This is a genomic window from Citrobacter braakii (assembly GCF_009648935.1).
GTDB lineage: Bacteria > Pseudomonadota > Gammaproteobacteria > Enterobacterales > Enterobacteriaceae > Citrobacter > Citrobacter braakii.
Map to the genome: position 1 here is coordinate 4,259,357 of NZ_CP045771.1, position 57,671 is coordinate 4,317,027.

Consider the following 57,671-nt stretch of genomic DNA (forward strand, 5'->3'; position numbering starts at 1 on the left):
GCGGCAAAAACGTTGCTCAGGATGGTTCTTCATCCCTGCCGTATACGCCAGAACATGCGTTCACGCTGTGGAACCAGTATCAGGCTACCGATGATATCTCTGTTGGCGCGGGCGCTCGCTACGTGGGCAGTATGCATCGCGGTTCCGACGGGGCCGTGGGTACGCCATCCTACACCGAAGGTTACTGGGTCGCCGACGCGAAACTGGGTTATCGCGTGAATCGCAATCTCGATTTCCAGTTGAACGTCTATAACCTGTTCGACACCGATTATGTATCCTCCATTAACAAGAGCGGATACCGTTACCATCCGGGTGAGCCAAGAACCTTCCTGCTCACGGCAAATATGCATTTCTGATCTTTTACGTGGGGCGTAAGCCCCACTTTCAGGAGAAACACTGATGATGTATCACATTCCCGGCATTCTGTCGGCGCAGGATGTCGCCTGGTTTCGCGAACAACTGGACGCTGCCGACTGGGTTGATGGCCGCGCAACCACCGGCGCTCAGGGTGCGCAGGTTAAAAAAAACCAGCAGGTGGATACGCAAAGTGAGCGTTACAGCGTTTTACAACAGGCGGTACAAAACGCGGTGAACAACAGCGCGTTATTCTTCGCCGCTGCATTACCGAAAACGCTCTCCAAACCGCTGTTCAATCGCTACCAGGACAACGAGACCTACGGTTTTCACGTTGACGGCGCGGTGCGTAGTCATCCGCAAAACGGCTGGATGCGCACAGATCTTTCCGCCACCTTATTCCTGAGTAATCCCGACGATTATGAGGGAGGAGAGCTGCTGGTCAATGACACCTACGGCCAGCATGCGGTAAAACTTCCGGCAGGCGATCTGGTACTTTACCCTTCCAGCAGCCTGCACTGCGTTACGCCGGTGACCCGTGGTGTTCGGGTGGCATCCTTTATGTGGATCCAGTCGATGATCCGGGACGATAAAAATCGCGCCATGCTTTTTGAACTGGATAAAAACATCCAGTCCCTGAAGACACGTCATGGGGAGAGTAGCGAGATCCTGTCGCTTCTCAATCTCTACCATAACCTGCTGCGCGAATGGTCCGAAATCTGATACCGCTGACGCGTGGTCGTTTTTCAGCCATCACATTCGCTATACTTATTCTGTAGACATCAGCAGGAGGTAGGTATGGCATCCGGATGGGCAAATGACGACGCTGTTAACGAACAGATCAACAATACTATTGAAGATGCTGTTGCCCGCGCCCGCGGTGAGTTACCGACGGGGGAAAGTCTGTATGAATGCGAAGAATGTGGTAATCCAATCCCTCAGGCCAGACGGGAGGCCGTGCCCGGCGTACGCTTGTGCATCACATGCCAGCAGGATAAAGATTCACATAGCGCTGCATTTTCAGGATATAATCGCAGAGGTTCGAAAGACAGCCAGCTACGTTGACTTATCTTTACCGAAAGTTTCAGCGCATACGATTTCCTTTACGAGCACGCTTTTTTGCACTATGTGTAGCAAAATGTGCCGTTGTCGGTTTCTCTGTAAAGCGCAATGACAAGAACTGTAAATCCCTCTTTCGAATTTATTAATATTCAATAAGTTATTTGTCATTCAATTTTTTTGATTGATGTCGTCAATTCTATTCGATTTTATCTCGCATAAAAAAACGTGATACTTCTCACATCGACGAAACAACGTCTTCTTAAAGAACACTGACTAACAGAACAAACCTGCGAGAAATTAATCATGAAAAATATCAAATTTGCTGTTGCCGCCATCGCTCTGTCTACCCTGTCATTTGGCGTTTTTGCTGCCGAGCCAGTTTCCTCTACTCAGGCGCAAAACATGAACAAAATTGGTGTGGTATCTGCTGACGGCGCCACCACGCTGGACGGCCTGGAAGCAAAACTGGCTGAAAAAGCGACTGCTGCTGGCGCAACGGGTTACAACATCACTTCTGCTATCGGCAAAGACAAAATGAGCGGCACCGCGGTTATCTATAAATAACCGAAAGATTACCTGTACGACCCAATGCTCCAACCCTCATTGACCCTGTTTGTTACCCTTTGTTTGCCCGTCCGCCACTGGACGGGCTTTTTTTTGCTTAGTGTTCCAGTCGTTGACGGAATTCCTGCAACACGGCGTCTGGCATCCCTATTTGCAACGCCGCCTCGCAAATCGCCTGCCAGCTTCCGGCATCCAGCGGAATACCTTGCTCCAGCCGTTCTTCACGAGTATTCACCTCCCACTCCCCTGGCAACAGGATCGGGGCATCTTCAGCATGGGGGGACGCTTTCACCCACTTAGCAAAGGCCGCGACCTGGTTGTCGCAGTCCGGCGCGCCAAACAGTTCCGGATTCATAATGATGGTCGTCATACAGTTAATGATGGCATCCGCGCTGGTCTGCTGGCTCTCTTCATGTGTGGTTTTACCACCAGAAAGCGCTCCCCCCATAATTTCGCACATTGCCGCCAGCGCATAACCTTTGTGTTGGGCGAAGGTCAGCAACGATCCCAGCGGAGAGACCTGCATTACGGCAGGATCGGTTGTGGGTACCCCATTAGCATCAATCAGGCATCCCGGAGCCACCGTCTCGCCCTTGTGCCATGCCACACGAGTTTTGCCAAACGCGATGGCGCTGGTTGCATAGTCCAGCAACAACGGGAACGTATTTTTACGCGGGAACACCACGCAGAAGGGGTTAGTGCCAAATCGACTATCGCGGCCATGAAACGGTGCGACCATCGGGATCCCTACCACATTCACAAAGTGCACCGAAACAAAACCCGCCGCCGCACATTGCTCCGCCCAGTAGCCAATGCGTCCAATATGGTGCGAATTATGTAATGCCACGGCAGCGATACCGTACTGGCGCGCTTTTTCGATCCCAAGCGTAATTGCCTCGTGGGCCGCCACCTGACCAAATGCGCAGTCGCCGTCAAGCGTAATCACCGCTCCCGCATCGTTGACCACTTTGGCATGGCGGTTGATCTGCAGGTGTCCCTGCGAAAATGAGCGAATATAGCTTGGGATCATGCCGATACCGTGGGAGTCGTGGCCGGCGAGGTTAGAGGCTATCAGATGATCTGCTACCAGCCGCGCCTCCAGCTCATTGCTTCCCATCTGGTGAAAAACGGCCTGGATAAAGGCGTGCAGCGTTGGCACATGGAAGCGATGTCCACTGTTCATTGTTATCTCCTGTTGAGTCGCGTGTTGATTGTGTTTCTTATTTTTCAACAAACTATGCTGCGCCACAGCGCTCAGGAGATCAATAAACGTGCAGAAATTTCACGTTGCCGGAAAGCGTGAACCGACGGGCCTGGCAAATGACCCGTCGAGAGAAAGAAAAATCAGAAGCTTTGCTCGACGCGGCCAAGTCCTTCAGCCAGCGTCGCGGATTCACCGGTTGCTACCAGGCAGCAGGCCATCTGGATTTTCAGCGATGCCGGAACCGGCTCACTGCCCGCCAGACAACGCTCAATCCAGCGCGCGGTAGTTTCCGGGTCTTTAGCCACCGGCAGTGGGACCGGCTCATCGGGCATCTCGCTCTGCCGGTCCTGTAGCACTCGCACGCCGGACGAATCTATCAGGCTTATCTGCGGGCAGCGCTGCGGGTTGGCGTACACTTCACCCTCGGTACCGTGCATCAACAGGGCACGCCCACCGATATCGCCGAAAAATTTCGCCACGCGCGATACGTATTCCGGGTGAGAAACGCTGGAAAGACGCAGCGCGGCATCTTCGGCAAACGGCGTGGCTAATTTAGCCAGCGTATGCGCACTGTTACGCACGCCCATTCGCCAGCGCATCGCCAGCTGTTTTTCCAGCGGAGGACACAGCGCACTCACCGGGATAAACACCGGCTCATGACCATCCAGCTTTGCCTGCGCCTGCCCGGCATGCAGCGTCGGCGCAATCCCCATCAGTTCGAAAATGGTTTCAGTCAGCACGCGGGTTGGATCCTCGCTGACACCGTGCACCACCACCGGGAAGCCCAGCTTATGCAGTAAAATCGCCAGCAGCGGAGTCAAATTTGCCTGCTTGCGCGCGCCATTGTAGCTGGGAATGACAATCGGCATGGGTTTGGCCACTGGCGGAGTCAGGCGAATGGTGTGGTTCTGCATCGCTTCGTAAAAGCCCAGCATCTCCGCTTCGCCTTCGCCTTTAATACGCAGCGCAATCAGTACACCGCCCATCTCAAGATCGGGCACCTCGCCGTTCATCATATGGGTATACAGTCCGCGAGCAGTATCCTTATCCAGGTCACGCGCGTGATTTTTTCCTCGCCCAATCTCTTTGATGATTTTGCGGTAATCCATCGATAACTCCTTGCCTGTTGCTCGCATCGTTAACGCCGACGGCGACGCGTGGGTTTCGCTTTTTCTTTTGGTTTTACTATAACGTCTGGCACAGCAGGTTGCTCTATCGGAAATATGGGTAATGCGTTCAGTAAACGCTTGCCATAGCTTTTGGTCAATAAACGCTTGTCATAAATAACCACTTCTCCCCAGCAGCCGTGGCTACGAATGAGTCGCCCAACCTGCTGGATCAAATTGAATGACGCCGCGGGCAAGCTCTGCACCTCAAAGGGGTAGCGGTTCAGGCTTTTCAGCCACTCGCCCTCGGTGATCACCACCGGGCTGTCGATAGGCGGAAAAGCAATTTTGTGAATATGCACCTGGGTCAGCAAGTCGCCTTTCAAATCCAGACCTTCGGCAAAAGATTGCAGCCCAATCAGTACGCTACGCTCGCCGTTGGTCACCCGCTTGCGGTGCAGCTCCACCAATCGATAGCGCGGCTGGTCGCCCTGTACCAGCAACAGCAGGCGCAGATCGGTAACGTGCTCAAGAAAACGCTGCATTGCCCGACCGCTGGCAAAGAGTACCAGCATGCCCTGATGCTTTTTACTTTCCAGCTGTTCGCGGAAATAGGCGGCCATTTCCGCGATATGCTGCTCTTCGTTATCAATTGACGGTTCGTAGCGCATCTGCGGAATGACGATTTTGCCTTGCTCAACGTGATTAAACGGTGAATCCAGCGCGATAAACCGGTCCCCTGCTTTTTCTTTCAGCCCGCTCATCTCCTGCAAACGCGAGAAGCTGTTGAGCGAACGCAGCGTGGCGGAGGTCACGATAATATGCGGTACGCTGCGCCACAGCAGTCGTTCAAGCTGATCGCTCACACGGATCCCCACACAGTGGAACCAGACGTGGATCTGCCCGTCACGCACTTCGCGCGTCGCCCATTTACTCACCGGCGCGCCTGAAGACTGCGCGAGCGAAGCCAGCCGCCACAGTTTGCTTTGCGCCTCAAACATGCCCAGCGCCCGATTCATCTGCAAAATAACCCGATGCAGACGCACAATATCGTGGGTGCCGGTTTTTTCGCTGAGATCGTTGAGGAACAGTTCCGCCAGACCGCGCAGCATTTCTGTTAGCTTCGCCAGACGCTGACAAATCTCCATCACTTCCGCAGGCAGTTCGCCCATCGCGAAGCGGTGTTCCGCCTCCTGGGTCGCAGGCATGTACAGATTAAGAATGTTATTGAGCGATGAAATCAGCTCATACAGTTCCTCACAGTGACCGCTCAGACGCTCGGCATTCGCCAGCGGCGGCGTAGTTTTTGGACGAAACTGTTCCAGGCAGGTGGCCACTAATTTGCAAAACAGATCCAACTGCAGCCGATACCAGGGGGCGCTGATTTCTGCGCTCATCTCCAGCGCATCGCGCGCGACGTCCGGCAAATGGTGACCTTCATCAAGGACCAGCAGCAGGTTCTTCGGCTCCGGCAAAACAGCTTCGCTTTCCATGGCCGCCATCACCAGCGCGTGGTTAGCCACCACCACTTCGGCTTCCTGAATCTCACGGCGGGCGACAAAAAAGGGGCATTCACGATAGTAGTGACAGTTACGATTCAAACAGCTGGCTTTATCAGTGCTCAGGCGCTGCCAGAGTCCGTCGTCGATAGCGATATCCGTGTGATCGCGCAGCCCGTCCCACTTGTAGCTGTCGAGATCGCCTTTTAGCCTGGCGCAGCGCTTTTGTTCTTCCTGGTTGTTGGGCGTCAGGTCATCGTCGAGAAAGGCCAACAGATCCTGCTGATTGGGTTCGCTACTGGCCAGCGCCGCTAAATTACGCGGGCAGACATAACGCCCGCGACCAAACGCGGCGGTAAAACGCAGATCGGGGATAATTTTGCGCAGCAGCGGTAAATCTTTGCTGTAGATCTGATCCTGTAAAGCAACGTTGGCGGTACTGACCACCAGCGTTTTTTGTTCTTCACGCGCTATGGCAATACCGGGAATCAGGTACGACAGCGTTTTCCCCACCCCGGTCGGCGCTTCAATCGCCAGATGCCGCCCTTCTTCCCCGGTAAGCGTTTTCGCGACGTCAGCAATCATCTGCCGCTGCGGCGCACGGGGAATAAAGTCGGGGATCTGTTCCTGAAGCGCCTTATACCAGGCGGCAATTTGCGCTTTTAGCGCAGCCGTTAGTGCCATGAGAAAACCTGAAGTACTGTATAAACAGCCACTATTGTGGCACTTTCTGATACGTGTCGCAAAAAGAAAAGCCCGACCTTTCGGTCGGGCTCGCAATTACTGCGCTGTAGACGGTTTGCGCGGACGGCGCGGTGGACGAGGCTTATCGCCCGCCGGTTTGCCTTCGCCGCTACGCGGTTTCGCTTTTGGCGCACCGCCATCCTGACGACGCGGCTGCTGACCACGCCCTGCTCCACCCTGACCGCGACCACCGCCGCCACGCTGCTGGCGACCATTCTGGATCGGCTCGGCTTTGATGGACGGGTCTGGCTCGTAGCCTGGCATCGCAATTCGCGGGATCTCTTTTTTCAGCAGCTTCTCGATGTCACGCAGCAGCTTGTGTTCATCGACGCACACCAGAGACAACGCTTCGCCGGTAGCGGCCGCACGACCGGTACGACCAATACGGTGCACGTAATCTTCCGGGACGTTTGGCAGCTCGTAGTTCACCACGTGCGGCAGCTCTTCAATATCCAGACCGCGCGCGGCAATATCGGTCGCCACCAGCACACGAATATCACCGGATTTAAAATCAGCCAGCGCACGCGTACGCGCCCCCTGAGATTTATTACCGTGGATCGCCGCGCTGCGAATGCCGTCTTTATTCAGCTGTTCCGCCAGATGGTTTGCACCATGTTTGGTACGGGTAAACACCAGCACCTGCTGCCAGTTGCCCTGACCGATCATCTGCGACAACAGTTCACGTTTACGCTTTTTATCAACAAAATGAACGTGCTGAGTCACCTGCTCTGACGCGGTATTACGGCGCGCCACTTCGATTTCCAGCGGATTGTGCAGCAGCTTTTCGGCCAGCGACTTAATATCATCAGAGAACGTTGCTGAGAACAGCAGGTTCTGGCGTTTTGCCGGCAGTTTCGCCAGAACGCGACGGATATCATGAATAAAGCCCATATCCAGCATGCGGTCAGCTTCATCCAGTACCAGAATCTCAACCTGATCCAGTTTCACCGCATTCTGGTGTTCCAGATCGAGCAAACGACCAGGCGTGGCGATCAGCACATCCACACCGCCGCGCAGCTTCATCATCTGCGGGTTAATGCTCACGCCGCCGAAGACCACCAGCGAGCGAATATTCAGATACTTACTGTAATCACGTACGTTTTCGCCAATCTGGGCCGCCAGTTCGCGAGTTGGCGTGAGGATCAGCGCACGCACCGGACGACGGCTTTTGCCATGCGGCTGATGGGTAATCAGGTGCTGCAACAGCGGCAGGGTAAAACCTGCCGTTTTCCCCGTACCGGTCTGGGCGCTGGCCATCAGATCGCGGCCTTCCAGCACGGCAGGGATCGCCTGCTGCTGAATAGGGGTAGGTTCACGGTAACCCTGCTCGGCAACGGCACGTAAAATTTCAGGGTTTAAACCAAGGGAATCAAAAGACATAACAACTCCGAACCACCCTGACCGTTACCGGTGTCGTTTTCAGGGAGATACATATAATAAAGATGACAAAAACCACAATGTCATGAAGGGGCGGAGTGTAGCAGTTTTTGTGATGTGCCGCATAAATTATCCCTGCGCTGAAAAATAACGGTCCGGACTGGACAAGGTTACACATCAGTCATAATCTTAATCAATCGATTGATTAAGATCTGAGTCGTGCTATGAATACACCCACCATGACAACCAAAGGTGAACAGGCGAAAAATCAGCTCATTGCCGCCGCGCTGGCGCAGTTTGGCGAGTATGGTCTGCACGCCACTACTCGCGATATCGCCGCGCAGGCCGGGCAAAATATTGCTGCTATCACCTACTATTTTGGCTCAAAAGAGGATTTATATCTCGCCTGCGCCCAGTGGATTGCGGATTTTATCGGCTCACAGTTTCGCCCGCATGCTGAAGAAGCCGAGCGTCTGTTTGCTCAGGCGGACCCGGATCGTGGCGCGATGCGCGAACTGATCCTCCGCGCCTGCAAAAATATGATCATGCTGTTAACCCAGGACGATACCGTTAACCTGAGCAAATTTATTTCGCGCGAACAGCTTTCACCCACCGCGGCTTATCAACTGGTGCACGACCAGGTTATCAATCCGCTGCATACTCACCTGACGCGCCTGATTGCTGCCTATACCGGCGGCGATGCCAACGATACCCAAATGATCCTGCACACCCACGCCCTACTCGGCGAGGTACTGGCCTTTCGTCTGGGGAAAGAAACCATTCTGTTGCGTACGGGCTGGTCACAATTTGATGAGGATAAAACCGCGCTGATTGACCAAACGATCACCTGTCACATCGATCTTATTCTGCAAGGTTTAACGCAAAGGAGTCTGGAGTCATGAAAAAACCTGTCGTTCTCGGGCTGGTCATCGCGGCCCTCGTTGCCGTGATTGCCGGTGGAACGTGGTGGTATCAAAGTCGGCAAGATAACGGTCTGACGCTGTACGGCAATGTCGATATCCGTAGCGTCAACCTGAGTTTTCGCGTCGGCGGCAGGCTGGCCTCGCTGGCGGTTGACGAAGGCGATGCCATTACCGCCGGTCAGGTGCTGGGCGAACTGGACCGTGCGCCGTATGAAAACGCATTAATGCAGGCAAAAGCGAATGTTGCCGCCGCCCAGGCGCAATACGATCTGATGCTGGCAGGGTATCGTGAAGAGGAGATCGCGCAAACCGCAGCGGCAGTCAAACAGGCGCAGGCAGCCTATGATTACGCGCAAAACTTTTTCAATCGGCAGGTGGGATTGTGGAAAAGCCGCACTATCTCCGCCAACGATCTGGAAAACGCCCGTTCATCACGCGATCAGGCGCTGGCCTCTCTGAAATCCGCACAGGATAAACTCAGCCAATACCGCAGCGGTAATCGTGTGCAGGACATCGAGCAGGCGAAAGCCACGCTCGAACAAGCTCAGGCCGAGCTGGCCCAGGCAGAGCTTAATTTGCATGACACCACGCTGACCTCGCCGTCTGACGGCACGTTACTCACCCGTGCGGTCGAACCCGGCAGCATGCTGAACGAAGGGGGCACGGTACTGACGCTGTCACTCACGCGTCCGGTATGGGTTCGCGCCTACGTTGACGAACGAAATCTGAGCCAGGCGCAGCCAGGACGCGAAATCCTGCTTTACACCGATGGCCGTCCGGACAAACCGTATCACGGTAAAATCGGCTTCGTGTCGCCCACCGCCGAGTTTACCCCAAAAACAGTCGAGACCCCTGACCTGCGCACCGACCTGGTTTATCGCCTGCGTATTGTGGTGACTGACGCGGACGATGCGCTGCGCCAGGGAATGCCGGTAACGATAAAGTTCAGCGATGAGGCACGGCATGAATGACGCCGTCATTACGCTGAATGGACTGACGAAAAACTTTGCCGGAATGGATAAACCGGCCGTCGCCCCACTCGACTGTACCGTTCATGCGGGCTACGTGACCGGGCTGGTCGGGCCGGATGGCGCTGGCAAAACCACGCTGATGCGAATGCTTGCAGGGCTGTTGAAACCCGACGCCGGTAGCGCAACGGTAATTGGTTTTGATCCCATCAAAGACGACAGCGCGCTGCATGCGGTACTGGGGTACATGCCGCAGAAATTTGGTCTGTATGAAGATTTGACCGTCATGGAGAACCTCAATCTCTATGCAGATTTACGTAGCGTTACCGGTGAAGCGCGAGAAAAAACCTTTGCCCGGCTACTGGAATTTACTTCGCTGGGGCCGTTTACCGGACGACTGGCCGGCAAGCTTTCCGGCGGCATGAAACAGAAGCTCGGACTTGCCTGTACGCTGGTCGGTGAACCCAGCGTGTTACTGCTGGATGAGCCTGGCGTGGGCGTCGACCCTATTTCCCGTCGCGAACTGTGGCAAATGGTTCATGAGCTGGCTGGGGACGGCATGCTGATCCTCTGGAGCACGTCGTATCTGGATGAAGCTGAACAATGCCGTGATGTGCTGCTGATGAACGAAGGTGAATTGCTGTATCAGGGCGATCCCACTCAGCTTACGCAAACCATGTCGGGTCGCAGCTTCCTGATGAGCAGTTCGCAGGAAAATAACCGCCGCCTGCTGCAACGCACGTTAAAACTGCCGCAGGTTAGCGACGGGATGATTCAGGGGAAATCCGTCCGCTTAATCCTGAAAAAAGAAGCGACGGCCCAGCAGATTCAAAACGCTGACGGCATGCCGGAGATAACCATCAACGAAACCGCCCCCCGCTTCGAGGATGCCTTTATCGATTTACTCGGCGGGGCCGGAACATCGGAGTCCCCGCTGGGTGCTATCCTGCATACCGTGGAAGGCACGCCAGGTGAAACGGTGATCGAAGCCAAAGCGCTGACCAAAAAATTTGGCGATTTTGCCGCTACCGACCACGTAGACTTTGCCGTGCAGCGCGGCGAGATTTTTGGTTTGTTAGGACCCAACGGCGCGGGCAAATCCACTACCTTTAAAATGATGTGCGGCCTGCTGGTCCCCACCTCGGGTAAAGCGCTGGTGCTGGACATGGACCTGAAGGTCAGCTCCGGTAAAGCGCGCCAGCATCTGGGCTATATGGCGCAGAAATTCTCCCTGTATGGCAACCTGACGGTTGAACAGAATCTGCGCTTTTTCTCCGGCGTCTACGGCCTGCGCGGTCGGGCGCAGAAGGAGAAAATCGAGCGGATGAGCGAGGCATTCGGCCTGAAGAGTATCGCCTCCCACGCCACCGACGAACTGCCGCTGGGTTTTAAACAGCGTCTGGCGCTGGCCTGTTCGCTGATGCATGAACCCGACATTCTGTTCCTCGATGAACCCACTTCCGGGGTCGATCCCCTCACCCGTCGGGAGTTCTGGTTACATATCAACAGCATGGTGGAAAAAGGCGTCACGGTGATGGTGACCACCCACTTTATGGATGAGGCAGAATACTGCGATCGTATCGGGCTGGTGTATCGCGGCAAACTGATTGCCAGCGGTACGCCGGACGACCTGAAAGCTCAGGCTGCTGACAGTGAGACGCCAGACCCGACCATGGAACAGGCCTTTATCACGCTAATCAATGACTGGGATAAGGAGCATACGCATGAGTAACTCCGTTCTCTCCTGGCGTCGCGTACGCGCGCTGTGCGTGAAAGAGACGCGCCAGATCGTCCGCGATCCCAGCAGTTGGCTGATTGCGGTGGTAATCCCGCTGCTGCTGCTGTTTATCTTCGGCTACGGGATCAACCTCGACTCCAGCAAGCTGCGGGTAGGGATTCTGCTCGAACAGCAAAGCGAAGAGGCGCTGGATTTTACCCATACCATGACCGGTTCACCGTATATTGACGCCACCATCAGCGATAACCGTCAAGAATTGATTGAGAAAATGCAGGCCGGGCGCATTCGCGGGCTGGTGGTGATCCCGGTGGATTTCGCCCAGCAGATGGCGCGACCCAACGACGTGGCGCCGATCCAGGTGATCACCGACGGCAGTGAACCGAATACCGCTAACTTTGTACAGGGTTATGTCGAAGGCATCTGGCAGATTTGGCAACAACAGCGGGCGGAAGATCGCGGAGAATCATTTGAACCTTTGATCGACGTGCAGACCCGCTACTGGTTTAACCCGGCGGCCATCAGCCAACATTTTATTATTCCCGGGGCGGTAACCATCATCATGACGGTTATTGGCGCTATCCTCACCTCATTAGTGGTGGCGCGCGAATGGGAGCGCGGAACCATGGAAGCGCTGTTGTCTACCGAAGTCACCCGCGTCGAACTGCTGTTGTGCAAACTGATCCCCTATTACTTTCTGGGCATGCTGGCGATGCTGCTGTGTATGCTGGTGTCGGTGTTTATTCTCGGCGTGCCTTATCGCGGTTCGTTGCTGATCCTGTTTTTTATTACCAGCCTGTTTCTGCTCAGCACGCTCGGCATGGGGTTGCTTATCTCCACCATCACCCGCAACCAGTTTAACGCCGCGCAGGTCGCGCTAAACGCCGCCTTCCTGCCCTCGATTATGCTGTCGGGTTTTATCTTCCAGATAGACAGCATGCCGGCGATTATCCGGGCAGTAACCTATATTATTCCGGCTCGTTATTTCGTCAGCACCCTACAAAGCCTGTTTCTGGCGGGAAATATTCCGGTGGTGCTGATTATCAACGTGCTGTTTTTAATCGCTTCGGCGGTGATGTTTATTGGCCTGACGTGGCTTAAAACCAAACGTCGGCTGGATTAAGGGGACGGGCATGTTTCATCGCTTATGGACATTAATTCGTAAAGAGCTGCAATCACTGTTACGTGAACCGCAGACGCGAGCCATTCTGATTTTACCGGTGCTGATTCAGGTTATTCTGTTCCCGTTCGCGGCCACGCTGGAAGTCACCAACGCCACTATCGCTATCTATAACGAAGACAACGGTAAACATTCGGTGGAGCTAACCCAGCGCTTCGCTCGCGCCAGCGCCTTTACGCACGTTCTGCTGCTGAAAAGCCCGCAGGAGATCCAGCCCACCATCGACACGCAAAAAGCCCTGTTGCTGGTGCGCTTCCCGGCCAACTTTTCGCGTAATCTGGATACTTTCCAGCAGGCTCCCATGCAGATTATTCTCGACGGGCGTAACTCTAACAGTGCGCAAATTGCCGCGAATTACCTGCAGCAGATCGTTAAGGAGTATCAGCAGGAGCTGATGGACGGCAAGCCGAAACCGAACAACAGCGAGCTGGTGGTGCGTAACTGGTATAACCCGAATCTGGATTACAAATGGTTTGTGGTTCCGTCGCTGATCGCCATGATCACCACCATCGGCGTCATGATCGTCACTTCGCTCTCGGTTGCCCGCGAGCGCGAGCAAGGCACGCTGGATCAGCTGCTGGTCTCACCGCTTACCACCTGGCAGATATTCATCGGTAAAGCGGTGCCCGCGTTAATTGTGGCAACGTTTCAGGCCACCATTGTGCTGGCGATCGGCATCTGGGCTTATCACATCCCGTTTGCCGGTTCACTGGTGCTGTTCTATTTCACGATGGTGATTTACGGGCTGTCGCTGGTCGGCTTTGGTCTGCTGATTTCATCACTGTGCGCCACCCAGCAGCAGGCGTTTATCGGCGTGTTTGTGTTTATGATGCCGGCGATTTTACTTTCAGGCTACGTCTCGCCGGTCGAAAATATGCCGGTCTGGCTACAGAATCTGACGTGGATAAACCCAATCCGCCATTTTACGGACATCACGAAACAGATTTACCTGAAGGATGCGAGTCTGCAGATTGTGTGGGGAAGTTTGTGGCCGCTGTTGGTGATAGCGGCCACGACCGGCTCAGCGGCGTATGCGATGTTTAGACGCAAGGTGATGTAGCTTTTTGTCTTTCGCCAACAGCGAGACCACGGCGGGTCCGGCAAGGATCACCAGCCCCGCCAGGGCCAGCAAGACGTTGTTTTGCAGCACGCGCGACAGCAACCACAGTACGATCATCGCGGCACCGAAATACCACGTGGTAGTCAGCTCTTCCAGCACATCAGCTACGTCGCGCCAGCGCTGTTCATGGTGACGTTGCAAGGCCAGCATTAATAAAACCGTTACGCCGTAAACGACGCATAATCCCAGGCCGACGCGCACCAGCGTATCGCTCATCCAGCCCATTACCAGCAACGCCACTACCAGTAAATGCAACACAATCTGCCAGCAACTTAGACCCGTTGCGACACGAACACGTTGTTGCCACCTCATGGCTTTTCTCCTGAAGGATTTTCAACTAATTATTCAGAGTACCGGACTTTACGGAAAATTCCGCAACACCGCATCTTTTTGTGACGACGACTACACTATTTTATTTAGGAAGTGACGCCAACGGGAGGCTCATGAGCGGATCGGGAGTTCAATTTTCATTCAATGTGCTCACCATTAATACTCACAAAGGGTTCACCGCCTTCAACCGGCGTTTTATTTTGCCTGAACTACGGGAGGCTGTCAGAACGGTCGGTGCAGACATTGTGTGCCTACAGGAAGTTATGGGCGCGCACGATGCTCACTCGCTGCAGATTGAGAACTGGCCGGATACCACCCACTACGAATTTCTGGCGGACACCATGTGGAGCGACTTCGCCTACGGGCGTAACGCCGTGTACCCGCAAGGGCATCATGGTAACGCGGTGCTGTCGCGTTATCCCATTGAACATTATGAAAATCGCGATGTGTCCGTCGGCGCGAGTGAAAAGCGCGGGGTCCTCTACTGCCGCATCGTGCCGCCAATGCTCTCGCACCCAATCCATGTCATGTGCGTGCATCTCGGTTTGCGTGAAGCACACCGTCAGGCCCAGCTCGCTATGCTGGCTGGCTGGGTCAATGCCCTGCCCGACGCGGAGCCCGTGGTGATCGCCGGAGATTTTAACGACTGGCGGCAAACGGCCAATCACCCGTTGAAAGCCAGGGCCGGCCTTGACGAGATTTTTACCCGCGCCCACGGTCGCCCGGCGCGGACGTTTCCGGTGCATTTTCCCCTGCTGCGTCTGGACAGGATCTACGTGAAAAATGCGAATGCCAGTACTCCAACGACGCTGGCGCTGCGTCACTGGCGACATTTGTCCGATCATGCCCCCCTGAGTGCGGAGATTCATTTATGAAAAATGGCTGGCGTGAAGGCAATCAAATTCAACTGCTGGAAAACGGCGATCAATACTATCCCGCCGTCTTTGACGCCATTGCACAGGCACAGCAAAAAATTATCCTTGAGACCTTTATTTGGTTTGAAGATGCGGTCGGAAAACAGCTGCATGCCGCCTTGCTCGGCGCCGCCCAGCGCGGAATCAAAGCAGAGGTGCTGCTGGACGGTTACGGTTCGCCGGATCTTAGCGACAGTTTTGTCGAAGAGTTGACCGTAGCAGGCGTTGTTTTCCGCTACTACGATCCGCGCCCGCGTCTGTTCGGTATGCGCACCAATCTCTTTCGCCGTATGCATCGCAAAATTGTGGTCATTGATGACCGTGTTGCCTTTGTCGGCGGCATCAATTATTCCGCTGAACACATGTCTGATTACGGTCCCGAGGCCAAGCAGGATTATGCCGTTCGCGTGGAAGGTCCTGTCGTGGCCGACATCCTGAAATTCGTGCTGGATAACTTACCGGGACAGAGCGCCGTACGACGCTGGTGGCGACGTCATCACCGGGCAATTGAGAATCATCGGCCTGGCGAAGCGCAGGCGCTGTTTGTCTGGCGCGATAACGAAGAGCATCGCGATGATATTGAACGCCACTATTTGAAAATGCTGACCCAGGCCCGGCGGGAAGTGATCATTGCCAATGCCTATTTCTTTCCGGGTTATCGCCTGCTGCATGCCCTACGAAAAGCTGCGCGACGCGGCGTTCGGGTAAAACTCATCGTCCAGGGTGAACCGGATATGCCGATTGTAAAAGTGGGTGCCCGCCTGCTTTATAACTATCTGGTTAAAGGCGGCGTCCATGTCTATGAATACCGGCGTAAGCCCCTGCATGGTAAAGTCGCGCTGATGGACGATCATTGGGCGACGGTAGGTTCCAGCAATCTCGACCCGCTCAGTCTGTCGCTCAATCTGGAGGCGAATCTTATTATTCATGACCGCACGTTTAACCAGACCCTGCGTGACAACCTGAACCCCATTATTGCGCAGGACTGCAAGCGAGTTGATGAATCAATGCTGCCAAAACGTACCTGGTGGAACCTGACCAAAAGCGTGCTGGCCTTCCACTTTTTACGCCACTTCCCGGCGCTGGTCGGCTGGCTACCGGCGCACACCCCGCATCTGGCCGAGGTAGAACCCCCCGCACAGCCAACTCTGGAAACCCAGGATCGTATTCCGACTGAGGATGCAGGAGGGGAAACCTGATGCCAAAAAACCACCGACGCTGGCGCTTAGCGAAAAAGATCCTCACATGGCTATTTTTTATTGCGGTTATCGTATTGCTGGTCGTTTATGCCAGTAAGGTCAACTGGCAGGAAGTGTGGACGGTAATTCGCGATTACAATCGGATCGCCCTGCTCAGCGCCGTAGGGCTGGTGATCGTCAGTTATTTACTTTACGGCTGCTATGACCTGCTCGGGCGCTACTACTGTGGGCACAAGCTGGCAAAACGCCAGGTCATGCTGGTGTCGTTTATCTGTTACGCCTTCAACCTGACGTTAAGCACATGGGTGGGCGGTATTGGGATGCGTTATCGTCTCTACTCGCGTCTCGGATTACCGGGGAGCACAATTACGCGAATTTTTTCACTGAGCATTACCACCAACTGGCTGGGCTATATTCTGCTGGGCGGTTTTATTTTCACCTTCGGCGTCGTTGAACTGCCCGCGCACTGGTATATCGATGAAGGTACGCTACGCCTCTTAGGCATTGCGCTGCTGCTGATGATTGTTGTTTATCTGTGGTTTTGCGCTTTCGCCAAACATCGCCACATCACCATCAAGGGCCAAAAACTGGTACTGCCCTCCTGGAAATTTGCCCTCGCGCAAATGGCGATATCCGGTACTAACTGGATGGTAATGGGGGCGATTATCTGGCTGTTGCTGGGTCAGAATATCAACTATTTCTTCGTGCTGGGCGTGCTGCTGGTGAGCAGTATTGCCGGTGTTATCGTGCATATTCCGGCGGGGATTGGCGTGCTGGAGGCGGTCTTTATGGCGCTGCTGGCAGGAGAGAATACCTCTCAGGGGACAATCATTGCCGCCCTGCTCGCGTATCGCGTGCTGTACTATTTTATTCCGCTGCTGCTGGCGCTGATGTGCTATTTGCTGCTGGAGAGTCGGGCGAAAAAGTTGCGGGTAAAAAACGAGAAGGCGATGGCGAAATGATTCACCGGATGGCGGCTTACGCCATCCGGCAACAGAGAATTAACGACGATTGCCGAAGATACGCAGCAGCATCAGGAACAGGTTGATGAAGTCCAGATACAGCGTTAAGGCCCCAAGAATTGCGTATTTACGCAGATTGGAGCTGTCACGCAGGTCGATCTGCTCACCGATATTTTTCAGCTTCTGCGTGTCATAAGCGGTCAGGCCGACAAACACAATCACCCCAATATAGGTCACCGCCCACATCAGCGCTTCGCTCTTCAGCCAGAAGTTAACCAGCGAGGCCAGCACAATACCGATCAGCGCCATAAACAGCATATTGCCGAAACCGCTAAGATCGCGTTTGGTGGTGTAGCCGTACAAACTCATGATCCCGAACATCCCGCCGGTGACCACGAAGGTGCTGGCGATAGACGAGTAGGTATAGACGATAAAAATGCTTGATAGCGTCAGCCCGGTTAATGCCGAATAGAGCATAAACAGCGTGGTCGCCATTCCCGCGCTGAGCCTTTGCACCATGCCGGACAGGACGAACACCAGCGCTAGCTGGGCGATGATCAGTCCAAAGAAGGTGATTTTGCTGGAGAAGACAAACATCATCACCGCGGGCGTATTTGCTGCATACCAGGCGATAAACGCCGTCAGCAACAATCCGCAGGTCATCCAGCCGTACACCTGCGCCATATACGTTTGCAGGCCGGAACGGGCCTGTACAATAGAATCGGATCGTGGGAATCGGTCCATGACAATCTCCTGAATCAGTATGAGCCTACACCAATTGTACTCTACCAGCGTTTTGCTGCTAGCTTATCGCTGTCGCGAGCATCAACCCAGCGCTCACCTTCTGGCGTGGCCTCGCGCTTCCAGAACGGTGCGCGGGTTTTCAGATAATCCATAATGAACTGCCCGGCATCAAACGCGCTGCTGCGATGCGCACTGGTCACGCCAACAAAAACGATTTCGTCACCCGGCCACAGTTCGCCAATGCGATGAATGACCGTTACTCGTCCCAGCGGCCAGCGCGCACGCGCTTCGTCGACAATCTCCGCCAGCGCTTTTTCGGTCATTCCCGGATAGTGTTCCAGCGTTAACGCCTGCACGCTATCGCCGAGATTGTGATTGCGGACTTTACCGGTGAAAGTGACCACCGCGCCATCTTCATCGCGTTCGGCCAGCCAGGGATACTCATCCCCGACGCTGAACGGCGCATGACCAACAACAATTCGCGTTTCAGCCATCTTAGCCTCCGGTTACCGGTGGGAAGAAAGCCACTTCGTCACCCGCATTAAGGGGATGGTCAAAACTGACCAGCGTCTGATTTACCGCGGCCAGCAGCTTGCCGTCTTCCAGCGCCAACGCCCAGCGATCGCTTTTTGCCGCAAGACTCCGGCGCAGCGCTTCTACCGTTGCAAACTCAGCGGCGACCTCTATGGCATCCGTGTTCACCAATTCCCGTACCTGAGCAAAGAAAAGAACCTTAATCATGCGCATCCACCTTAAAATCTCCCGATTTGCCGCCGCTTTTAGCCAGCAAACGCACCGGACCAATCACCATATCCTTTTGCACCGCTTTGCACATATCGTAGATGGTCAACGCTGCCACGGAGGCCGCCGTTAACGCTTCCATTTCGACGCCGGTTTTCCCGGTCAGGCGACACAGCGTTTCAATGCGTACGCGGTTGTGTTCCGGCTCGGCGTGCAGATTAACTTCAACCTTGCTCAACATCAGCGGATGGCACAGTGGGATAAGATCCCAGGTCCGTTTGGCGGCCTGAATACCGGCAATACGCGCCGTGGCGAAAACGTCGCCCTTATGGTGGCTGCCGTCGATAATCATCGCCAGCGTTTCGCTACGCATGGTAACGAATGCTTCTGCACGCGCCTCGCGTACGGTTTCCGCTTTGGCGGAGACATCCACCATATGCGCTTCGCCAGCGGCGTTAATATGAGTCAGTTGCGACATACTTATTTCTTCAAATGTGGGTGGAAATTACACGGACGCGTACGGGCATCGAGCTGCGGCGCAATGATATTTTCCCATGCGGTACGACACGCTTTAGTCGACCCCGGCATGGCGAAAATCAGCGTTTTGTTGGCCACTCCGGCAATCGCCCGGGATTGCAGCGTCGCGGTGCCAATCTCTTCAAACGACAGCATACGGAATACTTCACCAAACCCTTCGACTTCTCTATCAAACAGCGGTTGCAGCGCTTCTGGCGCCTGGTCCCCTTCGGTTAAGCCCGTGCCGCCTGTAATGAGCACAACCTGCACATCCTCACTGGCAATCCATGCAGAAACCTGGGCGCGAATGGCGTAGCGGTTCTCTTTGACGATCGCCTTGTCGACAATCTGATGACCCGCCTCTTGCGCCGAGTCACGCAGATAATGGCCGGAGGTGTCATCTTCTTCGCCGCGACGGTTGGAAACAGTAAGAATAGCAATGCGTGTCGGGATAAATTCAGCGCTTACCTGACTCATGAAAAACTCCTTTTAGCGATCAGCCGCCAATGTAAGATAAGTTTTGCGTAATACCGGTATTGTTCTGATGCAGGAAATGAGTCTGCTTTTTCTCCAGCAGCGCGGCTGAAATGCGTTCTTCCAGCGCCGACTGCTGAGCGTCATCTTCCAGCAAATCACGCAGGCTTACGCCGCCTTCACCAAATAAACACAGATGCAGCTTGCCGACAGAGGAAACGCGCAGACGGTTGCAGGTGGCGCAGAAGTCTTTCTCATAAGGCATGATCAGACCAATTTCACCAGCATAGTCAGGATGACAGAAAACCTGAGCCGGACCGTCGCTGCGCTGTCGGATCTGGTGGATCCAGCCGCGACGCAGCAGCTCATCGCGCAGGACCTGGCCTGAGATATGGTGTTTACGGAAGAGAGAGCTGCCCTCACCCGTTTCCATCAGTTCAATAAAGCGTAGTTGGATAGGACGGGGCTGAACCCACGCCAGGAAGGTGTCCAGTTGATGATGGTTTACGTCGCGCATCAGCACGGTATTGACTTTCACTTTTTCAAAACCCGCATCAAAGGCGGCGTCAATGCCTGCCATCACCTGCTGAAATTTGTCCTGCCCGGTAATGGCGTGAAACTGACGGGCATCGAGGCTGTCGACGCTGACGTTAAGTGCGGTCAGTCCGGCATCGCGCCAGGCAGCAGCATCACGCGCCAGACGATAACCATTAGTGGTCACCGCAATCTGACGGATGGCGTGGTTTTCGCGCACGGCGGCGATAATGTCGGTAAAGTCGCGACGCAATGAAGGTTCGCCCCCTGTCAGACGCACTTTTTCCGTTCCCAGACTGGCGAACGCGCGCGTAACGCGGCGAATTTCATCAACGGTCAAAAAGCCGTTATTGGTGACACCGCCGGGCTTATAGCCATCCGGCAGGCAGTAGGTGCAACGAAAGTTACACACATCGGTAATCGACAAACGTAAGTAGTAAAACTTACGTGCGAAAGCATCGGTAAGTTGAGAGCCCATGTACACCTTTCCAAATACGGGAGACGTAGTCATTTCTTCCTACGCCCTGGTGACAAACTTATTCAAGTATTGTCACGGCCAAAGCACCGTATCATTTGACCCAGGTGCAGAGGCTAGAGTGTTTATTCTCGTCATACTTCAAATTGCAGAAGCGTGGGCTTTATTCGTTCACCCCAGTCACGTACTTATGTCCGCTTACGGGGGATTCTCTCCCTCACTGCCTTCCTGCAACTCAAATTATTCAGAGTACATTGTGGTTATGCCGATACTAGCGTGTAAATGACGCTTTTGCCATGTACACTTTCGCTGTATAAACACATATATAGCGACATGATCGTGCAATTTCGCTACAGAATAAGCAAAAACCACAGTTTTGCATTGATATACATCATCTTGCCGGCAGGTGCATCTCGTCAGAAAGGAGTAGATCGCAGAAAAAAATTACGCCAGATTCCGCCTGGATAATTGCTGAAAACACACTATTTACGTTACTGTAGCGCCGATTAATTCATATCAGGAAAATATATGCGCACTCGCACGCTGGCAGATCTGGACCGCGTTGTCGCTCTCGGCGGAGGGCATGGATTGGGACGCGTTCTCTCCTCTCTTTCCCCTTTAGGTTCACGCCTGACAGGGATCGTCACCACGACCGATAACGGCGGGTCGACAGGTCGTATTCGTCGCTCTGAAGGAGGAATTGCCTGGGGAGACATGCGTAACTGTCTGAACCAGTTAATTACTCAACCCAGCGTTGCATCCGCCATGTTTGAGTATCGTTTTGGCGGTAATGGTGAGCTTTCCGGGCATAACCTCGGAAATCTGATGTTAAAGGCGCTCGATCACCTCAGTGTGCGGCCTCTGGAAGCCATCAATTTAATTCGTAGTCTGCTGAAAGTTGACGCGCATTTAATTCCGATGTCGGAGCTACCGGTGGACCTGATGGCTATCGACGATCAGGGACATGAAGTCTATGGCGAAGTGAATATCGATCAGCTCACCATCCCGCCGCAGGAACTGATGCTGTCGCCAAAAGTCCCCACCACGCGGGAGGCAGTTGAAGCTATCGCCGAAGCGGATTTGATTTTGATAGGACCCGGCAGTTTTTACACCAGCCTGATGCCGCTCCTGCTGCTCGACGAATTAGCGCAGGCATTACGTCGCACACCTGCCCCGATGGTCTACATCGGCAATCTGGGTCGTGAATTAAGCCTGCCAGCAGCCAGCCTGACGCTTAACGATAAGCTGGCAATCATTGAACAGTACGTTGGCAGGAAAGTGATTGATGCGGTGGTTGTGGGCCCGAAAGTGGATGTATCCACCGTTACCGACCGCGTTGTTATTCAGGAAGTGCTGGAAGCCAGCGACATTCCCTACCGTCATGACCGCCAGCTATTGCATTACGCGCTGGAGAAAGCGGTACAGGCGCTGGGGTAATCCCAAGTGCGTGATTAGCATACAATCCTCATCGTAATGAGGATTGTACTTGTGGCTTACTGCATTAACCTCTCAGCACAGGTACCTGCTCGGCGGATATTGGCTCTTCGTATCTTGTGCCAAAATTAGACCACCGGGCAAGAATGGCAAAGAATACGGCCATAACCAGGCAACTTAAATTGAACAAAACCCAGGGTGCATAATCCAGCGTCGCCACCCCCAGCGTCTTCGCCATGAACATACCAGAAATTGTCCAAGGGAAAAGTCCTTCAAGTAGCGTGGCTCCAGACTCCATTGATCGGGACATATTAACCATATGCAATTTTTTGTTTTTAAAACAAGGATCATAAATATTCTTCACCAGAAAGAAACTGATGACTGCATTGCCAGTGCAGGCAACTAATAAAGAACTTGTGAACATTGTCGCCAACAGAGTACTGGTCACCGTTTTTAATTTCTTAACCAGTCGCCCAAGCAGCACATTAAGGCCACCAGAAACATCAAGTGCCGAAGCGAACATAAATGCACAAAGCATAACCACAATTGGGCTAACCATTGAATACATACCGCCACGATTAAGCAATATATTAATATTTTTAGTCGTAGATTCATTCATCGCGACATCTGAAAAATTGCTGATCATATTGGTATTAAAGCCATTAATCGATGCTTGAACGAGGTCCATCATGGTAAACGGCTGAAAAATTGCGCATATTGCCAGAGCAAAAAAAGAAGATGCGATCAAGACAATAATGGTATCCCATTTTTTTATCGCACCAATAAAGACCAGCAATGTCGGTAATATTAATAAAGGGTTAAGCCAGAATAATGAGTTTAGCGTTTTTTTCATGACCGGGATAGTATCTAGTTGGATTGAATTTACCACATTTAAATCTAACCCCGCGATATAAAACCCCAGGCAGGCAAACAAAAAAGCAGGAACCGATGTATACAACATATTTCTAATACTTTGATAAAGCTCAGCCCCCGCAGCTAACGCGGCCATGTTTGTGGTATCTGATAAAGGAGATAATTTATCACCAAAATAGGCACCGGAGATAACGGCTCCAGCAGTAATCGGCAATGACACATTCATCGCCGCAGCAACGGCAACCAACACCACACCAATTGTTCCTGCGGAACCCCATGAAGTGCCTGTAAATGTCGAGATGCAAACCGTCACTAAAAAAGCTGTAAGATATAAGTAAGCTGGGTTGATAATTTCCAGGCCATAATAGACCATTAACGGAATGGTACCACTAACCATCCAGCATCCAATCAACATACCGATCGACAGTAGAATTAACATTGCAGGGACGGCATCTTTTATTTTTTCTGTAAAAGTCTGGAGAATTTCCTTCCAGCCCGCGCCATAGTATCTAGCAAAAAAACCTGTAATAATCGTAATAACAATTAAGATAAATTCAACTGGGTAATTTAAAACCCCAATACCTATAAAGAAAACCAGGAAAATAGCCACTAATAACATCAATGCTGCATAAAAGCTCGGTTGCTTATTTGTGCTTACCATGTTATTTTCCCGCTATTAATATGTTTTTATAGAATCAAACGCATTCTCTAAGTCCGCGATTAACACCTCTGGAGATTCCTGTCCAATTGAAATCCTAATTAAACCAGGCGCCATCCCATCTTTGCATATTACATCCTGGTTATAACCGCGATTTGGAGAAATAATCAGGCTTTCATATCCCCCCCAACTGCACCCCGGTTTGAAAATTCTACAACTATCAATAATGGCTTTAACTTTTTCAAAACTGCCATCTTTAAGTTCAAAACTAATGAGACCAGAAGTACCAAACATTTGTTGTGAAACAATTTCACGTTGTTTTGCATCTGCCATAAGGGGGTGACAGATATTCTCAACCTCTGCTCTGCTATTGAGAAAAGTAAGAATTGCATAGGTATTATTCTGATGTTGTCTCATGCGCAGCGGCAACGTTCGTAAACCGCGAATCACTAGCCATGCACTATCCGGGGCCAGCACTGCGCCAAGAAGCTGATGTGAAAAATCACGAATAATATCAAGATAGACTTTTGCGCCTACCACAGCACCCGCCGTTAAATCACTGTGACCGCCGATATATTTAGTACAAGAGTGGAGCACTAAATCGAAACCAAGAGTCAATGGCTTTTGGAAGAGTGGCGTAGCCCATGTATTATCAATGGCAGTAATAATATTATTCTCTTTCGCCAACTCTGCTATCATCTGCAGATCCACAACTCGCATGGTCATTGTTCCTGGGGATTCCGTGTATATCATGCGAGTATTCGGCTTTATTTTCTGCCGAATATCCTCGACATCGCCACTGAGAACAATGTCATAGTCAATACCAAAGCGTTGTTGCATTTGCTTCACCAGCACAACTGTTGGACCATAAACATTATTCACCAGAATAATATGGTCACCACTTTTCAGCAGGCCAAACAATGTTGCGCTTATCGCGCCCATGCCCGAGCCAAAAACTTTGCAGGCCGCGCCACGCTCCAACGCTGCCAGTTTATGCTCTAACAGTTCCGTTGTTGGGTTAAGCCCCCGGGAATAGATGTACCGTTCAGCTTCGTGCTGCATATCATCACAGTATTGCTGATAGCTCTGCTGCACAAACAGACTGGTTTTTACTAGCGGAGGGCTGACTGCACCAAAATTTTTCTGGTGTTGTTCACCAACTCCAGAACATATCATGGCGTCCTGAACGGCATAATCATTCTCAGCGTAATTGCATATTATCTCTTTCATAATTTTCCTTTATATTTTCGTCAGGGAAATTTCTATAACAGGACAATTATAAAAAAAAGGAACAATGACAGCCTTTTGCTTGCTGCCAAAATGCTGAAAGAATCGTCAGAAATGTAAAGAATAAAACGATGAGATTCACAAAGCTGAAAAACAAAAATCAATTCAGCAAAGAATCAATTAGAGTGAGTGCATTAATTTTAAGAATAATAAATGGCAATAGAAAAACGAATACTATAATTATAAATGATAATACATTCTGTATTTTTCCAATCGCCATGGCATTTACGCGATGGCGAATTGGAAAGTGGAAACAATCTTACGATGCCGCGATAAACAACTCGCGCAGCTGATGCAACTGGTCGCGGATCGTCGCAGCCTCTTCAAATTCAAGATTCTGCGCATGCTGCATCATCTGCCCTTCCAGCTCATGAATCTTCTGCTGCAGCGCTTTTGGCGTCATATCCAGTTCGACAATTTCAGACTTCGCGCCTGCGCGTGACTTCCCTTTGCCTTTCGCCTTAGTCTTCGCAATATTCTGACCCAGCGCCAGAATATCGACCACTTTCTTGTTCAGCCCCTGCGGCGTAATACCGTGTTCTTCGTTGTAGAGCTGCTGTTTCTCACGACGGCGTTCAGTTTCACCTATCGCCTTAGCCATTGAGGCGGTAATTTTGTCACCGTAGAGAATAGCCTTCCCGTTGATATTACGCGCCGCACGGCCGATGGTCTGAATAAGCGAACGTTCAGAACGCAGGAACCCTTCTTTGTCTGCGTCCAGAATCGCCACCAGTGAGACCTCAGGCATGTCCAGACCCTCACGTAACAGGTTGATACCCACCAGCACGTCAAACTCGCCCAGACGCAGGTCACGAATGATTTCCATACGTTCCACGGTATCGATGTCTGAGTGCAGATAGCGCACCCGCTCACCGTGCTCTTCGAGGTATTCGGTGAGATCCTCTGCCATCCGTTTCGTGAGCGTAGTGACCAGCACACGTTCGTTAATCGCCGCACGGATGCGGATCTCAGACAGCAGATCGTCAACCTGCGTCGCCACCGGGCGTACCTCAATGATAGGATCCAGCAGGCCGGTCGGTCGTACTACCTGATCGACGACGTCATCACCGGATTTCTCCAGTTCATAGTTGCCCGGCGTCGCTGAGACGTAGATGGTCTGCGGGGCCAGCGCTTCAAACTCTTCAAATTTAAGCGGACGGTTATCCAGCGCCGACGGTAGACGGAATCCGTATTCGACCAGAGTCTCTTTACGCGCCCGGTCACCACGATACATACCGCCAATTTGCGGGATAGTGACGTGGGATTCATCCACCACCAGCAGGCCGTCGGCAGGCAGGTAATCAAACAACGTCGGCGGCGGCTCGCCGGGGCCACGCCCGGACAGATAGCGGGAGTAGTTTTCAATCCCCGAGCAGTAACCCAGCTCATTCATCATTTCCAGATCGAACTGCGTACGCTGACTTAGCCGCTGTTCTTCCAGCAGTTTGTTATTTGCCAGCAGGACCTTACGCCGCTCTGCCAGCTCAACTTTGATTTCTTCCATCGCCTGCACGATACGTTCGCGCGGCGTCACGTAGTGCGTTTTAGGATAGATGGTGTAGCGCGAAATCGTGGATTCAACCTGCCCGGTAAGCGGGTCAAACAGCGATAAACGTTCGACCTCTTCATCAAACAGTTCCACGCGCAGCGCAATGTCGTCGGATTCAGCCGGGAAAATGTCGATCACTTCACCACGCACGCGGAAGGTTCCGCGCTGAAATGCCTGATCGTTGCGGGTATATTGCAGTTCCGCCAGGCGGCGCAGGATCGCACGCTGGTCGATAATCATCCCCACCGTCAGATGCAGCATCATTTTCAGATACAGATCCGGATCGCCCAAACCATAGATAGCGGAAACTGACGCGACAACGACGACATCCCGACGTTCCAGCAGCGCTTTGGTCGCCGACAGACGCATCTGCTCAATATGTTCGTTAACCGAGGCATCCTTCTCGATGAAGGTGTCAGAACTTGGAACGTAGGCTTCCGGTTGATAATAGTCGTAGTAGGAGACGAAATACTCCACCGCGTTATCCGGGAAGAACTCTTTCATCTCACCGTACAACTGCGCGGCCAGCGTCTTATTGGGAGCCAGCACCATGGTAGGCCGCTGCAAGTCCGCAATTACGTTAGCGATGGTGAATGTCTTCCCCGAGCCCGTCACCCCCAGTAGCGTCTGATGCGCCAGACCATCCTCCAGCCCTTCTTCCAGACGGCGAATAGCCTCAGGCTGATCGCCAGAGGGTTTAAAAGCGGAATTTAGTTTGAACGGTTTACTCATGAGCAGCTACCTGAAGCAATGGGCGGGCAGGTGTGTAATTTTACTCGCAGTCGTATATTTTGCCAGTAAAATATACTGGATGAAAAAACAGTAACGCACCAGAATATTTCTGATACGCCATCAGAATGACCGTGACCGCAGGCTAAAATTTGGCCTCAGACAAGATAAAACACCAGCAAAAACGTGTTATCCCCAAAGCAATGACTTTTTTAACATTTGTCAAGCCGCCCGATGAAAGTTTTGTGGCAACGCATGACACTTCTGCGACAGCCATTGATTTTATCTAACATTCTGTAATTTAATGACTATTATCCCGAGCCGTCTTTCGCATCAATTTAGTCGCAGGCCGCGTCTTCTCTCGCTTACATTGTGTTTTCTAACTCTAATACACAAGGTTATCCACAGGAATAGTGGATAACTGCCTCCAGCCCGTATGGACTGTAGCCTGGCAAAAACGCCCTCACTCCCTTTTCCGGAGGGATAAAAAAAATTTATCGCTATTTTTTGATATTTATCAGCTAACGAAGCGGCCTGGAATGGCCGGGATCTTGCTCGCATTTTCATCATTTTCTTGCCTGCACCATTACGACACCGCCAGGCACTGGCAATGTGCACAAAACAACGCCAGCCCTCCGGCCAGCCAGACGTTACCGCCTGCGCGGCACACTCTCCTGCTGTTTTTTGACCCCAATCCCTCTTCTGGCAAGAGAATTGCAATTTTCTTCCGACGACCTGTACGTGGGGCGGATAGCATCATGCTGGAGGAATCTATGTTGAGTCTTCGCGCAGTGAATCATTATTACGGTAATCAACACTCCCTATGGGATGTGGATCTCGACCTGCTGCCCGGTAAATGTACCGGTGTGCTGGGGCTTCCAGGGATGGGAAAGACTACGCTGACCAATTGCATTATCGGCAATTTACCGATCGAAAGCGGCACCATGTTCTGGCATCAGGCTGGCGCGCCGCCGCGCGACCTGAGTCCCATTCCGGCGGCAAATCGCATCGCGCTGGGCATTAACTACGTTTCACAAGAGAGACGGATTTTTTCGCAATTGACGGTAGAGGAAAATCTGCATATTGCGCGCCAGGCGGTTGAGGAAAGCGAAACGATGAACAGCAGTGATATTTACCGCCTGTTTCCACAGTTGTTCGTACTGCGTCAGGCCAAAGGGGCGGCATTATCGGAAGATGATCAGCACCAGCTTGCGCTCGCCAGCGCGCTGGTCACACGCCCGCGCCTGCTGATCCTCGATGAGCCCACGCGGGGAAGTGGCCAGGCATATATCCACAAGCTGGGAAACCTGGTGGTAAGGTTAAGCCAGGAGCTCGGCATCGCCATAATGCTCGCGGAGCAGAGCCTGCCGTTTATTCGTCGGGTCGCTGACTGCTACTGCCTGTTATACCGTGGGCGCAGCGTGGCTCAGGGACAAATCACACAGCTCAGCAACCCGCTAATCAACGATTGGTTGACGCCACAGACAAAACGCTAAGATCGATATAACGTCCTGTCGATGCCCGCTCCGGCTCTTCTGCCAGCCAGGGAATTTCCCCCAGCAGCGGAGCCGCAAGCATACGCCTGAGCGTTGCCATATATTCAGCATGACGCTTGCCAGGTGGCGTCACATCATTGGCGACCCATCCGGCAAGCGTCAGTCCGGCCTGCTGCACCGCCTGGGCGGTCAGCACAGCGTGGTTGATGCACCCGAGCTTAACGCCAACCACCAGAATAACCGGCAGCTGCTCTGTTTTTACCCAATCAGCAAAACTCAGCGTTGGCGAAAGCGGCGTAAACCAACCGCCGGCACCTTCCACCAGCACCCAGTCAGCCTGTTGTTCCAGCGCGCGTAAACCCGCAGACATTACTGAGGCCTGAATGGGGCGACCTTCGTCCGCGCTGATGATATGCGGTGAGGTAGGTTCCGCGAAGGTATAGGGGTTGATAGCCGCATAATCCACCGTCACAACGCTGTTGCGCTGTAATGCCAGGGCATCGCTATTACGCAGACCTTCAACCGTCATTTCACTGCCCGACGCCACTGGCTTATAGCCGACGGTTCGCAATCCCCTCTGCCCCGCCGCCTGTAGCAACGCGCAGCTGGCGATAGTTTTCCCCACTTCGGTATCCGTCCCGGTGACAAAAAAAGTGTTAGTCACGTTGAATCACTCCCAAAAATAGATGATAGGTCAGCGGATATTTCCCCTGCTGGAAGGGCCAGGCTAGCTGTAGCTGGCGCAGCTGTGAGCGGGTCAGTACGCGCGGCTCGCGGCCATCATGCAAATGCGTCGCGCCAATGCCCTTCAGCGAGCGCATGGCGCTCAGCGCATCGTCAAACCACAGCGTGACGGCATGAGACTGGTATTCAACGTCCCACCCATGCAGGGCGTTTTCCAGTTGATCCACGGGCAAAAAACGATTGGCGTGCTCCCGCTCATCAACCGCTCGCCACGCCTGACGAAGCTCCGGCATTGACCCCTGCGCCAGGGTACTAAACGCCACCGTCCCGCCAGGACGCACCACCCGGTAAAGCTCACGTAACGCGCCGCGCAGATCGCTGCACCACTGTACGGCCAGATTGCTCCAGGCGAGGTCGAAAGTAGCAGCAGCCTGCGGAATGGCTTCAATATCTGCCAGCAAATAGCGGTGGGCGACATCGTGACGCTGTGCTTCAGTCAGCATTTGCGCCGACAGATCCAGCGCGCAGACCTCGCTCCCCTGCTCCCGCCAGTAACGGCTCATACGCCCGGGTCCGCAGCCCGCATCTAAAACCTGAGAGAATGCCCGACCATCGAGTCGCGCCAGTAACGCATCGGCGCTCTGACGCTGGAGTTCCGCGTGTTGCTCATAGTGAGTAGCCGCGCGGCCAAACGCGGCAGCAATCGCCTGCTTATTGACCTGCGCCATGCAGCACCTCCAGTAAGCGATCGATATCCTGGACTTCATGCGCCTGGGTCAGCGTAAGCCGCAGCCTGGCCGTACCAACCGGCACCGTCGGTGGGCGAATAGCCGTCACCCAGCATCCCTGTTGACGTAATGCCTCCGCCAGTTGCAAGGCTTTATGATTGTCGCCCACGATCAGTGGCTGAATGGCGCTGTCTGACTGCGCCAGCGTTAAGTCCGGCGTATTCACCCCAGCGCGAAAACGCTGGATCAGCATCGCCAGTTTTTCTCTGCGCTCATCGCCTTCGCGGCTGCGGATCACCTCCAGCGCGGCGCGCAAGGCCTGGGCCTGGGCCGGAGGCATACTGGTGCTGTAGATCAGATGACGGGCAAACTGCAGCAGATAATCGGCCACGCTGTCTGAGCACAAGATTGCCGCGCCGCTGACGCCAAACCCTTTGCCAAACGTGACCACTAACAGCTCGGGTTTCACCTGCTGTCGGGAGCACGAACCGCGCCCTTCCTCACCGCTCACGCCAATCCCGTGCGCATCATCCACCAGCAACCACGCGCCCTGCCGCTCTGCTACCGCGTGAATTTCCGCCAGCGGTGCGCTATCGCCATCCATGCTGAACACACCTTCAGTGACCACGAGTTGTTGCCCCGGACAGGGGGTGGTCAGCAGACGTTCCAGATGTTGGGGATCGTTATGGGTAAAGCGACGTAGCACGGCAGGGCTATGGCTGGCAGCCTCCAGCAGTGAGGCATGGCTGAGCCGGTCAGCAACAATCCGGTCCTCTTTGCCCATCAGCGCGGCAATAACCGCCTGATTAGCGGCAAAACCGGAGATAAACAGTAGCGCCCGTGAATAGCCGAGCCATTGCGCCAGCTCATCCTCCAACGCCTGATGAGCAACGGAATAACCGCTGACATGACCCGAGCCGCCGCTGCCGACGCCAAAACGCTCAGCGCCTTGCTGCCACGCGCAGATAATATGCGGATGGTGGCTTAAGCCAAGGTAGTCGTTGCTGGAAAAATTCAGGTATTGGCGACCGTCGGCCTGCAGCCAGCGACCGGCACCCTGCGTCACCGCATAGCGCCGACGCAGCGCATCAGCACGACGACGCGCCGTTAACGCATCGTCTATTTTTTGCTGCCAGGTCATACGGTTGCCGCGTTGTAGTATTCGTCGGTATCCGGGGTACGCAGCGCCTGCTCCAGGCGTTGCTGCTGTTCGTTATCACCCGCCAGCACCGCCGTTTGCTGCGGATTGAGACCCAGCTTGCGAAACAACAGCAAATCCTTATCTTCGTTCGGGTTCGGCGTGGTCAGCAGTTTGCAGCCGTAGAAAATCGAGTTAGCCCCGGCCATAAAGCACATCGCCTGGGTTTGTTCGTTCATCTGCTCGCGTCCGGCTGAAAGACGGACATATGAAGTCGGCATCATGATCCGCGCCACGGCGATAGTACGAATAAAATCAAAGGCATCCACATCGTCGTTATCGGCAAGCGGCGTGCCTTTCACTTTCACCAGCATGTTGATCGGCACGCTTTCTGGCGGCGTTGGCAGATTCGCTAATTGCAGCAACAGACCCGCGCGGTCGGTCACCGTTTCCCCCAGTCCCACAATCCCGCCGGAGCAAACTTTAATGCCCGCCTCACGCACTTTATCCAGCGTATCCAGGCGCTCCTGGTACGAACGGGTTGTGATGATATTGCCGTAGAATTCCGGCGAGGTGTCGAGGTTATGGTTGTAGTAGTCCAGACCCGCATTAGCCAGCCGCTGGGCCTGATTTTCGTTCAGCGTACCCAGCGTCATACACGCTTCCAGCCCCAGTTCTTTTACGCCCTGAACCATCTGTTCCAGGTAAGGCATGTCGCGTTCGTGTGGATTCTTCCACGCCGCGCCCATGCAAAACCGCGTTGAACCGGCCTGTTTCGCTTTACGCGCAGAGTCCAGTACCTGTTCAACCTCCATCAAACGTTCCGTTTCCAGACCGGTTTTATAGCGGGAGCTTTGCGGGCAGTATTTGCAGTCTTCCGGGCAGGCACCGGTCTTAATCGACAGCAGCGTACTGACCTGAACCTGCCGCGGATCAAAGTGCTGACGGTGAACCTGCTGCGCTTCAAACAGCAGATCCAGCAGCGGTTTTTCAAATAATTCGGTGACTTGCGACATTGTCCAGCGAGAAGAATGAGCCATATTGGTATACGTTTCGTTATGAGTTTGGTGTAGACTCGTAAACCTAAATCTTTTTAATTTGGTTTACAAGTCGATTATGACAACGGACGATCTTGCGTTTGACCAACGCCATATCTGGCACCCTTACACCTCCATGACCTCCCCGTTACCGGTTTATCCGGTGGCGCGTGCCGAAGGTTGCGAACTGATTTTAGCCAGCGGTGAGAGGCTGATAGACGGCATGTCATCCTGGTGGGCGGCGATCCACGGTTACAATCACCCACAGCTGAACGCCGCGATGAAAACGCAGATTGATGCCATGTCACATGTGATGTTTGGCGGCATTACCCATGCCCCGGCCATTGCGCTGTGCCGCCAGTTGGTGGCGATGACGCCAGAGGCGCTGGAGTGCGTTTTTCTCGCGGATTCAGGTTCGGTCGCCGTAGAAGTAGCAATGAAAATGGCGCTGCAATACTGGCAAGCCAAAGGCGAATCCCGTCAGCGTTTCCTGACATTTCGAAACGGTTATCACGGCGATACCTTCGGCGCGATGTCGGTCTGCGATCCCGACAACTCGATGCACAGTCTGTGGAAGGGTTATCTGCCGGAGAACCTGTTTGCGCCCGCCCCGCAAAGCCGCATGGACGGCGAGTGGGACGAACTGGATATGGTGCCTTTTGCCCGCCTGATGGCCGCTCATCGCCACGAGATTGCGGCGGTGATCCTTGAGCCGATTGTGCAGGGCGCTGGCGGCATGCGCATGTATCATCCCGAATGGTTAAAACGCATCCGTAAGATGTGCGACCGTGAAGGGATCCTGCTGATTGCCGATGAAATCGCCACCGGATTTGGTCGTACAGGCAAGCTTTTTGCCTGTGAACACGCCAACATAACTTCGGACATTTTGTGCCTCGGCAAAGCGTTAACCGGCGGAACCATGACACTTTCCGCCACCCTGACCACGCGTCAGGTCGCGGAAACCATCAGCAACGGTGAAGCCGGATGCTTCATGCACGGTCCAACCTTTATGGGTAATCCGCTGGCCTGCGCCGTCGCCTCCGCCAGCCTGTCGTTACTCGAAACCGGCGAGTGGCGCTCACAGGTGGCGGCTATTGAAGCCCAACTGCGGACAGAACTCGCCCCGGCGGCAGACTCGAGTTGGGTAGCCGACGTGCGCGTACTCGGCGCCATCGGTGTGATCGAAACCACGCATCCGGTGAATATGGCGGCGTTACAGAAGTTCTTTGTTGAACAGGGCGTGTGGGTACGACCGTTTGGCAAACTGATCTATCTGATGCCGCCGTACATTATTCAGCCCGATCAGTTGCGTCGTCTGACCCAGGCCGTAAACGAGGCTGTGCGCAGTGCAACATTTTTTAGCGATTAATCAGCGCCCGGTCCGGACGTGGAAAAGTGGAACAGCCCGGATTATTCGATGACTGATTAAGTAACAATATTTAGACATGAAGGCCGGATTATTCCGGCCTTTTTTTATTTGCATCAAAGAAATTGCAAATCGTTTTATATCAATGCTGAGCAAAAATTGACGGGTGATTTAGTAAGCGATAGCGTGAATTTGTCACGTAAGTGATTAAAGTGAAAGGATTTTATGAGATTATCCTTAAGTGGAGTTTTAAGAAAATGGCTATTCCAGCTTATTTATGGCTCAAAGATGACGGCGGCGCTGATATCAAAGGTTCCGTCGATGTTCATAGACGTGAAGGCGGCCCGCTTGAGGTTGTACGATGAAACGGCTCGCATTGTTGCTACTACTTCCGTTTATTGTGGCCACTTCAGCAGCTGGCGAAGTGAACTGGCCCGATGCGCTGAAAGGCGTGGCTACGGGCGATCAAGCGTGGCTGAATAAAACGCCAGAACTCGCGGCTGCGGCAGATGTTAAGCAGGCCATTAAACTGGAAGATGCTTTATCTGCTGCCCTAACAGCAAATACAACCGGCGCTCTTGATGCGCTCAGCGTCATTGACGCGGGAAAATGGCCGCACATGCTCGGGACTGATATTGTCTGCGGAGTGCCTGTTGAAGCTCCAGCAACCGTTGAGGATTTTTATCAGCGGACACGTCCTGCGTTGTTAAGCACTGATAAGGGCGCTCGCTGCTTGTGGTTCCTCGAAGCAACATATGAGGAATGGAAAGCAGACAAAGCCCGTCAGGTTAAGTAAGATAATTAACCCGGTCAATATGGCCGGGTCCTTTCCTCCGCTTCCCTTTGATTTTTCGTGCCGCAGCCGCTAAGGCGCTGAACCCTCTCAGCCGCTCCCTGAATACTCAACACCACACAATAACCGCTCATGCAGTGGGTTTAACCGACAGCACCGGCACGCCGCACACGTTCCGGCACCCAGTAAGGATTATTAAATGACATTTCACGTCCCAACCATTGCGGAAAGTACCGACCGCCAGTTACGCGATATTCAGAACGCGCTACCCGATGAGAACGCCGACACCAGCAGCGACAGCGACTACACCGTCCGGGCTAATGCTGTATCAGGCGTGGCGGACGATCTCTACGCCTATCAGGGCTGGATTATTCGCCAGATTTTCCCTGACACCGCCGAGAAGGAGTATCTGGAGTTTACTCGATGCCGCACTGGCTGGACTGGTCACCAGTGCGAATAAAGTATCCTACTTCACCGGAGAGGATAAGGCAGCGCTGGCTGATTTAACTTCTGTTGGTCGTGACATTATCAGCAAGAACGCTATTGCCGACATTCTCACATACCTTGGTTTGCACGAAACCGGATTTGCCACCCTTGATTGAACGCAAAACAGTCCAGAATATTTCGCCACGCTACATACGGTTCCTGGCTACACTTTTTGGCTAACGAGAGGAGTCAGCATGAAACTAATCAGTAACGATCTGCGCGATGGCGAAAAGCTTGCGCATCGCCACGTCTTTAACGGCATGGGGTATGACGGGGATAATATTTCCCCGCATCTGGCGTGGGATGACGTGCCAGCTGGGACCAAAAGCTTTGTCGTGACCTGCTACGATCCTGATGCACCAACCGGCTCCGGCTGGTGGCACTGGGTGGTGGTAAATCTGCCAGCAGATACCCGCGTACTCACGCAAGGCTTCGGCTCCGGGCTGGTTGCGCTGCCGGATGGGGTGATTCAGACCCGTACGGATTTTGGGAAAGCAGGTTATGGCGGTGCTGCGCCGCCGAAGGGGGAAACCCATCGCTATATCTTTACGGTTCACGCATTGGATGTGGAGCGTATTGATGTCGATGAGGACGCCAGCGGCGCGATGGTCGGCTTTAACGTTCACTTCCACTCGCTCGCCAGCGCCTCGATTACGGCGATGTTCAGTTAAGCTGTGTTGTGCCGGATGTCGGCTTCGCCGCATCCGGCCTACTAAACAAGGCTTCTCTATAGAAATTCAGGCAACAATTTCAACAACGTCCCCTGGGCTAACAGTTCGGTTGCGCACTCAATATCCGGAGCAAAAAAGCGATCCTGCGTATAGTGGGCAACCTGCTCGCGCAGAGCCTGGCGCGCCTGCTCCAGCAGCGGGCTTGAGGTTAACCCTTCACGCAAGTCAATCCCCTGACACGCCGCCAGCCACTCCACGGCAATCACGCCGCGCGTATTCGCCGCCATCTCCCACAACCTGCGCCCCGCTGCCGGTGCCATAGACACATGATCTTCCTGGTTGGCGGAGGTCGGCAGGCTGTCCACGCTGTGCGGATGCGCCAGCGCTTTGTTCTCGCTCGCCAGCGCGGCCGCGGTTACCTGAGCAATCATAAAGCCGGAGTTCACCCCGCCGTTTTTCACCAGGAACGGCGGCAACTGCGACATATGTTTGTCCATCATCAGCGCAATGCGTCGCTCTGATAACGCCCCGATTTCTGCAATCGCCAGCGCCAGATTATCTGCCGCCATCGCCACCGGTTCAGCATGGAAGTTGCCGCCGGAAATGACATCGCCCTCTTCGGCAAACACCAGCGGGTTGTCGGAAACCGCGTTGGCTTCTACCAGCAAGACCTCCATTACCTGACGCATTTGCGTCAGGCACGCCCCCATCACCTGCGGCTGACAGCGCAAAGAATACGGATCCTGCACTTTTTCACAGTTATGATGCGACTGAGAAAGCGCGCTGGTGTCGGTCAACACGTGGCGGTACAACGTTGCGGCATCAATCTGCCCACGCTGTCCTCGTGCGGCATGAATACGGGCATCAAACGGACGACGAGAGCCCAAAACGGCTTCGGTGGTCAGCGCCCCACACACCGTCGCAGACGCGAACAGCTCCTGGGCTTCAATTAACCCGCGCAGCGCAAAGGCTGTGGAAGCCTGAGTACCGTTGAGCAGCGCCAGCCCTTCTTTCGCCTCCAGCGTAATCGGCTCCAGCCCGGCCTTTTTCAGCGCTTCGGTCGCCGGAAGCCATTCCCCCTGCCAGCGCGCTTTACCTTCGCCCAGCAGCGTCAGAGACATATGCGCCAGCGGTGCCAGGTCGCCCGATGCGCCCACTGACCCTTTCGCCGGGATCAGCGGATACACCTCGGCATTCACCAGCGCAATCAGCGCTTCAATCACGCTGAGACGAATACCCGAAAAACTCCGCGCCAGGCTGTTGATTTTCAGCACCATAATCAGGCGTACCATCGCGTCATCGAGCGCCTCACCAACGCCTGCCGCATGGGAAAGCACCAGCGAACGCTGTAAATTCTGCAAATCCTCCGTGGCGATACGGGTCTGAGCCAGCAGGCCAAAGCCGGTATTAATGCCATACGCCGTACGGCCTTCAGCGACAATATTATTGACGCAGGCGACGCTTGCGTTGATCGCATCAATCGCCCCGGCATCCAGGCTCAGTTTGACCGGCTGCTGCCAGATGTCGCGTAGTTGCGCAAAGCTCAGATGACCCGGCGTTAATGTCATGGTGTTCATATCAGCGTTTCTCCTGCGTCGCCGCGACCATCGGCAAATTCAGCCCTTCTTCGACGGCGCAATCCACCGCAATGTCATACCCGGCGTCGGCGTGGCGCATCACCCCGGTAGCCGGATCGTTATGTAATACCCGGGCGATACGCGCTGCGGCTTCATCAGTGCCATCGCAAACAATCACCATCCCGGCATGCTGGGAGAAGCCCATTCCTACCCCGCCACCGTGATGCAGTGACACCCAGGTTGCACCGCTGGCGGTGTTAAGCAGCGCGTTCAGCAGCGGCCAGTCGGATACTGCATCAGAACCGTCGCGCATGGCTTCGGTTTCGCGGTTCGGGCTGGCGACGGAGCCGGAATCCAGATGGTCACGGCCAATAACAATCGGCGCAGACACTTCACCGCTGCGCACCATTTCATTAAACGCCAGCCCCAGTTTTTGACGCCATTCCAGACCGACCCAGCAGATACGCGCCGGTAATCCCTGGAAGTTAATCCGCTCACGCGCCATATCCAGCCAGTGGTGCAGATGCTTATCGTCAGCCACGATCTCTTTCACTTTGGCATCCGTTTTATAAATATCCTGCGGATCGCCGGAAAGCGCCACCCAACGGAACGGGCCAATGCCGCGGCAGAACAGGGGGCGAATATAAGCAGGGACGAAACCAGGGAAATCAAAGGCGTTTTCCACGCCCATCTCTTTGGCCATCTGGCGAATGTTATTGCCGTAATCAAACGTCGGCACGCCCATTTTACTGAACGCCAGCATTGCCTCGACGTGCGTTGCCATTGAGCGTTTCGCCGCCTGTACCGTGCCCTGCGGATCGGACACCGCTTTCGCCTGATACGCTTCCCAGCTCCAGCCGGACGGCAGATAACCATGCAGCGGATCGTGGGCGCTGGTCTGGTCAGTGACCATATCCGGGCGCACACCACGCTTCACCAGTTCCGGCACAACGTCGGCGGCGTTAGCGCATAGCGCAATGGAGACCGCTTTACCCTCGCGGGTGTACTTTTCGATACGCGCCAGCGCGTCGTCAAGCGATGTCGCCTGCTCGTCCACGTAGCGGGTACGTAGACGGAAATCGATCCGGCTTTGCTGGCACTCAATATTCAGCGAGCAAGCACCTGCCAGCGTTGCGGCTAACGGTTGCGCCCCACCCATGCCGCCCAGCCCGGCGGTCAGCACCCAGCGTCCGCTCAGGTTACCTTGATAATGCTGACGCCCGGCCTCAACGAAGGTTTCATAAGTCCCCTGCACGATGCCCTGGCTACCGATGTAGATCCAGCTCCCGGCGGTCATCTGGCCATACATCGCCAGCCCTTTGGCGTCCAGCTCGTTGAAGTGTTCCCAGGTAGCCCAATGTGGCACCAGGTTGGAGTTGGCAATCAGCACGCGCGGCGCATTGTCATGGGTTTTGAAAACGCCAACCGGTTTACCGGACTGGACCAGCAGGGTCTCATCGGTCTCCAGTTTGGTCAGCGCGTTGACGATGGCGTCATAACATTCCCAGTCCCGCGCGGCGCGACCAATCCCGCCGTATACCACCAGCTCATGCGGATTTTCCGCCACATCGGGATCCAGGTTGTTCATTAACATGCGCAGCGGCGCTTCGGTCAGCCAGCTTTTGGCCGTTAACGTGGTGCCGCGTGGGGCACGAATATCCTGCTGACGGTACTTGCTATGAGACATGGTAGAGCACTCCTCGCGAACGATCGGACAGATAAGTAACATATACTTGTCTATACAAGTTGTCGCAAGCGTGCTTTTAACAAAAAAGATACAATTTTATTATACTGCGGCAGCAATCACGCTTTTCAGGACATAAACCGCCCTTGCAGGCGATAGCGGGAACCCGGGAAGAGCAAACGGGCATGAGAGACAATGGATGACGCAGACCAGGTTTTACGGCGGATCAGCAGGCAGGGATCGTGTTCTTTGATATTCAGCAGCGCGCACTCTTCGGCACTGGCGCGTACCGCTTCAACAATATGCTCGCCTTCCGTTAAAGGGGCTATCAGCGACAGATACGCGTGCGGCGTAGTCTGGCTGTAATCCTGCGCCAGATACGCTGGCACAATTTCGGCATTCACGCAGCGATCTTCAATCTGCACCGGCAGTTCGTTCTCGTAGTGCACCATGACAGAGTGAAAAATGGAGGTGCCTTCTTTGACGTTTAACACCAAAGCCTGCTGCGCGCTTGCCTGGGTTCGTTCCAGCGTGATCACCTCGCAGCGGTGCTGATGCTGACGGGCGTTGATTTCATCCGCGATGCTGCGAATTTCAAACAGCGCAGACTGGCCCTTAGGCTCGGCGACAAACGTCCCTACGCCCTGCAAACGAACCAGTAACCCTTCATCCGTTAACTCACGCAGCGCCCGGTTGATGGTCATGCGGCTGAAACCATACTGCGCCACCAGCTCCGCCTCAGAGGGAATGCGATCGTGAGGTTGCCAGATACCGCTGGCAATCTTTTCGCTGATCTCCTGTTTGACCTTTTCGTAAAAAGGTGCCGGAGCAGAACGGGATGGGAGCATGCGTAAGCCTTCCTTAAGCTGAGAATGTGAGTGGGTACAGTTTACAGGCATTACCCGAACCTGATAAGCGCAACGCCATCAGGTATATCAGTGCCACCAGTGCGCGATTTGCCAACCTAATCGCGCCGCAACGCGCGCCGCTCTGCCATCATCGTCAAAGCGTGGATTAAATTCAACCATATCCACCGCCTGCAGTTTACCGCTACGACACAGGGGTTCAATCAGATTCAGCAGCGTCGCCAACGGTACGCCCAGTGCAGCGGGTGCCGACACGCCGGGCATTTCCCATACCGGCAGCACGTCGAGATCGATAGTCAGATAGATAACATCCAGGTTGGCGACAAACTGCGCTAACTGCGCCTGCGCCGTTGCACAGTACAGATCCTCCACCACGGTCACACCGAGCCGTTGCGCCTCATCCCATAGCGCCTGGGTGTTTGCCGCCCGGCTGACGCCGATACAGGCATAGTGAAATTCACGCTGCTGTTCATCGCAAAGCTGCGCCAGTTGGCGAAACGGTGTACCGGAAGTAGCCTGATCGGCATGGCGCAAATCGAGGTGGGCATCGAAGTTGACGATCCCCACTTTCGCCTGCGGGAACGCATCCAACACGCCTGCGCCGTGCGCAAATGCGGTTTCGTGTCCTCCCCCCAGAACAAAGGTACGCATATTCTCCTGCTGACAGCGCTGCACCGCATTGCGTAGCGCCTGCTGTGCGCCCTCAAGATCGGGGGCCTGGGCCACAATATTTCCCAGATCCACCAGCCGATGATGCCCATCGTGGCTGGCTATATTCGCCAGCGCCTTGCGCAGCACATCGGGCGCTCCGGCGGCTCCCGTCCGGCCCTGATTACGTTTCACGCCTTCGTCGCAGGCAAACCCAAGCAGCGCTATCTGCTCGCGATACATTTCTGGGCTAAATGTTGGGCTCAGCGTGATAGTCTGAAACAGGCGCAGCGCATTCGGCGATTCGGCGCGGTCATCACGTCCCTGCCACAGCGCAGGTGAAACAGGTTGCCAGTGAGTCATACTATTTGTCCTTTGAATACGCGTTGGTAGAGCGGGTTACGCCCCGGTTCATACAGGATTTCGACCGGGAGAGTGGCATCCCACACCACAAAATCGGCCACAAACCCGGCCTTCAATTGACCATGAGTGGCATGACGTCCCAGCGCCCGGGCCGCATGACGGGTGACGCCCGCCCATGCTTCTTCCGGCGTTAAGCCAAACTGAACGCAGGCCATATTCATCGCCCAGTGCAGGCTGATAAACGGGCTGGTACCTGGGTTAAAATCTGTCGCCACCGCCATCGGTACCTGATATTGACGCAGCAACGCCACCGGCGGACGCTGTTGCTCTTTAAGGAAATAGAATGCGCCGGGCAGCAGTACGCCGACCGTACCGCTTTGGCTCATCGCCGCTACTCCCGCTTCATCGAGATATTCAATATGATCGGCGGATAACCCGTGGTAGCGGCTTACCAGCTGTGCGCCACCCAGCAATGACAGCTGTTCAACATGGCCTTTAATCGGGATGCCCAACGCCTGCGCGGCCTGAAACACCCGCTCGCTCTGCGCCAACGAAAAACCCACGCTTTCACAAAACAGATCGACGGTCTCGAACAGCCCTTGTTCCCACAGCTGCGGCAAAATGGTCTCGCACACCAGCGTAATATAGCCGTCAGGATCATCCCGGTATTCTGCTGGAGTCGCATGGGCAGCCAACAGCGTGGGGCTTATTTCAATGATATTCTCCGCCGCCAGCGCCGCTGCCACGCGCAATATTTTCTCTTCTGTCTGCAAATCCAGGCCGTAACCGGATTTTATTTCCAGCAACGTAACGCCTTCTTTGATTAGCTGTTCCATACGCTGATGCGCTAGATGTAAGAGTTGCTCATCACTGGCGCTGCGGGTTGCTGATACGGTGGCATTGATCCCCCCGCCCTGGGCGCTTATCTGCTGGTAGGAGACACCGTTTAGCCGCTGCTCCCATTCGCCTGCGCGGTTTCCACCAAAGACCAGATGCGTATGACAGTCAATCAGGCCAGGTGTAATTAGCCTGCCCTGCATATCAAAGGTATTGTCATGTGTGAGATAGAGCGATGACTCCGGAACGATATCGCGAATCTTCCCCTGGCGGACGATCAGCGCATGACCCTCTACCAGCCCATACGAGGTGTTACGTTCGGGATCCATGGTCGCCAGACGAACATTGCGCCAGATAACATCATCAGGGAAGAATTGCTGCATTCGACTCACCACTTGTCATAGGTTGTATAGACATTTATTTTTGATTATACGGATGTTGTCAACCTGAAGGACCGTAATTGTTATGTATTTGTGATATAAGGACTCTCCGCGCCGGGCATTACGGCGATAAAAACAACTTTTTACCTTTTAACCTTCCCGTTTCGCTCAACTTAGTATAAAAAAGCAGGCTTCAATGGATAACTTTCAAAGCCCGGAGCAACCTGTGAACATATCATCAGTTTCCCGTCTGGCGCTGGCAATGGCTTTTGGCGTGACGCTGACCGCCTGTAGCTCTACGCCGCCCGATCAAATTCCTTCCGATCAGACCGCGCCAGGTACCTCTTCGCGCCCGATCTTGTCGGCCAATGAAGCGAAAAACTTCGTTGCTGCGCACTATTTTTCCGCGCTGACGCCAAACACCGCGCCGTGGAGCCCTTCTGCTATTTCTCTGCCTGCACAGCCTGACTTCGTGGTTGGCCCGGCTGGGACTCAGGGCGTCACCCATACCAGCATTCAGGCTGCGGTTGATGCGGCAATCATCAAACGTACTAACAAACGTCAGTACATCGCGATTATGCCGGGCGAGTATCAGGGCACGGTATATATCCCGGCAGCAACGGGAAGTCTGACGCTGTACGGCATGGGCGAAAAACCGCTGGATGTGAAAATTGGCCAGGCTATTGATGGTGACATGAGCACCGCAGACTGGCGTCGTACGGTGAACCCGGGCGGTAAATACATGCCGGGTAAACCGGCGTGGTATATGTTTGATAATTGCCAGAACAAGCGCGGCACAAATATTGGCGTGATGTGTTCTGCCGTCGTCTGGTCGCAAAATAATGGTCTGCAATTGCAGAACCTGACCATCGAAAACAATCTGGGTGACAGCGTTGATGCGGGTAATCACCCGGCCGTTGCGCTACGTACCGATGGCGATAAAGTGCAGATCAATAAGGTCAACATCCTCGGTCGCCAGAATACGTTTTTCGTGACTAACAGCGGCGTACAAAACCGTCTGGAAAACGATCGTCAACCGCGTACTTTGGTAACCAACAGCTACATTGAAGGCGATGTGGATATTGTTTCCGGTCGCGGCGCCGTGGTGTTCGATAACACCGATTTCCGCGTTGTGAACTCCCGTACTCAGCAGGAAGCCTATGTGTTTGCACCAGCGACGCTGTCAAACATCTACTACGGCTTCCTCGCCACAAATAGCCGCTTCACGGCGAGTGGTGATGGCGTGGCACAGTTGGGCCGCTCGCTGGATGTCGATTCAAACACTAACGGTCAGGTCGTTATCCGCGACAGCGTGATCAACGAAGGCTTTAACATGGCAAAACCATGGGCTGACAGCGTTATCTCGAAGCGTCCTTTTGCCGGTAATACCGGTGCAGAAGATGACAAAGGTGAAATCCAGCGCAACCTGAACGACACCAACTTCAACCGCATGTGGGAATACAACAACCGCGGTATCGGTAGCAAAGTGGTTGCCGAACCGAAGCAGTAATCACAGCCATCAAACCGCTGGCGGGAACACTCCCGCCAGCCCCCTTCACCGCTTTCAACGTCTTTTCTTCACACAGGTAATATTTTCACCAACGCAGGTTTAAATTGATCGCGTGAATCAATCTATTTATAGCCATAATAATTCGAGTTGTATGAAGGCAAGCCCAGGCGCTTACCTAAGTAAGTTACAGTAACGTTTAACTGGACAAATATTGTTTTGCCGCTAAACTCACTTTTTAACCTAAAATAGATAAAAAGCCAAGCCATATTAATTTTAATATATGAGCATTGTCAATATATATCACTCTCCGGAAAAGGAAGATTACCGTAACTTTTTCTAAAAATAAATCAAAAAACCCGTTACGATATTTCCAATATATAATATATATATTGTGAAATTTTATTCAAAAATAACTCATCAGACCAGTCACCTTTATTCCTAATTATCCCACCACAGCTTTTAGCTTCTGGTGATTTACGAAAAATGCCGCATATAATCTTTTGGCACAGTGAGTGCAGGGTTAATTTTTTACAGCAACTAATATCTAAGGATTTATGGATATGAAAAGCATGATTCATTCATGGAAAAGGAAATCAGCGCAGTATCGTGAGCTGAAAAAGCAGAAAGGCGTAACGCTGCTTGAAATTATCATTGTACTGGGCATTATCGGTATTATCGCCGCAGGGGTGGTTATTCTGGCACAGCGTGCGTTTACATCTCAGGATATTTCAGACCTGACCGATAATACGAACTCTGTCCGTGTTGCGATGACAGAGGCGTATAAAGACTCTGCTGAATATCCGACTCGCCAGGATTCAAGTGCAGAAACAAAAGCTGGGATCGAGACATCAGATGGATTATCCGCAATCGTTGGTCTGGTCAAGATGGGTAAAATCGGTCCTAGTGAAGCGTTCAATGGATTCTCTAACGATGCTTTTGAAATTGGACCTGCAAAACTTTCCGCTACTGCCACGAAGAATAAAGCTTTCTTTATGGTAATCAACGGACTGGAGATGGAAGATTGCCGTAACATTGTGTCACAGGTTGGTTCTCAATGGGATTATGTGGCGACCACTACAGCGGCTGCAGGTGCATTGTCTGGTGAAGGTGCTGCAGCAATTGATATCAGTGTTGAAGCGGCCCCTGCTAGTGGTATTTTGAAAACAACGACTGAAGATGAGTTAACGCCTGCCAATATCGTCTTAGATGGTGTCTGTGACGCTGATACAACTGGTCCAACTAACGCTATCATTTTAGGTAGCCGTTAATAAATACTGGCAATATTTTTTTAATTTGTTGTACTTATTCTGCCCTCTTTATTAGAGGGCAGTCCTTCTAAATGGACTTTATAAATGATAAGTAAGCACAGCACGAATGCTCACGGCCGTCAGGCAGGCGTCACCCTTCTTGAAATGATTGTTGTGCTTGCCATTATCGGCATGTGCCTGATGACTTATGCCAATTATAAACGAAAAGAAGCCCAGCAAAGTCACCAACTGATTGTCGCTGATATGATCGCCCGAGATATTTCCGGCGTGATGCGATTTGTGGCACAAGACAAACTGGCTACCACAAATAGCGCACAACAAGCCAACCCACTGTACGGAAAAAATACTCACGTCAATATCGCGAATTATGATAACCGCGTCACTAACAGGACATTACAGGATTCACCCGACAGGGATGATAATAATTTTTATTCCGGCTGGTCTGCTGCTGTGTCAACGCAAACCGATGTATCGCCCACCCGGGGTTCTCGCTATCTGTTTCTGGGTAGCGAATGTAGAAATGGCAATAATGAGAAAGGGAAACTGCCCTTCAAGCTTACGGAGTCTATGCTGCCGTGTGAACTGCGCCCTGGCGCCGAATCGCTGGAGTTAGTGCTGGAACGCGTGGACTTCGTCAACAACAGTCGCACCAGCGGGTTGGGCATTGAACGTGTCGACTTCTATCTCGTCTACCAGACAGATGCCGAGAACGAAGGTCTCCATTTTGCCGGATTTATTAAGCCGCTGGAAAAAGCGCTGAAAAGCGTCGATCTCGGTTATCTGCAGGCGGTGGTGTTTGAAGTCAACAATAGCGGTAATTTTAACCTGGTAACAACGGCCGCAGACCAACCGCTGCAGATGGGGGACGTTCCCAATAATCTGGACAGGCTCGATGCAAATAAACGTTACGGCATTCGCTTAAGCTTAGACAAAAACAGTGAAGATATTACTGCCGATGGTTCTGTTCCGGCTGCCAAGCTGTGCTGGAACGATGCCAAAGGCGAAGCCGGACCGTGTATTACGGCGATTGATGAAGACCGCCTACTGATTACCAGCAGCGATGCAACGGACAAAGATAAAAACGAACCGGCGATGTGCTGGAGCAGAGAGCAAAACAAGAGCACGCTGTGCCTGGCGGCAATGAACAGCAACGGCGTCAACCCGGATGGCAGGCTTAATCCAGACGGCACGCCGTATAATCCGGACGATCGCATTCTGCATCTGCGTACCAGCGCGGATAAAACAGACGGTAGCGAAGTGGATCCTGCTTCGCCGAGCTCGCTCAAAGGCACCACCGGCACGCTGTACGCCAATATCGTGATGGAAAATACCTCGCGCAAGCATCCGGAAAAATGGTATGTGGCTTACAATGGAACTGATGCTGACAGGCTTAAAAACGGTATCCAGGATGATGATGATACCAGTAGCTTACCTAATCAATTTGCAGATGCTTTCCATGGTCAGTATGAGCTGGTGACGCCCACCACCACCTTTTATCAGTCATTCAAAAACGATTACCCGCAGGGCAAAGGTCCGACAGGAGCTGATCCTGTTTATACAGCCGCAAATGATAGTACAAATTACAACAAGCTCTTAAGTGAGCCGGGCGTGATTCGTTTACCGTTGCAAACGTGTCCTAAAGTAACCGGTATCGATAAAGACCGTAAAACCAAGCTGCGTAGCCTCTATCCCCGCCTGTCGGTCGCCATATCATCTGTCGCGGCAGATGAGGATGATGGGGCAAACAAAACCGGTGGCTATTTCGACTATACCCAGCAGGGGGCAACCCGGACGAATAGCTACAAGAGTCAGAACGATCCGAAACCTGTGGGCGCGGTAGCCGCTGTGGCGATCCAGGCCAACATCGTGGTGAACAAAGATATTGTCTCTGCCAACGTCCCGGATAAAGTGAACGTAAACGGAATCTTTGAAGACTGGATCGCGGAGAAATGGTTTAAAGGCACAGGTAATAATCTGGACGAGCCCTTCTGGTTAATCAGCGCCGCGTCGGCAACAATTACCCCAGGTGGCAAAAAAGATGTGAATAAAATAAACCCACAGTCTCTCTCGGTGGTAATTAACCAGTGGTGCAGCACAATCCCGCAGGGGGGAATGATTTCATCCGAAGGTTACGCCTGGACTGAGGCGGAGCCGAATAAGTATGTGCTCCATTCTCTTGTTGCGGAAGATAACGATCTTAAATTTTATAAAGAAAACGGTGATGAACTTAAGATTCCGGACCATGAAAGAAACACCTATTAATCATTGGAAGAGTAAGATGAAAAAAACATGGATAATTGGGGCTGCCGTGTCCGCATTATTAGGCAGCCAGGGAAGTTTTGCCGCCAGCGCGCCAGCCGGGCAAAAAATTGACGCAGGGATGTTAACCACCACGCCAGTGAAAGAAAGTACAACCACGCCGCGAAATCCCTTTTCCGGAGATGATACGGTGAAAAGCGTCGCGCCTGTCAGTGCGCCAGTGGTGGAAATAAAAATTGATTTACTAGAAGAGGAGTTATTAAGCCAGCAACTCTCAAAATGGGCGCAGCAAAATGGCTATAAGTTGCTCTGGAACAGCTCAACTGATTTTGTTATTTACAAGGCAATTCATTTGCAGGGTAAATCAACACAGGATGTGCTGGTTAAGCTTGGACAAGTATTTACGTCAGAAAACTACGGGCTGGTGATAAAAGACTACCAGGCGAATAACGTACTGATCATTGATGAGCAGTAATTAAGCAAGGGAATAATGCTATGAAAATTAAAGTTTCGCTTCTGGCGTTGACGCTGGCTCTTCAGGGTTGTACGTCTATTGATACCAAGTACGATAAAAGTATTGTCCCGCAGGAAACCGGCAACCCGACCACTGCGGATGAAATGAAAACGACCGGTTATATGAAATATAACGAGCCTTATCTGGGCAAAAAGGTTGAATATAACTCCCGTAAACAGGCGCTGCTGCGTAAGCAAGTGAGTATTCAGTCTTACGAGCCTACCGATCTGGCGACAATTCTTGAGGCGGTGACCGCGCAAACCGGTATTAGCTACCGTATTAATACTTCCGTTCCCGGTGGAAAATCGGATGCGGGGGAACCGGAGTTCCGTAGCGTTAAATTCAACGGAACGTTTGAGGAATTTACCCGCTATATTTCCGCGCTGTATGACGTGAATCCGCTGCTGGATAACAACGGCGTACTGGTCGTCTCTTATTTCCAGAACTATGTGCTAAAGCTCGATTTTTACGGCGAAGACAACAAGTTTGAGACCAGTCTCGATCTGTCCGGTAATGAAGCCACTTCCGGCGGCGGTCTGAAAGGCAAAGCCGAAACCAAGTTTGAATCCAGCTTCTGGGACGACGTTGAGGATATGGCGGATAAATTCGTCTCCAGCGGCGTTTACAGTATTTTCAAAGACGCCTCGATTCTGACGATCACCGCGCGTCCTTCGGAATATCACGCGCTGAATGAGTCACTGAAGAAATTTCAGGCGGATAACACCCGTCAGTTTGTCGTGACTTACAAAATATTCACCCTTGATAAGCGCAAAACGAAAGAGCTGGGCGGTGGGGTCAATATGACCTTCAACGATGGGACCTCCTCTTTTGGTATCGACAGCTCAGAAATGCTGATGAAGCTCTCCGGCGGCTTAACCGCAGGCTGGACCAATCAGCATATGAATATCAGCTCTCAGTTGGATGCCCTGTACGAACTCACCGGCAGTAAGGTGATCCAGAGCGGTTCGTTTATTACCCGTAATAACATCCCTATTCCGCTCAACATGACCACGTCGCAATATTATGTCTCCAGCCGAACCAGGGAACAAGATTCCAATACAGGAGACGTCAGTACGGAGGTGGAAACCACGGAACTGGTCACCGGCACCAGCTTTATTCTTACCCCGCGTATCTTAACCGACGGGCGAATTGAAGTGGCCAGCGGCTTTACCAAGCGCTACCTCAACTCAATCGATACCTTTGATGAAGTTCAGTTGCCGTCGGTAAGCACGACGGAAATGTTTAACATTTCCACAATTACGCCGGGTAGCCTGTTGCTGGTCAGCAAATACGAAGCGAAAGAGGATTCTGACGGTCAGGGATGGTCGGTGCTGGCAGGCTCAGTTACCAACAACGAACATGTCGAAACCGTGGTGATGGTAGTCGGTATTGATAATTACCGTGCCCCAACGCAGACCCGATGAGGGCATCATGCTTAAGCACTTATCAGAAAATCGGGTATTAATTGATCTGGTCTGGAGCTACGAGCCCACCTCTCACGAACCTTATTATCTTGACTGGCTGGCACATATACGGCGAACCCATCGCCAGTTAACGATCTTGTCGGATGAAGGGGAAATGGTTACGGGTTTCTGTACTAAACACTCCACCTTATATGAGCCTTTCGCTCTGTGGATGAAAGCCCTGTACGGTAACGGTATTTATTACTATGAGCAGGCGGAAAGCTACTATTTCCTGATTATCTCGCACGGTGCTCCCGTTTCGGGCAGCGATCGTCTGGTCTCCAGACGCTTCTGGATGAAGCTGAAAGAGCAACTGAAAGAATCGCCACAGTATGCGGATCTACCGTTAATTCAGTTAACGGAACAGCACTTTGAGGCGGTGATTGAAGGCTGTACTGAACATCAGCGGCGGCAGAAAAAACGGCGACAGATGATGATCGGCGCTCTGTTAGCAGGCGGCATCGTATTTTTACTGGTGTTTATGACACTGCTGAAATTATTTATAAAAGGATGAGAACGTGGCGGTCTCTGAAAATATCTATTTCTGGAAACGTCGTAATATTATAGGGGGCGGTTCTACCGGGCGAGGAGGTAATATTATCGTCTGGGTCGTTACGCTACTGATTTTATTAGCTGGCGGCGGCGGGGCGGGCTATTACTATTTTATCTGGAAACCGGAGCAGGAACGATTGGCCAGAGTCCAGGCTGAACAGGCTGCCCGCCAGCAAAAAATCAAAGCTATCGAAGATTTTTATCGCAACTCGCTCACGGGCGGCAGCATTTCTGATGCCAGCCTGCTGCTGGAGCAGCTCTTGCTAGCGAATAAAAAACTGTCGCAGGTGGGCTTTGCGCCAAAAAGTATTGAATGTACCAGTACGGGCTGTTCACTCAGCTATGCGCTAAATCCAGGACGGATATTTAGCGTGGCCGATATTAATCTCTGGGGCAAAACCTGGTCGCCCAGTTTTTCAAAAAACACGCTGGACTATACGGGCATTGAGTCCGGGATGAATAAACACCCATGGCTCATCGCGTGGCAGAGTAAAAACACGGTCAATCTGCCGGTCTGTACCGATGTATTAAGTTATATCAGCACCTGGAACTCATTAGGCGGACGAAATACCGAACTGGTATTAACGGGGATGCCCTCCTCTGCCGTCGGGCAAAATGAAAGCGCGCTGAAAAGTGCGGTAACGTCATTCGGCATGCTGTTCGCCGGTTGGACGATCACCTCACCGACCAAAATGGATTTCTCAGGCGTGTCGTTGGTGTTGAATAAACAACCCTTTGCCGACGCGTTTATTATCAAATCAATCGTATTCAATGAAAACTCAACGCTCGTTACCGGAGGACTGGCATGCAAAAAGGGAAATTAATCATTGCGGGAATAGTGTTGACGCTTTCACCTGCTCTTTACGCCGCAGATACGGCAGAAATCATCCCCGCGCAGCAGGTTGTGCAAGCGGAAGGCACGCCGCCGTTAAGCGACGTATCGCCGATGCAGGATCACGTTGTTGAGATGATAGAAAAAGATTTCAACTTCGAGAGCCAGTACCGCGAGCTGGCGAATCAGCTTGCGCTGGAAAAAGTCCGCAGCGAGCTGCGTAAGCTGCGCGGTGAGAAAAAGGCGGATAGCGCAGCGGTTATGCCGATGAGCACCGCCAGCACAATGGATGATATTAGCGCTTCCCCAGGAGCAACGTCAGAATCTGCGCCAGGGCTGCGGCCGCTGCTGATTTCCGAAATCGCGGGTCAAAAACGCGTGGCGATTGCCGGCGCCGACGGCGGCGTGAAGATGGTGCCGCTGAATCAGCGTTTTAGCTACGGCGGTTATGACTATATTGCGCGTCATAACAAAGCAAATGACGTGACGGTCGAGGTTGTGGGTAAGTGATCGATTATATCCAGTTTAACGAGGAGAACATTCATTCTCAGGAGTGGCAATTCCAGGAGTATGACGGCGATATTCTGGTTGCTGAGCATGCGGATGAAGCCTGGTTACTGGTATCCACGCCTTTGATTGATAATCTGGCGCCAATGCAGGCGGTGTGCCACCGCCTGCAGGTTTCCCATAATATTCAGGTTAAGGGAATAGCGCAGGTTACTGAGAAAAATTATTACCTGATCGTTGAACAACTGCTGTCAGCGGGAAGTAAGCTGCTTGAGCAGGAAAGCAGTAACACACAGCTTGCGCTGGAAGAGATGCTGAAAAAGGCCGTGGGGTTAAAGGCCAGCGACCTGCATATCACCCGTAATGATATGGTGGCGAATATTGAGCTGCGCATTAACGGCGTGCTTTGTCCGTTTATACAGATGAAGGCGTCACGCTGCGATGAGCTGGTGTTCGTGCTCTACAACGTTGAGGCAAGCACCCGCGACACCACCTGGAACCGCAATATTGCGCAAAACGCCAATATCCTCTATTCGCTGGCGGGGAAAAGCTACCGCTTCCGCTATGCGCACTATCCGATATTTGGCGAGACCAGCGATTGCTATCACGCGGTATTGCGTATTATTCCATCGGGTCTGGACAGAGCCAGCGTCGCGAGCCTGGATAAGCTTGGCGTTTCCGATGAGGAAATTAGCGACCTCAAAAGGATCCTGAGTAACCCCTACGGCGCATATATTATTGCCGGAACAACCGGTTCGGGAAAATCCACCACCCTGAAAAATCTGATGGAGTGGATGCAGATCAACCGCTACGACAATCGCGGCTGTTTTCTGACCGTAGAAGATCCGGTCGAATATCAGATCTATGGCGCAACGCAAAGTTCGGTATTAAGCGGCGAATCAGGAGGATTCCATTCGGCGATCAAATCCTCGCTGCGTCGCGACCCGGACGTACTGATGGTGGGGGAAATTCGCGACAATATCTCTTCTAACGCGCTGGCCGGGGCGGTGGAAAGTGGTCACTACTGCTTTACCACCGTGCACGCAGGCAACATCGTTTCGTTATTGCAACGCTTATCCGCGCTCGGTATTACCAGCGATAAGCTTTCAACGCCGGGCTTTATTGCGGGCTTACAGTGCCAGAAGCTAATACCGGTACTGTGCCCGCAGTGTAAAACGTCGTTACGGACCGCCGCCATTAAGGGACGCGAGTTCCAGCTTTATGAAAAAAACGCTGAAGGCTGTCCGGCCTGCAAACACACGGGTATTGGCGGACGCCAGTTGGTGATGGAGTATTTGCTGCCAGTGTATGACGAGCTGGAGGCCATTGCTGAACAGAAGTGGCTTAAAGTTTATACCGTCTGGCGCGCGAAGCGATTAAAACAGACCGGCCTGAGCGAAGGATTCGAAATTAAAGAAAAAACGATGGCGGCGGTACTTCAGGGACGCGTGTGCGCGACCTGGTTTCAAATGGAATTTGGGCAAGTCGTTCAGGAAGAGCTGGAGGTAATAGTTGAAAAAATTCGGTAAGAAACAGCGTATTTATCTTTATCAGTTTTGCGCAGACATGATTAACGCTGAACTTCCGCTATATGACGCGTTGCAAAAATTACGCGCGGAAGGGGAAAAACTGCTCGGCAAAGGATTTGCTAAACGTCTGGAAGAGCTAACTGCGAAAATGGCGAAAACCACCTCCATTGCGATGGTTTTCGAGGGGCTGGTCCCTGAATCTGAACTGAGCGTGATTAACGCGGCGGAGCGCAGCGGCAGCCTGGCCGACGGCTTTATCACCCTGGTAAACGTGATTAATTATAACGACGAGCTGCGCAAGAAAATCGTCGGCGCCATCACCTTCCCGCTCATTATGCTGGTCCTGTCGCTGGTGGTGATAGGCGGTTATGCTTATAAAGTGTTCCCGGCTTTTGAAGGCGTTGTACCGGTTGAAAAATGGCCTGGCGTCACCAGCGCGCTCTATATTTTTGGGATGGCGCTGTGTAAAGGGCTGTGGATATATATCCTCATTGGTTTTATTGCGCTGGTTACCGTGATCAAAATAGCAATGGGCAAAATGACCGGGAATATTCGTAATCAGTTTTTTGATCGAATTATGCCGTTCTCAACGTATAAGCAGTTGACTGCCTCTATTTTTCTCAACAACCTGGCGCTGATGTTAAAAAACGGCATTCCGCTCAATGATGCACTCAGCATTATTAACCTGAACTCCAGCCGCTGGCTGCGCTGGCACCTGGCCGGGATGCAGAAGAAAATGGCGGCGGGCGTCAGCTATGGGGAGGCGCTCAACTCGGGTTTACTGAACACGGAAACGCTGCTCAATATCAGTCTTTACGCCGCGCTACCTTCGTTTAATGAGGTGCTGCTGGCGGTATCGAATAAATCACGTGAACACATTCGGGAATATATCACTAAACTTTCCGGGTTATTAAAAGCGCTCTCCACGCTGATATTAGGCGGTTGCGTAATATGGGTTTTTGCCGCGTTGTTTTCGCTCAGCGACAAGCTGGCGGCGATGGGCGCCAGCGGTTCTTTTTAGGAAAATTAAATCATGGATCTATTAATGCCATGGATGGTGGCTATTTTTATCCCACTTGGATTGCTGTTTGGCAGCTTAGCCAACGTGATTATTTATCGTCTGCCGCTGATGCTTGGCGTAATAGATGAGGATGATTCAGAAGGGGCGGCGGTTAATTTGTGGTGGCCGCCGTCGCACTGCCCTGCCTGTAAATCGGATATTAAGCCTTGGGATAATATTCCGGTTCTCAGTTGGCTGTTACTGAAGGGCAAATGCCGCCAGTGCGGCATTGCGATCCCGGTTATTTATCCGATTTCTGAACTGGCGATGGGGTTGGTATGGGGGGCGCTGGCCTGGTTTTACCTGCCGCAATGGTCTCCTCAGCTCGCGCTGGCGTATGCGCTGTTGTTTATGGTGCTCTACAGCGCGGCGATTATCGATTTTAAACATCTGATTCTGCCAGACGCGCTGGTCTTCACCGTGCTCTGGGGCGGGCTACTGCTTGCCGCATCGGGCTACTCCATGGTGCGGGTGAAGGACGCAGTTTACGGCGTCGCCGCCGCCTGGCTGCTGCTGTGGGCCGTGATGAAGCTGTGGGAGACGTTGTGCAAACGCGACGGTCTGGGCTACGGCGACGTCAAGCTCTACGCCGCCTGCGGGGCATGGCTTGGCTGGCAGCGCCTGCCGGAATTACTCTGCTTTTCGGCGCTGGCCGGGCTGCTGTTTTACGTCTGCGTGCGGTTCTTTTATACGCAAGAGGATGACAAACATCGCTTTTATATTCCGTTCGGTCCGGCTATCGCGCTGGTCGCGTTTTTACTGCTGCTCTGACGGGGGTCGATCGTGTCGTGTCTGATATGGAGCGTATGGCTAACAATAGCGCCGCTGGCGACGACCACCTGCGAGCAGGCCTGGCAGCAGGCTTTCGTTCCGTCATTACAGGTGGCGCAAGTGTGGTCAGAAGAGAACCTGCAGATATCGTCCAGCGCTGCGGCGGTGGTTGATGATAACGCGCCGGTACGCTTTATCTGGCCCGTGGCGAAGCGCCAGATCAGCTCAGGATTTGGACAACGCCTGCACCCTGTGCTGGGGCGCATGATGCAGCATAAAGGGATGGATATTCCTGTGCCATTCGGCAGCAGCGTGCATGCAATCGCCGACGGCGAAGTAGTGGAGAGCGGCTACGATCGCGGCGCCGGGTACTTTATCACTCTCCGTCATGCGGACGGCTGGCTGAGCCGCTATTTTCATCTCGCCTCTGCGCGGGTGCGTAAGGGCGAAAAGCTGACGGCGGGCGAAGAGATCGCCGCATCCGGCAGCAGCGGTTTTAGCACAGGTCCGCACCTGCATCTGGAAATAGCCTGGCGAGGCGTGGCGCTCGACCCACAGCCCTTGCTGAACAACACCCCGCTGCTGGCGCGCGCCGGGCGTACGTCCACGGAAGAAAAATCCGACGCTCAGCCTCGGGTGGTGCTGGTTTCTCAGGGACCGGGCGGAACACGGATTACCGTCCGGTTTAACAACAAAACGCGCACCGTGGCACCAGGTAGTATGGTGTTTGGCAACTATCAGGTCGTGCTGTTGCGCAGTGGTAAATATCAGATTATTTCCGCTGTATAACAAGGAGCTACACAATGGAAAAAAAGAAAAGGATCGCTTTATCGGCGGGGTTGCTGGCGGCAGCGCTGCTTTTTAACCCTGGTGTGTTGGCAAGTGACGACACTCAGGAGCCAGAGAACAGCAAAGGGCATTTTGGCTTTCTGCCTCCGCAGCCACCGCTGAAACTGCCGGGATCACATTATTTTCTCGTTAAGGTTTCGAGTGATTTTAACAGTCTGGGTATGCCATCGCCTGGACGCTATCAGACCACAGGCGTGAATGTTTACTGGAAAACCAAGGGAATCGATCAGGAGCGGGGGCGTCCGCGATTTTCTTTTATTGGACCAAATCTGCCAAATTGTCCATTTTCGTCCAGTGCGCCCTGTAGCGTTACTTTGGCTAATGCTGATGGCGATAATGAGGACACCGTTGATGGTAAAAAACTGTATCAAATAGGATCAACGGAGCATCTGGAAGGGTTAGTCTGGGTTTATTCTAACACCGGTGCGACTAATGGAAACGATTGGTTTGGTTCCCCCTCACAGAACGAGGACTTTCATTGCTACGACCCAGCGCTATATCGTACTGATTATAGCAGGAGAACGCGATTTTTTCGGGGGTTTTATTGGGGATTTAAAGATTGCGGAAATAACATAGAAAACAAAGCAGACATCGTGTTCGATTCTAATGGTCAGTTTGTTCGCACGACTGAGCCTGATAATGATGTCCAGCTTTCTGCTATGTTCAATACGCAAGATCCAGAACTCTGCGAAGATGCGGGTTCCTTATACTGTGGTGGTTATCAACGCCCCGGTACTGCGGGAGGTAAACCCAGCGGCTATATCTATATCCCCAGTAATAATCTGGAGTATATGATTATTGAGGTAATGGGGTTTGAAGCTAGACTGGGTAATCCAGGTGCTCAGTATACTTTCCCCATTATAGCGATGAAATATACCAGCGTGAGTCCAGAAAACTATGAGATGGAATTTCTCTCAACGCATGACTCGGACAATTCGAATCCGCCCCCCATCCTGAAATCGTTTTATCAGAAAGGTTTTACCTCTTTCAGAAACATGAATCCAGAGGCATCCAACCTCCACTTGAATGAACCGGAACGTAACGACAGCGACGGATACGGTCGCATTTTGGATTTCAGAAATATTGACTATCTGGAGGTGGACATTAAATCTGTCGCCCATATGGAGATACATGGTGCCCCCCCCATGGCAAGGGATAATTACACGGGTTCGGGTAGGGGCGGAGTCGGGGTTAGTCTTCGCAAATATGACTGGAAATGTTCAGAAGGCCCTGAAGTAGTCCCTGACGGAGCAGAGCTTAATGGGGCAACAGAAGAGGAATACCTTAAGGCTAATTGTGCCTACAAGATGCGCTATTAATTGCTGACCGGCGGCGTCTGCGCCGTATGAGTTAATTTTTTCCCCGCGAGGTTCACACGGATGTGAACCTCGCTTTTTATCTTTGAACAGGCTTTTCCTGTTCTGACTGGTGGCGTTAGTACGCGTTCACCACGACCCACATCGGGCCCTGCCCCACAGCATAACGCCCCTTCTCTGCCAGCAGCCCCTGCTCGCCAGCAATCTCATACACCGCGATATGGTGCGATTTTTGCCCGGCTGCAATCAGGTATTTACCGCTGTGATCGATATTAAAACCGCGCGGCTGAACTTCAGTAGGCTGGAAACCCTCTTTGGTCAGCACGCTGCCATCTTCAGACACGCTAAAGATCGTAATCAGGCTGGCGGTGCGGTCACAGGCGTACAGATGACGACCATCCGGTGTAATGTGAATATCCGCTGCCCAACGGGTATCAGTGAAATCAGCAGGCATCATATCCAGCGTCTGCACACATTCAATCTTGCCGTACGGATCTTTCAGCGCCCAGACGTCAACGGAGCTGTTCAGCTCATTCACACAGTAGGCAAATTGCTTATTCGGATGGAACGTCATATGACGCGGGCCCGCGCCTTCAACGGTGGTCACTTCCGCCGGTTCCTGCGCCACCAGATGTCCATCATCGCTTACCTCAAAGAGACAGATACGATCCTGTTTCAACGCCGGAACCCACAGGATACGGTTATCCGGTGAGATGTTGGCCGAGTGGCAGCCGTCCAGACCTTCAACCACGTCAACCTGTTCCACCGGCAGGCCATCTTCCAGACGCGTGACGCTCACGCTCCCGGCGTTATAAGAGCCGACAAACACGAAACGTCCCTGATGATCGGTAGAAATATGCGTCGGGCTACCCGGCAGCGCAGACTCCGCCGCGAAGGTCAGCGCACCGTCATCAGGCGCAATGCGGTAAGCCAACACGCGAAACTCCGGGCGCACGCCAACATAGAGGTAGCGCTTATCCGGGCTGACGACCATCGGCTGTACCTGACCCGGCACATCAACCACCTGCGTCAGCGTCAAAGAACCATCATGATTCAGGCTCCAGACGTGGATTTGCTGACTTTCAGGGCTGGCGGTATAAACGGTTTGCTTCATGAATACTCCTTTGCTTTTTGGCAGGTGGCTGCAATTGCCTGACACACGCCTAAGGTAGACGCTTTTAACGGTGAATGCTTAATTAAGGCGCAGAATTTTGTCCGGCTCCCGTCTCGGT

The 57,671-nt window shown here is 53.0% G+C and carries 55 protein-coding genes, 1 pseudogene and 1 riboswitch (1 of these 57 cut by a window edge); of the genes and pseudogenes, 32 read left to right on the plus strand and 24 right to left on the minus strand.

All coding sequences use genetic code 11. From position 1 onward, the window contains the following. The 4 genes from GFC06_RS20120 to ybiJ form a co-directional block, all read left to right on the plus strand. On the plus strand, window positions 1-356 hold the 3' end of the coding sequence (locus GFC06_RS20120) for a catecholate siderophore receptor Fiu (protein ID WP_153690571.1). 1,930 nt of this gene lie to the left of the window's left edge; 356 of the gene's 2,286 nt are visible here — the last part of the coding sequence; its start codon lies off the left edge, out of view; it ends in the stop codon at window positions 354-356. Window positions 357-399: 43 nt separating this feature from the next. Continuing rightward, window positions 400-1,077, plus strand: coding sequence for a PKHD-type hydroxylase YbiX (ybiX, locus tag GFC06_RS20125; protein ID WP_153690572.1), 678 nt, complete (start codon window positions 400-402; stop codon window positions 1,075-1,077). Window positions 1,078-1,152: 75 nt separating this feature from the next. Next, a complete protein-coding gene (locus GFC06_RS20130; protein ID WP_003035233.1) occupies window positions 1,153-1,419 on the plus strand; it encodes a DksA/TraR family C4-type zinc finger protein in 267 nt (88 codons plus the stop codon). A gap of 300 nt (window positions 1,420-1,719) precedes the next feature. After that, the gene (ybiJ, locus tag GFC06_RS20135) at window positions 1,720-1,980 is read left to right on the plus strand and encodes a DUF1471 family protein YbiJ (protein ID WP_049282690.1); all 261 of its coding nucleotides are present in this window, start codon (window positions 1,720-1,722) and stop codon (window positions 1,978-1,980) included. Between the two features lie 97 nt (window positions 1,981-2,077). On the opposite strand, the gene GFC06_RS20140 is transcribed toward ybiJ, so the two are convergent. The 4 genes from GFC06_RS20140 to rhlE form a co-directional block, all read right to left on the minus strand. Continuing rightward, on the minus strand, window positions 2,078-3,163 hold the full coding sequence (locus GFC06_RS20140; RefSeq protein WP_153690573.1) for a malate/lactate/ureidoglycolate dehydrogenase: 1,086 nt from the start codon (window positions 3,161-3,163) through the stop codon (window positions 2,078-2,080). A 161-nt stretch (window positions 3,164-3,324) separates the two neighbouring features. Then, a complete protein-coding gene (gene ybiB, locus GFC06_RS20145) occupies window positions 3,325-4,293 on the minus strand; it encodes a DNA-binding protein YbiB (RefSeq protein WP_016156063.1) in 969 nt (322 codons plus the stop codon). A gap of 29 nt (window positions 4,294-4,322) precedes the next feature. Then, window positions 4,323-6,473 (minus strand): ATP-dependent DNA helicase DinG, encoded by a 2,151-nt coding sequence (gene dinG / locus GFC06_RS20150; protein WP_141875010.1) that lies wholly within the window; start codon window positions 6,471-6,473, stop codon window positions 4,323-4,325. 96 nt (window positions 6,474-6,569) lie between these two features. Next, window positions 6,570-7,913, minus strand: a complete 1,344-nt coding sequence (gene rhlE / locus GFC06_RS20155) for an ATP-dependent RNA helicase RhlE (RefSeq protein ID WP_049282687.1) — start codon at window positions 7,911-7,913, stop codon at window positions 6,570-6,572. A 221-nt stretch (window positions 7,914-8,134) separates the two neighbouring features. Between rhlE and cecR the strand changes: the two genes are divergently transcribed. Genes cecR through GFC06_RS20180 form a run of 5 tightly spaced genes read left to right on the plus strand, consistent with a single transcriptional unit; the run spans window position 8,135 to window position 13,776 of the window. Then, complete coding sequence (gene cecR / locus GFC06_RS20160; RefSeq protein ID WP_153690574.1) at window positions 8,135-8,812, plus strand: transcriptional regulator CecR; 678 nt, start codon at window positions 8,135-8,137, stop codon at window positions 8,810-8,812. Beyond that, window positions 8,809-9,804, plus strand: coding sequence for a secretion protein HlyD (gene hlyD / locus GFC06_RS20165; protein WP_153690575.1), 996 nt, complete (start codon window positions 8,809-8,811; stop codon window positions 9,802-9,804). Before cecR ends, hlyD begins: the two co-directional genes overlap by 4 nt. Then, window positions 9,797-11,533 carry an ATP-binding cassette domain-containing protein gene (locus GFC06_RS20170; RefSeq protein ID WP_016152356.1) on the plus strand — a complete coding sequence of 579 codons (1,737 nt, stop codon included), beginning with the start codon at window positions 9,797-9,799 and terminating at the stop codon, window positions 11,531-11,533. The genes hlyD and GFC06_RS20170 overlap by 8 nt, the downstream gene beginning before the upstream one ends. Then, on the plus strand, window positions 11,526-12,659 hold the full coding sequence (locus GFC06_RS20175) for an ABC transporter permease (RefSeq protein WP_016156059.1): 1,134 nt from the start codon (window positions 11,526-11,528) through the stop codon (window positions 12,657-12,659). The genes GFC06_RS20170 and GFC06_RS20175 overlap by 8 nt, the downstream gene beginning before the upstream one ends. Before the next feature lie 10 nt (window positions 12,660-12,669). After that, window positions 12,670-13,776, plus strand: a complete 1,107-nt coding sequence (locus GFC06_RS20180; RefSeq protein WP_047501272.1) for an ABC transporter permease — start codon at window positions 12,670-12,672, stop codon at window positions 13,774-13,776. Here GFC06_RS20180 and GFC06_RS20185 read toward each other — a convergent pair. After that, complete coding sequence (locus tag GFC06_RS20185; protein ID WP_153690576.1) at window positions 13,738-14,148, minus strand: YbhQ family protein; 411 nt, start codon at window positions 14,146-14,148, stop codon at window positions 13,738-13,740. The two genes, GFC06_RS20180 and GFC06_RS20185, sit on opposite strands and share 39 nt — an antisense overlap. A 131-nt stretch (window positions 14,149-14,279) precedes the next feature. Here GFC06_RS20185 and GFC06_RS20190 point away from each other — a divergent pair, with 131 nt between their 5' ends. Genes GFC06_RS20190 through GFC06_RS20200 form a run of 3 tightly spaced genes read left to right on the plus strand, consistent with a single transcriptional unit; the run spans window position 14,280 to window position 17,241 of the window. Beyond that, window positions 14,280-15,041 carry an endonuclease/exonuclease/phosphatase family protein gene (locus tag GFC06_RS20190; protein WP_153690577.1) on the plus strand — a complete coding sequence of 254 codons (762 nt, stop codon included), beginning with the start codon at window positions 14,280-14,282 and terminating at the stop codon, window positions 15,039-15,041. Then, window positions 15,038-16,279 (plus strand): cardiolipin synthase ClsB, encoded by a 1,242-nt coding sequence (gene clsB / locus GFC06_RS20195; RefSeq protein ID WP_153646788.1) that lies wholly within the window; start codon window positions 15,038-15,040, stop codon window positions 16,277-16,279. The genes GFC06_RS20190 and clsB overlap by 4 nt, the downstream gene beginning before the upstream one ends. Then, a complete protein-coding gene (locus tag GFC06_RS20200; RefSeq protein ID WP_016152350.1) occupies window positions 16,279-17,241 on the plus strand; it encodes a lysylphosphatidylglycerol synthase domain-containing protein in 963 nt (320 codons plus the stop codon). The genes clsB and GFC06_RS20200 overlap by 1 nt, the downstream gene beginning before the upstream one ends. A 39-nt stretch (window positions 17,242-17,280) precedes the next feature. Here the strand turns inward: GFC06_RS20200 and GFC06_RS20205 are convergent, their stop codons facing one another. From GFC06_RS20205 to moaA, 6 genes are all read right to left on the minus strand, one after another. Further along, window positions 17,281-17,985, minus strand: coding sequence for a Bax inhibitor-1/YccA family protein (locus tag GFC06_RS20205; protein ID WP_003831536.1), 705 nt, complete (start codon window positions 17,983-17,985; stop codon window positions 17,281-17,283). A 41-nt stretch (window positions 17,986-18,026) separates the two neighbouring features. Then, a complete protein-coding gene (gene moaE, locus GFC06_RS20210; protein WP_046274634.1) occupies window positions 18,027-18,479 on the minus strand; it encodes a molybdopterin synthase catalytic subunit MoaE in 453 nt (150 codons plus the stop codon). A gap of 1 nt (window position 18,480) precedes the next feature. Beyond that, entirely contained in the window at window positions 18,481-18,726 is a 246-nt protein-coding gene (gene moaD / locus GFC06_RS20215) for a molybdopterin synthase sulfur carrier subunit (protein WP_016152348.1), read from the minus strand. Beyond that, the gene (moaC, locus tag GFC06_RS20220) at window positions 18,719-19,204 is read right to left on the minus strand and encodes a cyclic pyranopterin monophosphate synthase MoaC (RefSeq protein WP_003035188.1); all 486 of its coding nucleotides are present in this window, start codon (window positions 19,202-19,204) and stop codon (window positions 18,719-18,721) included. The genes moaD and moaC overlap by 8 nt, the downstream gene beginning before the upstream one ends. 2 nt (window positions 19,205-19,206) lie before the next feature. Next, the gene (moaB, locus tag GFC06_RS20225) at window positions 19,207-19,719 is read right to left on the minus strand and encodes a molybdenum cofactor biosynthesis protein B (RefSeq protein ID WP_016152347.1); all 513 of its coding nucleotides are present in this window, start codon (window positions 19,717-19,719) and stop codon (window positions 19,207-19,209) included. Window positions 19,720-19,738: 19 nt separating this feature from the next. Beyond that, window positions 19,739-20,728, minus strand: coding sequence for a GTP 3',8-cyclase MoaA (gene moaA / locus GFC06_RS20230; RefSeq protein ID WP_016152346.1), 990 nt, complete (start codon window positions 20,726-20,728; stop codon window positions 19,739-19,741). Then, window positions 20,716-20,861: riboswitch (molybdenum cofactor riboswitch) on the minus strand. It overlaps the preceding gene by 13 nt. A 392-nt stretch (window positions 20,862-21,253) precedes the next feature. Between moaA and yvcK the strand changes: the two genes are divergently transcribed. Continuing rightward, window positions 21,254-22,162 (plus strand): uridine diphosphate-N-acetylglucosamine-binding protein YvcK, encoded by a 909-nt coding sequence (yvcK, locus tag GFC06_RS20235; RefSeq protein ID WP_016152345.1) that lies wholly within the window; start codon window positions 21,254-21,256, stop codon window positions 22,160-22,162. A 64-nt stretch (window positions 22,163-22,226) separates the two neighbouring features. On the opposite strand, the gene nhaC is transcribed toward yvcK, so the two are convergent. The 3 genes from nhaC to uvrB all read right to left on the minus strand — a co-directional run bounded on the left by nhaC (window position 22,227) and on the right by uvrB (window position 27,258). Further along, window positions 22,227-23,693: a Na+/H+ antiporter NhaC gene (gene nhaC, locus GFC06_RS20240; RefSeq protein WP_153690578.1), complete on the minus strand. Its 1,467-nt coding sequence runs from the start codon at window positions 23,691-23,693 to the stop codon at window positions 22,227-22,229. A gap of 15 nt (window positions 23,694-23,708) precedes the next feature. Continuing rightward, the gene (locus tag GFC06_RS20245) at window positions 23,709-24,920 is read right to left on the minus strand and encodes a trans-sulfuration enzyme family protein (protein ID WP_153690579.1); all 1,212 of its coding nucleotides are present in this window, start codon (window positions 24,918-24,920) and stop codon (window positions 23,709-23,711) included. A gap of 316 nt (window positions 24,921-25,236) precedes the next feature. Next, window positions 25,237-27,258, minus strand: coding sequence for an excinuclease ABC subunit UvrB (uvrB, locus tag GFC06_RS20250; protein ID WP_016152344.1), 2,022 nt, complete (start codon window positions 27,256-27,258; stop codon window positions 25,237-25,239). 770 nt (window positions 27,259-28,028) lie between these two features. On the opposite strand from uvrB, the gene GFC06_RS20255 reads away from it, so the two are divergent. Next, window positions 28,029-28,751: an ATP-binding cassette domain-containing protein gene (locus tag GFC06_RS20255; protein ID WP_153690580.1), complete on the plus strand. Its 723-nt coding sequence runs from the start codon at window positions 28,029-28,031 to the stop codon at window positions 28,749-28,751. Here the strand turns inward: GFC06_RS20255 and bioD are convergent. The 4 genes from bioD to bioB are packed head-to-tail and all read right to left on the minus strand — an operon-like array spanning window position 28,717 to window position 32,341. Next, window positions 28,717-29,415: a dethiobiotin synthase gene (bioD, locus tag GFC06_RS20260; protein WP_153690581.1), complete on the minus strand. Its 699-nt coding sequence runs from the start codon at window positions 29,413-29,415 to the stop codon at window positions 28,717-28,719. The two genes, GFC06_RS20255 and bioD, sit on opposite strands and share 35 nt — an antisense overlap. After that, window positions 29,408-30,163: a malonyl-ACP O-methyltransferase BioC gene (gene bioC, locus GFC06_RS20265; protein ID WP_153690582.1), complete on the minus strand. Its 756-nt coding sequence runs from the start codon at window positions 30,161-30,163 to the stop codon at window positions 29,408-29,410. The genes bioD and bioC overlap by 8 nt, the downstream gene beginning before the upstream one ends. Next, window positions 30,147-31,304, minus strand: coding sequence for an 8-amino-7-oxononanoate synthase (gene bioF, locus GFC06_RS20270; protein WP_153690583.1), 1,158 nt, complete (start codon window positions 31,302-31,304; stop codon window positions 30,147-30,149). The genes bioC and bioF overlap by 17 nt, the downstream gene beginning before the upstream one ends. Further along, complete coding sequence (gene bioB, locus GFC06_RS20275) at window positions 31,301-32,341, minus strand: biotin synthase BioB (protein ID WP_029139462.1); 1,041 nt, start codon at window positions 32,339-32,341, stop codon at window positions 31,301-31,303. Before bioB ends, bioF begins: the two co-directional genes overlap by 4 nt. Before the next feature lie 76 nt (window positions 32,342-32,417). Here bioB and bioA point away from each other — a divergent pair, with 76 nt between their 5' ends. From bioA to GFC06_RS20300, 5 genes and pseudogenes are all read left to right on the plus strand, one after another. Next, entirely contained in the window at window positions 32,418-33,707 is a 1,290-nt protein-coding gene (gene bioA, locus GFC06_RS20280) for an adenosylmethionine--8-amino-7-oxononanoate transaminase (RefSeq protein ID WP_153690584.1), read from the plus strand. Window positions 33,708-34,065: 358 nt separating this feature from the next. Then, window positions 34,066-34,500: a hypothetical protein gene (locus tag GFC06_RS20290; RefSeq protein ID WP_153690586.1), complete on the plus strand. Its 435-nt coding sequence runs from the start codon at window positions 34,066-34,068 to the stop codon at window positions 34,498-34,500. Between the two features lie 196 nt (window positions 34,501-34,696). Further along, window positions 34,697-34,957 (plus strand): hypothetical protein, encoded by a 261-nt coding sequence (locus GFC06_RS20295; protein ID WP_047501297.1) that lies wholly within the window; start codon window positions 34,697-34,699, stop codon window positions 34,955-34,957. Next, window positions 34,926-35,078: pseudogene (locus tag GFC06_RS23465) on the plus strand (gp53-like domain-containing protein); the annotation flags it as partial. The gene GFC06_RS20295 and the pseudogene GFC06_RS23465, both read left to right, overlap by 32 nt. A 99-nt stretch (window positions 35,079-35,177) precedes the next feature. Next, entirely contained in the window at window positions 35,178-35,654 is a 477-nt protein-coding gene (locus tag GFC06_RS20300; RefSeq protein ID WP_016156043.1) for a kinase inhibitor, read from the plus strand. 56 nt (window positions 35,655-35,710) lie between these two features. Here the strand turns inward: GFC06_RS20300 and hutH are convergent, their stop codons facing one another. From hutH to hutI, 5 genes are all read right to left on the minus strand, one after another. Next, entirely contained in the window at window positions 35,711-37,231 is a 1,521-nt protein-coding gene (hutH, locus tag GFC06_RS20305; RefSeq protein WP_153690587.1) for a histidine ammonia-lyase, read from the minus strand. A gap of 1 nt (window position 37,232) precedes the next feature. Then, window positions 37,233-38,918, minus strand: coding sequence for a urocanate hydratase (gene hutU / locus GFC06_RS20310; protein WP_016152335.1), 1,686 nt, complete (start codon window positions 38,916-38,918; stop codon window positions 37,233-37,235). A gap of 125 nt (window positions 38,919-39,043) precedes the next feature. After that, the gene (locus GFC06_RS20315; protein ID WP_016152334.1) at window positions 39,044-39,763 is read right to left on the minus strand and encodes a histidine utilization repressor; all 720 of its coding nucleotides are present in this window, start codon (window positions 39,761-39,763) and stop codon (window positions 39,044-39,046) included. An 87-nt stretch (window positions 39,764-39,850) separates the two neighbouring features. Next, a complete protein-coding gene (gene hutG, locus GFC06_RS20320; RefSeq protein WP_047501303.1) occupies window positions 39,851-40,792 on the minus strand; it encodes a formimidoylglutamase in 942 nt (313 codons plus the stop codon). Then, a complete protein-coding gene (hutI, locus tag GFC06_RS20325) occupies window positions 40,789-42,012 on the minus strand; it encodes an imidazolonepropionase (RefSeq protein ID WP_153690588.1) in 1,224 nt (407 codons plus the stop codon). The genes hutG and hutI overlap by 4 nt, the downstream gene beginning before the upstream one ends. Before the next feature lie 223 nt (window positions 42,013-42,235). Between hutI and GFC06_RS20330 the strand changes: the two genes are divergently transcribed. The 13 genes from GFC06_RS20330 (at window position 42,236) to GFC06_RS20390 (ending at window position 56,442) form a co-directional block, all read left to right on the plus strand. Then, entirely contained in the window at window positions 42,236-43,519 is a 1,284-nt protein-coding gene (locus GFC06_RS20330) for a putative acyl-CoA thioester hydrolase (protein ID WP_047502440.1), read from the plus strand. 560 nt (window positions 43,520-44,079) lie between these two features. Further along, window positions 44,080-44,787 carry a type IV pilus major pilin gene (locus GFC06_RS20335; protein WP_049282673.1) on the plus strand — a complete coding sequence of 236 codons (708 nt, stop codon included), beginning with the start codon at window positions 44,080-44,082 and terminating at the stop codon, window positions 44,785-44,787. 84 nt (window positions 44,788-44,871) lie between these two features. Next, window positions 44,872-47,049 carry a type II secretion system protein gene (locus tag GFC06_RS20340; RefSeq protein WP_153690589.1) on the plus strand — a complete coding sequence of 726 codons (2,178 nt, stop codon included), beginning with the start codon at window positions 44,872-44,874 and terminating at the stop codon, window positions 47,047-47,049. Further along, entirely contained in the window at window positions 47,030-47,521 is a 492-nt protein-coding gene (locus GFC06_RS20345; RefSeq protein WP_227021103.1) for a TcpQ domain-containing protein, read from the plus strand. The genes GFC06_RS20340 and GFC06_RS20345 overlap by 20 nt, the downstream gene beginning before the upstream one ends. A gap of 20 nt (window positions 47,522-47,541) precedes the next feature. Beyond that, window positions 47,542-48,984 carry a type II and III secretion system protein gene (locus GFC06_RS20350; protein ID WP_047497825.1) on the plus strand — a complete coding sequence of 481 codons (1,443 nt, stop codon included), beginning with the start codon at window positions 47,542-47,544 and terminating at the stop codon, window positions 48,982-48,984. A gap of 7 nt (window positions 48,985-48,991) precedes the next feature. Next, window positions 48,992-49,537, plus strand: a complete 546-nt coding sequence (locus GFC06_RS20355; protein WP_153690590.1) for a hypothetical protein — start codon at window positions 48,992-48,994, stop codon at window positions 49,535-49,537. Between the two features lie 4 nt (window positions 49,538-49,541). Then, on the plus strand, window positions 49,542-50,399 hold the full coding sequence (locus tag GFC06_RS20360; protein ID WP_153690591.1) for a hypothetical protein: 858 nt from the start codon (window positions 49,542-49,544) through the stop codon (window positions 50,397-50,399). After that, window positions 50,381-50,917, plus strand: coding sequence for a hypothetical protein (locus tag GFC06_RS20365; RefSeq protein WP_103766051.1), 537 nt, complete (start codon window positions 50,381-50,383; stop codon window positions 50,915-50,917). The genes GFC06_RS20360 and GFC06_RS20365 overlap by 19 nt, the downstream gene beginning before the upstream one ends. Beyond that, entirely contained in the window at window positions 50,914-52,443 is a 1,530-nt protein-coding gene (locus GFC06_RS20370; protein WP_370915971.1) for an ATPase, T2SS/T4P/T4SS family, read from the plus strand. Before GFC06_RS20365 ends, GFC06_RS20370 begins: the two co-directional genes overlap by 4 nt. Beyond that, window positions 52,427-53,464 (plus strand): type II secretion system F family protein, encoded by a 1,038-nt coding sequence (locus tag GFC06_RS20375; protein ID WP_049282667.1) that lies wholly within the window; start codon window positions 52,427-52,429, stop codon window positions 53,462-53,464. The genes GFC06_RS20370 and GFC06_RS20375 overlap by 17 nt, the downstream gene beginning before the upstream one ends. Window positions 53,465-53,476: 12 nt before the next feature. Next, a complete protein-coding gene (locus tag GFC06_RS20380) occupies window positions 53,477-54,274 on the plus strand; it encodes a prepilin peptidase (RefSeq protein ID WP_153690592.1) in 798 nt (265 codons plus the stop codon). A 12-nt stretch (window positions 54,275-54,286) separates the two neighbouring features. Then, complete coding sequence (locus GFC06_RS20385) at window positions 54,287-55,063, plus strand: M23 family metallopeptidase (RefSeq protein ID WP_228522535.1); 777 nt, start codon at window positions 54,287-54,289, stop codon at window positions 55,061-55,063. Window positions 55,064-55,077: 14 nt separating this feature from the next. After that, window positions 55,078-56,442 carry a hypothetical protein gene (locus GFC06_RS20390; protein ID WP_103766049.1) on the plus strand — a complete coding sequence of 455 codons (1,365 nt, stop codon included), beginning with the start codon at window positions 55,078-55,080 and terminating at the stop codon, window positions 56,440-56,442. A gap of 115 nt (window positions 56,443-56,557) precedes the next feature. Here GFC06_RS20390 and pgl read toward each other — a convergent pair whose 3' ends face one another. After that, on the minus strand, window positions 56,558-57,553 hold the full coding sequence (gene pgl, locus GFC06_RS20395; protein ID WP_016156024.1) for a 6-phosphogluconolactonase: 996 nt from the start codon (window positions 57,551-57,553) through the stop codon (window positions 56,558-56,560). Window positions 57,554-57,671 lie beyond the last annotated feature (118 nt).

Bases quoted from the DNA above. Each gene is read 5' to 3' on its own strand.
- ybiX (WP_153690572.1), top strand. From the start codon at position 400: ATGATGTATCACATTCCCGGCATTCTGTCGGCGCAGGATGTCGCCTGG.
- GFC06_RS20130 (WP_003035233.1), top strand. From the start codon at position 1,153: ATGGCATCCGGATGGGCAAATGACGACGCTGTTAACGAACAGATCAAC.
- ybiJ (WP_049282690.1), top strand. From the start codon at position 1,720: ATGAAAAATATCAAATTTGCTGTTGCCGCCATCGCTCTGTCTACCCTG.
- GFC06_RS20140 (WP_153690573.1), bottom strand. From the start codon at position 3,163: ATGAACAGTGGACATCGCTTCCATGTGCCAACGCTGCACGCCTTTATC.
- ybiB (WP_016156063.1), bottom strand. From the start codon at position 4,293: ATGGATTACCGCAAAATCATCAAAGAGATTGGGCGAGGAAAAAATCAC.
- dinG (WP_141875010.1), bottom strand. From the start codon at position 6,473: ATGGCACTAACGGCTGCGCTAAAAGCGCAAATTGCCGCCTGGTATAAG.
- rhlE (WP_049282687.1), bottom strand. From the start codon at position 7,913: ATGTCTTTTGATTCCCTTGGTTTAAACCCTGAAATTTTACGTGCCGTT.
- cecR (WP_153690574.1), top strand. From the start codon at position 8,135: ATGAATACACCCACCATGACAACCAAAGGTGAACAGGCGAAAAATCAG.
- hlyD (WP_153690575.1), top strand. From the start codon at position 8,809: ATGAAAAAACCTGTCGTTCTCGGGCTGGTCATCGCGGCCCTCGTTGCC.
- GFC06_RS20170 (WP_016152356.1), top strand. From the start codon at position 9,797: ATGAATGACGCCGTCATTACGCTGAATGGACTGACGAAAAACTTTGCC.
- GFC06_RS20175 (WP_016156059.1), top strand. From the start codon at position 11,526: ATGAGTAACTCCGTTCTCTCCTGGCGTCGCGTACGCGCGCTGTGCGTG.
- GFC06_RS20180 (WP_047501272.1), top strand. From the start codon at position 12,670: ATGTTTCATCGCTTATGGACATTAATTCGTAAAGAGCTGCAATCACTG.
- GFC06_RS20185 (WP_153690576.1), bottom strand. From the start codon at position 14,148: ATGAGGTGGCAACAACGTGTTCGTGTCGCAACGGGTCTAAGTTGCTGG.
- GFC06_RS20190 (WP_153690577.1), top strand. From the start codon at position 14,280: ATGAGCGGATCGGGAGTTCAATTTTCATTCAATGTGCTCACCATTAAT.
- clsB (WP_153646788.1), top strand. From the start codon at position 15,038: ATGAAAAATGGCTGGCGTGAAGGCAATCAAATTCAACTGCTGGAAAAC.
- GFC06_RS20200 (WP_016152350.1), top strand. From the start codon at position 16,279: ATGCCAAAAAACCACCGACGCTGGCGCTTAGCGAAAAAGATCCTCACA.
- GFC06_RS20205 (WP_003831536.1), bottom strand. From the start codon at position 17,985: ATGGACCGATTCCCACGATCCGATTCTATTGTACAGGCCCGTTCCGGC.
- moaE (WP_046274634.1), bottom strand. From the start codon at position 18,479: ATGGCTGAAACGCGAATTGTTGTTGGTCATGCGCCGTTCAGCGTCGGG.
- moaD (WP_016152348.1), bottom strand. From the start codon at position 18,726: ATGATTAAGGTTCTTTTCTTTGCTCAGGTACGGGAATTGGTGAACACG.
- moaC (WP_003035188.1), bottom strand. From the start codon at position 19,204: ATGTCGCAACTGACTCATATTAACGCCGCTGGCGAAGCGCATATGGTG.
- moaB (WP_016152347.1), bottom strand. From the start codon at position 19,719: ATGAGTCAGGTAAGCGCTGAATTTATCCCGACACGCATTGCTATTCTT.
- moaA (WP_016152346.1), bottom strand. From the start codon at position 20,728: ATGGGCTCTCAACTTACCGATGCTTTCGCACGTAAGTTTTACTACTTA.
- yvcK (WP_016152345.1), top strand. From the start codon at position 21,254: ATGCGCACTCGCACGCTGGCAGATCTGGACCGCGTTGTCGCTCTCGGC.
- nhaC (WP_153690578.1), bottom strand. From the start codon at position 23,693: ATGGTAAGCACAAATAAGCAACCGAGCTTTTATGCAGCATTGATGTTA.
- GFC06_RS20245 (WP_153690579.1), bottom strand. From the start codon at position 24,920: ATGAAAGAGATAATATGCAATTACGCTGAGAATGATTATGCCGTTCAG.
- uvrB (WP_016152344.1), bottom strand. From the start codon at position 27,258: ATGAGTAAACCGTTCAAACTAAATTCCGCTTTTAAACCCTCTGGCGAT.
- GFC06_RS20255 (WP_153690580.1), top strand. From the start codon at position 28,029: ATGTTGAGTCTTCGCGCAGTGAATCATTATTACGGTAATCAACACTCC.
- bioC (WP_153690582.1), bottom strand. From the start codon at position 30,163: ATGGCGCAGGTCAATAAGCAGGCGATTGCTGCCGCGTTTGGCCGCGCG.
- bioF (WP_153690583.1), bottom strand. From the start codon at position 31,304: ATGACCTGGCAGCAAAAAATAGACGATGCGTTAACGGCGCGTCGTCGT.
- bioB (WP_029139462.1), bottom strand. From the start codon at position 32,341: ATGGCTCATTCTTCTCGCTGGACAATGTCGCAAGTCACCGAATTATTT.
- bioA (WP_153690584.1), top strand. From the start codon at position 32,418: ATGACAACGGACGATCTTGCGTTTGACCAACGCCATATCTGGCACCCT.
- GFC06_RS20290 (WP_153690586.1), top strand. From the start codon at position 34,066: ATGAAACGGCTCGCATTGTTGCTACTACTTCCGTTTATTGTGGCCACT.
- GFC06_RS20295 (WP_047501297.1), top strand. From the start codon at position 34,697: ATGACATTTCACGTCCCAACCATTGCGGAAAGTACCGACCGCCAGTTA.
- GFC06_RS20300 (WP_016156043.1), top strand. From the start codon at position 35,178: ATGAAACTAATCAGTAACGATCTGCGCGATGGCGAAAAGCTTGCGCAT.
- hutH (WP_153690587.1), bottom strand. From the start codon at position 37,231: ATGAACACCATGACATTAACGCCGGGTCATCTGAGCTTTGCGCAACTA.
- hutU (WP_016152335.1), bottom strand. From the start codon at position 38,918: ATGTCTCATAGCAAGTACCGTCAGCAGGATATTCGTGCCCCACGCGGC.
- GFC06_RS20315 (WP_016152334.1), bottom strand. From the start codon at position 39,763: ATGCTCCCATCCCGTTCTGCTCCGGCACCTTTTTACGAAAAGGTCAAA.
- hutG (WP_047501303.1), bottom strand. From the start codon at position 40,792: ATGACTCACTGGCAACCTGTTTCACCTGCGCTGTGGCAGGGACGTGAT.
- hutI (WP_153690588.1), bottom strand. From the start codon at position 42,012: ATGCAGCAATTCTTCCCTGATGATGTTATCTGGCGCAATGTTCGTCTG.
- GFC06_RS20335 (WP_049282673.1), top strand. From the start codon at position 44,080: ATGAAAAGCATGATTCATTCATGGAAAAGGAAATCAGCGCAGTATCGT.
- GFC06_RS20340 (WP_153690589.1), top strand. From the start codon at position 44,872: ATGATAAGTAAGCACAGCACGAATGCTCACGGCCGTCAGGCAGGCGTC.
- GFC06_RS20345 (WP_227021103.1), top strand. From the start codon at position 47,030: ATGAAAGAAACACCTATTAATCATTGGAAGAGTAAGATGAAAAAAACA.
- GFC06_RS20350 (WP_047497825.1), top strand. From the start codon at position 47,542: ATGAAAATTAAAGTTTCGCTTCTGGCGTTGACGCTGGCTCTTCAGGGT.
- GFC06_RS20355 (WP_153690590.1), top strand. From the start codon at position 48,992: ATGCTTAAGCACTTATCAGAAAATCGGGTATTAATTGATCTGGTCTGG.
- GFC06_RS20365 (WP_103766051.1), top strand. From the start codon at position 50,381: ATGCAAAAAGGGAAATTAATCATTGCGGGAATAGTGTTGACGCTTTCA.
- GFC06_RS20380 (WP_153690592.1), top strand. From the start codon at position 53,477: ATGGATCTATTAATGCCATGGATGGTGGCTATTTTTATCCCACTTGGA.
- GFC06_RS20390 (WP_103766049.1), top strand. From the start codon at position 55,078: ATGGAAAAAAAGAAAAGGATCGCTTTATCGGCGGGGTTGCTGGCGGCA.
- pgl (WP_016156024.1), bottom strand. From the start codon at position 57,553: ATGAAGCAAACCGTTTATACCGCCAGCCCTGAAAGTCAGCAAATCCAC.